This is a genomic window from Streptomyces sp. NPDC051684 (assembly GCF_044453445.1).
Lineage (GTDB): Bacteria > Actinomycetota > Actinomycetes > Streptomycetales > Streptomycetaceae > Streptomyces.
On sequence record NZ_JBITCS010000009.1, the window covers coordinates 113,254 to 170,622 of the forward strand.

The window sequence follows — 57,369 nt, forward strand, 5'->3', positions numbered from 1 at the left end:
GGTGCAGATGGATCAGGTTGTGCAGCGCGGTCGCGGGCGCCACCGCGCCGGGCAGGGTGCTCCCGGGCGCGGGCTGCGTGAAACCGCGCTCGGCGAGCGAGTCGAGGGCGGCGGTGACCCGGCGCACCGAGAGGCCCACGGTCCGGCCGAGCGCGGTACGGGTCGCGGTGGCGGGCTCGTCGAGCAGGGCCTCGTACACCCGGAGTTCGTCCGCTCCGAGTCCGAGAGCCTCCCACTGCGCATCCACGGTCTGTGTCCTCGCGTTACCGGCCGTCACCGCCGGATTCTCACCCGGTCCGTGCAGACCACACAAGTGGGCACGTACACAAGTAGCCACCGGCAACGCATTGTTCACGGCCCCTCACCGGCATTTGCATGGCCGCATCCGAAATCCGTTCACCCGCCCCCGGGCAGCGAAGGGAACACCGTGCGGACTTCAGCGCGCAGAAGCAGAGCAGACAGACCGACCGGCATAGTCGTCGGCCAGGGAGTGGCGGCGCTGCTCGCCGTCGCCGGTCTCCTGGTGACCGGCGTGACGGCCGCCCACGCGGACACCGCACCTGCCGCGGCCACCGCCACCACCCCGGGCTCCGAGACCGACACCCCGTCGCTCGTCACCGGCCTGAACGAGGAAGCGGCCGGCACCGGCACCGCCGCCGACGCCGCCCGCGGCCACCTCAAGGCGAAGAAGAGCCGCTACCACATCGCCGACACCTCGGCGAAGGACCTCACCTCGCTCGGTACTGCGACCGAGAAGGGTGGCAAGGAGACAGTCCGCCTCCAGCAGAAGTACAAGGGCGTCGACGTCATGGGCGGCCAGTACGTGGTCCGGATGACGAAGAAGGACGGCAAGCGCACCGTCACCGGCACGTCCGGCAACTACTTCACGAAGCTGAAGCTGGACACGGTCGCCCCGAAGGTCTCGGAGAAGACCGCGGTCCAGCGCGCGATCCACGCCGTCTCCGCGCAGCTCGGCGGCGGCCTGCTGAAGGCCCCGGTCAACGGGCAGGCCCCGGCCAAGGGTGGCAAGCTCACCAAGAGCTCGCTCACCGGCAAGGCCCAGGGCGTCACGATCCTCCCGCAGGGCGACGGCGTGCTCACCCGGCAGATCACCGTCACCGGCGTGAACCCGGCCGACGGCACCCCGGTGAAGCAGCAGGTCTACATCGACGCGCACTCCGGGTTCGCGGTGATGCAGTACAGCGACATCAAGACGTTCGGCGCGCAGGGAGCCACCGCCACCGCGGCCGGTGGGACGGGTACGGAGCCGGAGGCCTCCACGGCCGCCGCCGACCAGCTCGTGGTCAAGGGCACCGGCGTCCGCTACGACGGCCAGAAGGTCGAGATCAACCTGTACAAGGACATCACCGGTGCCCTTCAGATGATCGATTACAGCAAGCGGCCCGCGGGCTCGGCCCTCGGCGAGATGATCGCCACGTACGACGCGCGCGGCGTGGACGTGTCGAGGGCTTCCGGTGTCTGGCCGAGCGGCATCAAGACCTTCCGTCCGACGACCACGGACCTCGGCGAGGAGTTCACCAACTCCGGTGCCGTGGACGCCCACTGGGCCGCCGGCAAGGTCTACGACTACTACAAGAACCACTTCGGCCGCAGCGGCATCGACGGCAAGGACGGGTACATCAACTCCCTGGTCGGCGTCACCGCGAACGGGCAGCCGTACGACAACGCCTTCTGGGACGGCACGAAGATGGTGTACGGAAAGGGCGGCGGCGACTACCGCACCTTCTCCGCCGACACCGACGTCGTCGGCCACGAGATGACGCACGGCGTCACCGAGCACACCGCGGGCCTGGTCTACGCGGGCCAGTCCGGCGCGATGAACGAGGGCATCTCCGACTACTTCGGCAACGCCATCGACCTGGAGGCCAACGGCCAGTCGATGGACGATCCGGACGCGGGCCTGCTCGGCGAGGACCTGTGCACCACCAAGGGCCCGCGCGAGTGCGCGCTGCGCGACCTGAACGACGGCGCCACCACGTCGAAGAACTTCATCGGCACCACCTACCGCGGTGACAACGGCGGCGTCCACCTCAACTCGACGATCTTCTCCGGCGCCCTGTGGGACATCCGCCAGGACCTCGGAGCCGACCTCGCCGACAAGATCGTCTACCGCGCCCTGTCCGCGTACATGACCCCGCTCGACGGCTTCACCGAGGGGCGCGCGGCCGTCATCGCCGCAGCGCAGGAACTCGGCGTCACCAAAGCCCAGTTGAAGAAGGTCAAGAGCTCCTTCGACGCGCACGGCATCGTGCCCGGCTGGGAGAAGGCGATCGGCGTCGACACCGACACGATCCTGTCGAAGGTCAACGTCGCCGGTACGGGGGTCGGCGCGGGGGGCGGCAGGTACGCCGTGTCGAACTCGAACGCGGAGGGCAGCGAGCCGTACTCGGTGTGGCTCGGCAACACCTCCGGCAAGGGCACCCCGCAGCTGGTCAGCGCCAACAACGGCGACTACAACGTCTACGCGGACACCGACGGCAAGACGGTGGTGTGGGCGGACTACAGCAGCTCCGGCATCAGGATCATGGCGAAGCCGGTCAACGGTGGTGTCGCCAAGATGGTCAGCGGCATCGGCAGCGACGTCTCCGGGCTCGCGGTCGACGGCGACTACGCCGTGTACAGCGGCTTCGACCCGCAGTTCGGTGTCACGCACGTCGTGTACACCAATATGAAGACGGGCGTGACGGCCACCGTCGACAGCGGCAGCCCCGGCGTCACCACCGGCCTGCCCTCCGTCAAGGACGGCAAGATCGCCTACGCGAAGATGTGGGCCGAGGACGACGGCTGGAAGCTCGGCATCGAGGTGCTCGACGCGGCCACCGGCAAGAAGACCCTGATGCCCGTCGACAAGAACACCGCGATGGGCATCGGCCAGACCGCCGTCACCGACGACGGCGTCACCTGGATCGAGGACGACGACGCCACCGACACCGGCCAGGCGGCGGTCAAGCGCGCCGCGCTGGACGGCACGGGCCTGACCACCGTCGTGCCCGAGTCCGGCGACGGCTCGCTGTACGCCTACTCGCTCACCGCCTCGGACGACGCGCTCACCGTCACTTCGCTGCCCCCGGCCACCAGCTGGGACAACGCCACGCTGCCGAAGCTGTACCAGGTGGCTCCCGACGGCAAGGGCGGCGCTCAGCGCGTCTCCTGCAACCGCGGTGACCAGGTCTTCGCGGCCGCCGACACCGGCACGCGCGTGCTCTGGCTCGACGGCACCACCGGCTACACGAACCTCGTGAAGCGGGACCGGCCGGCCGGACGCTGCTGACCCGGCACCCGCCCGACCCGAACACGGCGGCGGCCCGACTCTCGGAGGGGGGAGCCGGGCCGCCGCCGCATGTCCGCGATGCCGTCAGCCGTCAGCCGTCAGCCGTCAGCCCTCAGCCGTTGGCGAGTGCCACGACCCGGTCGAGCGCGCCGTTGAACTTGTCGTGGTCGCCGACTGTCGGCCCGGTCGACGTGTACTGCCACATCGTCTGCGTGCCCCAGCCGGCCGGGAGTGTGCCCGGGGCGGAGGCGTAGCGGGCGATCCACAGCGGGTTGGTGGCGCCGAAGGCGGCGGAGTTGCCGGTGCACTGGGTCCACCAGCTGGTCGCCGTGTAGATCACCGCGTCGCGTCCCGTGCGTGCCTTGTACTGGTTCACGAAGTCCCGGATCCAGGTCACCATCGCGGCGCCCGCCTTGCCGTAACAGGCGTCCCCGTACGGGTTCCACTCGATGTCGAGGACGCCCGGCAGCGTCTTGCCGTCCTTGGACCAGCCGCCTCCGTGATCCACGAAGTAGTTGGCCTGTGTGGCACCGTTCGTGGTGTCCGGGGTCGCGAAGTGGTAGGCGCCGCGGATCATGCCCACGTTGTACGAGCCGTTGTACTGCTGCGCGAAGGACGGGTTGGTGTAGTACGTGCCCTCGGTGGCCTTGGTGTAGGCCCAGCGCACGCCGCTGTTCCAGAGGGTCGACCAGGCCACGTTGCCCTGGTGGCCGGAGACGTCGACCCCTTCGGTCTGCACCGCGGCGACGCCGTTGGCGGGTGGCGGGGAGCCGACACCGTCGTGGGCGGCGACTCCGATGCCCATGTAGGCCTCACCGCGGGCAGGTGTGTCCGTGGCTCGGGCTGCGCCAGGCAGGGCGAGAAGCAGGGAGAGTGCCGCGAGAGCAGCGCCGGTGACTCCGAGGCGTGTACGGCGCGTACAGCGTGTTCGGTCGGTGCGGGGTGTGGCAGATCTGTGCACGGGCATGAGCGGCCTCCGGGAACGACGTGGGGGTCGATAGGGGGACGTGCGGTGGCGCCGGTGCTGTCGATGGTGTGTGCATGCCAGGTGTGGCGGCGGAGAAACGCTACGCACGTAGACCCGCGGTGGGAAGAGGGGCCGGTGCGTGCCGTTGGTCTACTCCTGCGAAATACTGGTGGAACTGCGGTGATGACCGTGCTGGGCGAAAACTTTCAGAGGTGCTGACGTGCGCGAAGACGGAAACGGCGGGCGGCGGAGCGCGGAATCCGAACCGCGAACCGCCGCCGCGCCGACGGCTGTGGACGGCGAGTTCCTCGCCCTGGAACGCGAGTTGACCGTCTTCCTGCGCCGGGCCCGGGCCAATTCCGGCGAGATGGCCCGCGAGGTCCACCCCGACCTGGAACCGGCCGCGTACGGGCTGCTCGTCCGCCTGGAGGAGTGCGGGGCGCAGCGCGCTACCGAGCTCGCCGGCTACATCGGCGTGGGCAAGGCGACGATGAGCCGCCAGCTGCGGGCCCTTGAGGAGCTCGGCTTCGTCGGCCGCGAGCCCGACCCCGCGGACGGCCGTGCCTGGCTGATCTCGCTCACCGAGTACGGGCGCGAGCACTTCGGGCGGGTGCGGGAGGCGCGGCGGATGCGGTATGTGCGGCAGCTGGACGGGTGGGATCGGCGTGAGGTGGCGGAACTGGCGCGGTTGTTGCACCAGTTGAACGCCGGGGCCGAATAGCCGCCCAAGTGAGGGTCACAGCTCCACGTACGCCACCGTCGCGTCGTCGTGAGTCTTGCTGCGGCGCAGGTACTGGCGGGTCTGCTCGTCCGCGTCCTCCAGGGCACGGACGCGGGACACCACCGCCTCCGCGCCCTCCTTGCGTACGAGGGTGAACAGGTCGGTCCAGTCGCCCTCGTGGAACTTCTCCACCCAGCGCGTCACGCCGTCCGTCATCGCGGCGAGCGCCCGCACCTCGCCGCGGGGGAGCGTGCCGGTCACCGCGCGCCCGGCCACGGTCGGGTCGGCGGCGGCCGTGAAGAAGCCGCCCTCCTTGTTGCGCACCGTCGCATCGGCGACCTCGTTCGAGACGAGGTGGGCGCGGGGGACCCGGTCGAGGCGGTCGTCGAGCAGCGGCGTGACCGTTCCGTCGGGGGCCTCGACGAGCAACGCCGAGTCGGAGAGCACCAGATGCTCCACCCGCTCCGCGTCCCAGCGGGCGAGCACGACGGTCGCCTGCGGAGTACGCGGGTGAGAAAGGTCACAGGTGCCCCGATGGGCGTCGGCGGTGCGGGCGATGGCCGCGGCCAGCGTCTCGGCCAGGCTCATGTCCCGGCGCGAAACGGACAGTTCGGCCAGCGCGCCGCCGAGGTGAGCGGTGAACCAGTGGACGGAGTGCCGGCAGCCGTCGTCGGTGGCCGGGGGAGTGACCCCGTCGAGGGCGACCAGTGATCCACCGCGGCCGGCGGCCGGTGCGGCCACCGATACGTAGTCCTCGTTCGGTCGCCCGGTGGCGCCCGGTTCGGTGGTCAGTTCGATGCGCATGCGGTCAGTCTGCATGAGGCGCCCTCACGGAGCGCTGGCGCGCCGGGAGTTGGGGCGCGTCGTTCCGTAGGGATTCTGTGGAGATGATGCGGCGCCCCGAAGAACCCCTCTGAGCGCCTGTTTTGCGCGGAATGATCGCTTCCGTCGGGGGTGTGGCGGGACATCTTGCCAAAGGCCGCCGAAGACGTCCAACCGGCGCGCGGTTGACGGAGCGTGATCGCCACACGGGAACTTGCTCCTCAACTCCCGCTCGATGTTCACTCCTTCGGGTGGCGGGCGAGGTGATGGGCGCCCCCTGCTCACCGGCACTGGAAGGGTCAGGGGCCAGGCCAGAGGGTCACGGGGTGTTGACGGAGCGTCACCCGAACCCATGGGGTAGGACGAATCAGGAATGCGAGCATCAGTGGGGAACACCTCCGGCGGTAATGGGGCCAGTGGGCTGGGTGTGTCGGGTGATGTCGCACCGGGCCGGGCGCCCGAGGTGAGCCGCACGGGTTCCGGCCGGGGCAAGCGCACCCGGGTCCGCAGCCGCTTGATCGTGGCGGTGGCCGTGGTCGCCGCCGCCGTCGTCGGCGCCGGTGCGCCGGTGGTCGTCGGTGCCTCCGACCGCGTGGGCGAATCGCAGAACCTCGTCGACGAGGCCCAGCAGACGCAGGCCTCGCTCGGCCTGTCGCACGCGCTCGCCGACGAGCGGGACGAGGTCACCCGGTTCATCGCGGCCGGCCGCCCCAAGGGCGCGGGCCTGAGCGAGGAGCGCGGGGCCCGTGTCGACCGCCAGGTCGACGAGCTGCGCGTGGACGCGCCGGCCCCGTTGCGCCACACCCTCGACGACGTCGCCGCCGTGCGCCGCTCCGCCCTCACCGGCAAGGGGTCGGCCCTGGAGGCGCACGCCGCGTACTCCCGCTCCATCGGTGAACTGCACGCGCGCGCCGAGGATCTGGCCGAGCGCATACCCGTGCGCGCGGGTTCGGGGGCGTACGCCCTCGCGGACCTGGACCGCGCCGTCGAGCAGGCGTCCGCCGCGCGCGGACTGCTGCTCTCCGCGCTCGCCGTGCCCCGCTCCACGGCCACGCAGGTCAACCCGGCGACCGGCCTGCGCGAGCCCGTCGTCGGCCAGTCCGCCGCCAGTGGCCAGCGCGACGCGCTCAGCGCGGCGGGCCAGCGCGCCCGGGTGCGCGAGCAGGCCGCGCTCGACGACTTCCACGACTCGGGGACGGCCAAGGCCGTCAACGGGTACGACTCCACCGTCACGGGCCCGGACGTCACACGCGCGGAGACGTACCTGAAGCGCCTCGCCGATGCCCCCACGCTCAGCGCGAGTGAGCTCCGCTACGACCCGAACAGCGTCGAGGACGCCCTCACCGCGCGGATCGACCTCATGCGGGGCGCCGAGGCCGCGCTCGGGGACCAGCGGGTCAAGACCCTGGAGCAACTGCGCGACGACGACGTGACGGCGCTGGAGATCCGGATCGCGCTCGTCGGCTTCTGTCTGCTCGCCGCCGTCGGCGTGGCCATGGCGACGGCCCGCTCGCTTACCCACCCGCTCGCCGCGCTGCGCATCGGCTCGGCACGCGTCGCGGGCGATCCGGCCGCCGAGGAACCGGTCAAGTACAAGGGCCGCAACGACGAGTTCGCGCAGGTCGTCGACTCGATCAACGCCCTGCACGCGCACGCCGTGTCCCTGCACGGACACATCGGCACCCTGGAGTCCGACCGCAAGCACCTGGTCGGCGAGCGTCAGCGGATGGCCGACGAGCGGGACCAGCTGCGCGGCGAACTCGCCGAGACCGCCCGCAAGCTGGACCGCGTCAAGCACTCCATCCACGGCACGTTCGTCAACCTGGCGCTGCGCACCCTCGGGCTCGTCGAGCGGCAACTGGGCATCATCGAGGGCCTGGAGGAGCGCGAGCAGGACCCGGAGCGGCTCGCCACGCTCTACAAGCTCGACCACTCCGCCACCGTCATGCGGCGGCACAGCGAGAACCTCCTGGTCCTCGCGGGCACCGAGCGCGGTCCGCAGCACGGCGGCTCCGTGGCCCTCGTCGACATGGTGCGCGCCGCCGTCTCCGAGATCGAGCGCTACGAGCGGGTGCGGATCGCCGCGCTGCCGCCGCACGCGCACATCGTCGGCTTCGCCGCCGACGACCTCAGCCACCTCATCGCCGAACTCCTCGAGAACGCCACGTCGTTCTCGCCGCCGGACGCCTCCGTCGAGGTCTCCGGCTGGCTCCTGGAGAGCGGCTCCGTGATGCTCTCCGTCCAGGACGAGGGCATAGGGATGACCGACGAGCGGATGCGCGAGCTGAACACGCGCCTCTCCTCGTTCACCGCCGAGGAGGCGCACGACCCGGAGGACGTCGACGGATTCGGACTCGGCCTCTACGTCGTCGCACGCCTCGCCGTGCGACACGGCGTACGGGTCCGGCTGCGCGAGCAGAAGCAGGGCGGGGTCGCGGCGGTCGCCGTGCTGCCCGCGTCGCTCTTCGCCGCCGCGCCCGCGGCCTCGGTGCCGCCGGCCGTCCTGGTGCCCGGCGCCGCTCCCGCGGTACGCCTCGCGGGCTCCGAGGCGGAGGCCAACTCCAACGAGCTGTACGGGCGTACGGAGCCCGAGCACCAGCTTCCGGTGTCCGGTGATCCGCTGATCGAGGCGGCCGAGCAGGCGGTGCGCGCGTCGGAGGAGCCGCTCGCGGAGTACCCGGCGGAGGCCCCGTTCGAGGCGTCCGTCGAGCCGCCCTTCGAGGCTCCCGCGGAAACGACCATGGCGCTGGGCGCGCCGGTGCCGCCGGAGCCCGAGCCCGCCCCGGCCCCGGCCCCGGAACCCGAGCCGGTCCCCGAACCCGTCGCCGAGGTGCCGCACCCGCGCGCGCCCCGCGACCAGCACGACGGACCCGCAGGACACCCCGAGCCGCTCGACCAGCCGCTCGACCCGCGGCCCGTGCCGGAGCAGGCACCGGAGCCGGCACCCGAACCGGCCGAGCGCGTCACCGCCAAGGGTCTGCCCAAGCGCACCCCGAAGGTGGCCGCCCCCGCCTCCGCCCCGAAGCCGCGCACCGGCTCCGTGGACGCGGAAGCGCTGCGCCGCAAGCTCGGCGGGTTCCACCGCGGCGCCACCGCGGGCCGCCGGGACGTGACGGCGGAGCTCGCAGACAACCCTGGACGTAGAAGTGAAGCCGAGGGGGACACAGCCGAGGAGGCAAGCAGTTGACTGCGCCCACCCCTGCACTCAACGGACTAAAGGGAATGAACGGTCTCAGTAGCGCGGCACGCAACCTGCACTGGCTGCTCACCGATCTGGTCGAGGAGGTGCCAGGGCTCCAGTCCGTCGCCGTCGTCTCGTCCGACGGGCTGCTCCTGCTCTCCTCCGACCCGGGTCGGCACGACGCGGCCCCGGCGACCGACGCGAGCAAAGGACCCAAAGGGTCCAGCGCCGACCTGGCGGCCATCGTGGCCGGGCTCGGCTCGCTGACCATCGGCGCCGCCAAGCTGATGGACGGCGGAGGCATCAAGCAGACGATGGTCGCCATGGACGAGGGAAGCCTCTTCGTCATGTCGATCAGCGATGGCTCCCTGCTCGGCGTGCACGCGTCCGCGGACTGCGACATGGGCGTCATCGCGTACCACATGGCGCTCTTCGTCGGCCGTGCCGGGCACGTCCTGACGCCCGAACTCCGCAGCGAGCTGCGCCAGTCGATGGAGGCCACCCGATGACCCCGGGCACTTCAGGCAGTGCACACAGTACGAACGGCACGAGCAGGACCTACGGTTCGAGCAGGCTCCCCGTGCGCGGCGACCGCAGGCCCGCCCGCGTCCGCCCCTACTCCCTGACCGGCGGCCGCACCCGCTTCGGCCATGTGCTGCTCGTGGAGACCTTCATCGCGAGCACCGCGGCGATCGAGGCGCCCGAGGAGCGCCCCGAGCTGGGCAAGGGCGGGCTCGCCGGCATCATGCCGGAGATGCGGGCCATCGTCGCACTGTGCCGCCGCATGCGTACGGTCGCGGAGATCGCCGCGCTGCTCAAGATGCCGCTCGGCGTGGTGCGTGTGCTGCTCAGCGACCTCGCCGACCAGGGAAAGATCCGTGTATACGGAACAGGCCACGGCCCCGGACAGCCGGACCGGGCACTCCTCGAAAGGGTGTTGAGTGGACTCCGCCGCCTCTGAACTGCTCGGCGAACTGCCCCTGGAAGAGGAGCAGTTGCAGGCCTGGCAGACCGACAGAACCCGGGCCCCGGTCGCCACGAAGATCATCGTGGCGGGTGGTTTCGGCGTCGGCAAGACGACCCTGGTGTCCGCCGTGTCCGAGATCCAGCCCCTCGAGACCGAGGCGCTGATGACGCAGGCGAGCGAGGAGACCGACGACCTCACCGCGACGCCGGAGAAGTCCACGACCACGGTCGCCATGGACTTCGGCCGCATCACGCTCGACGACGACCTGGTCCTGTACCTGTTCGGCACGCCGGGCCAGCAGCGGTTCTGGTTCATGTGGGACGACCTGGTGCGCGGCGCGATCGGCGCGGTCGTGCTCGCCGACACCCGCCGCCTGAAGGACTGCTTCCCGGCGCTCGACTACTTCGAGAGCTGCGGACTTCCCTACGTCGTGGCGGTCAACCACTTCGACGGTACGACGGAGTTCGCCCCCGACGACGTCCGCGAGGCGCTCACCGTGCCGCCGCGCGTACCGGTGCTGATCATGGACGCGCGGCGCCGTATCGCGGCGATCGAGACACTCCTGGCGCTGGTCGGGCACGCGCTGGACTCGACCCCCGAGTAGTCGGCGCGGCCGCCCGGCCCCATAGTGGTCAAGTCCCGCCCGCCACACACTAGTTACGGCAATTAAGGCAGTCTCATATGTTGCGGAAGATACTCGTCGTGGGGGCCGGTCAGTCCGGCCTCCAACTCGCCCTCGGCCTGCAGACCCAGGGGTACGAGGTCACCCTGATGTCCAACCGCACCGCCGACGAGATCCGTTCCGGCCGGGTCATGTCGACGCAGTGCATGTTCCACACGGCGCTCCAGTACGAGCGCGACCTGCAGCTCAACTTCTGGGAGTCGCAGGCCCCGCGGATCGAGGGGCTCGGTGTCTCGGTCGCGGCCCCCGGCTCGCACGACCCGGGCCCCACCCAGCGTGCCATCGACTGGGTCGGGCGGCTCGACGGCTTCGCGCAGTCCGTCGACCAGCGCGTGAAGATGGCCGGCTGGATGGAGACGTTCGCGCAGCGCGGCGGGCAGCTCGTCATCCACGGCGCGGCCGTCTCCGACCTCGACTACTTCTCGCGCACGTACGACCTGGTGCTGGTGTCGGCGGGCAAGGGCGAGCTGGTCTCGATGTTCGGCCGGGACGCCGAGAAGTCCCCGTACACCGAGCCGCAGCGGGCGCTCGCCGTCGCCTACGTCCACGGGATGGGCGTCCGCCCCGAGCACCCCGACTTCGACGCGGTGCGCTGCAACCTGGTGCCCGGCGTGGGCGAGCTCTTCGTGATGCCGACGCTCACCACCTCCGGCCGCGCCGACATCCTCTTCTGGGAGGGCATCCCCGGCGGTCCGCTGGACGCGTTCAAGGGCATCAAGGACCCCTCCGAGCACCTGGCGCTCACGCTGGAGCTGATGGAGAAGTTCACGCCGTGGGAGTACGCGCGCGCCACGAAGGTCGAACTGACGGACGCAAACGGTACGTTGGCCGGGCGTTACGCCCCGACGGTCCGCAACCCCATCGGCCGGCTGCCCTCCGGCGGTGCGGTCCTGGGCGTCGCCGACGTGGTCGTCGCGAACGACCCGATCACGGGTCAGGGCTCCAACTCCGCCTCCAAGTGCGCGGCTTCATACCTCGCCTCGATCGTCGAGCACGGTGACAAGCCGTTCGACGAGGAGTGGATGCAGTCGGCGTTCGACCGGTACTGGGACACGGCGCGGCATGTCACGAAGTGGACGAACACGATGCTGCAGGCGCCGCCGGAGCACGTCCTCAACCTGATCGGCGCGGGCGGCCAGCTCCAGCCGGTGGCCAACCGCTTCGCCAACGGCTTCAACGACCCGTCCGACTTCGAAAACTTCTTCTACGAACCGGAGAAGACGGAGGCGTACCTCTCCTCCCTCACTCCCTAGCCCATCCGCCGCGGCCCTTCACCTCCCGGGGAGGGGCGCCGCGATCCCCTCCGGGGGGGCTCGGTTCCTCTCCTCGCCCACATCCCACCCGCCGCCCCCTCCGGGGGCTTCGGCCTGGAGTGGTGTGGCCGGCTGTGCTTGGTCCGGGGGCCGGTTGACGGTGACTTCTGCGCCGACGGGGTCCCTCGGGGGACCTGCCGGGTGACGCGCTGGGCGTCCTCCCCGGTCGTCTCCCGCCGGCCTGCCACCTCCGGGGGGGGCTTCCGCTTGGAGTGGTGTGGCCGGCTGTGCTTGGTCCGGGGTGACCTGCTGGCGCGGGTGTTTCGCTTCGACGGGGCTGCCCGCGGGGCCCTGCCGGGCGGTCCGCTTGGGCGTTCTCCTCGCCCACATCCCACCCGCCGCCCCCTCCAGGGGCCTCGCCCCGGCGTGGTGACGCCCGCCACGCTCACCGTTCCCCACCGGCCAACCGGGGCACGACCGGTCACCCGATGCGGACCACCCGGCCCGTGAGACGTTGGGGCCCGCGCCGCCTTGCGCAGGCTGCCGTTCCGACGGCCGCCTTCCCGTGGCGGCGGGTCGTAACCGCCTTGGGCACTCTGCCGCCTGGGGCGGCAGGGTGGGCAAGGCGGCCCCCGGTGCGGCGGGTCGATGGCGACGGGCGCCGGCCCCGGCAAGGCTTCGGTCGCTGGTGCGGCGTGTTCACGGCGATGGGCTCAGGCCCGAGGCCTGGGTGGGCCTGAGCCCCCGGAGGGGGCGGAGGGCGGGAGGTGAGCGGGTGCCGGTGTGCTTGGCAGGGATCGGCCCGCGCAACGCCGGGGATTCGGCCGGGTCGAGGCTCCCGGAGGGTGGAGCCCGGTGCGGGCGGCGAAGGTGCGGTGTGGCCGATGGTGACGGGTGCCGGCCCCGGTAACGGTTCCGGTCGCTGGTGCGGCGTGTTCATGGTGACGGGCTCAGCCCCTGGCTCAGGCCCGGGGCCCGGGTGGGCCTGAGCCCCGCGAGGCGCCGGCCCCGGCAAAGCCAAAACCCCCGGCCCCGCGCAACACACCCCACCTACCCGCCCCCTGGCGCTCCCGCCGCCCCATACCCCGCATCGTCCCCCGCCCCCGCCCCCTCCGGCAGGACCGGTGCCCGGTAACCGGACATTGGGGAGGCCCCAGGGTCCGGGCGGACCGCGCCGAGGAGGGGGTTGGCCGCGATGGGGGAGACCTTGACGTTGGCGCCGGGGCGCGGAGCCTGCACCACCATGCCGTCGCCGAGGTACATCGCCACATGCGTGGCCTTGGGGAAGTAGATGACCAGGTCACCGGGGCGCAGCTCCGACATGGGGACGCGGGGCAGCGAGGCCCACTGTTCCTGCGACGTCCGCGGAATCGTCCGCCCCGCGTGCGCCCACGCCTGCGACGTGAGGCCCGAGCAGTCGAAGGAGTCCGGCCCCTCCGCCCCCCACACATACGGCTTCCCGATCTGCCGGACGGCGTAGGAGACCGCCTCGTCGCCCGCCTTCGACGGCGCCCTGCCCGTCGAACTCAGCGCCCCGGACGCCATGAACGCCTGCTGCGCCCGCGACGTCCCCCGCGCCTCGAGCCGCGCCACCTCCGCGAGCTGATCGGCGGTGAGGGAGGCGAGCAGCTGCTCGACCTCCTTCAACCGGTCCTGCACCGCGTCCCGTTCCTTCTTCTGCCGCTCCGCGAGCCGCAACTGCTTGTCCAGCGCGCCCCGCGCCTTCGTCGCGAGCGCGTCGGTCCGCTTCTCCCGGCCCGTGAGCCGCTCGACCATGGCCTGCCGCTCACGGGCGGCCCGCCGCATCACATGTCCCTCGTCGAGCGCCCGCTGCGGATCACGTGCGAGCAGGAGCCGCAGGTACGGGGAGAAGTCGCTGCTTCCCTGGTACTGCTCGCGCGCCAGCCGCCCCGCGTCGGTCCGGCTGCTGTGCAGCGACGACCGCGCGGCGGCCAGCTTCTTGGCGAGGCCGTCCGCGTCCTTGCGGCGCTCCTTCAGCGCCTCCTCCGTCGCGTTGTACGTCTCCGTGGCCGCCTCGGCGTCCTGGTACAGACGTTGGAGATCCGAGAGGAGGTCGGCGACGGAGCGCGTCCCGCCGGGCCCCGGCCGCGGCTCGGGACCCGGCGCCGCGCTCGCCGGCAGCGGCCCGAGCAACGCGCCTGTGACGGCCGCCGTGCACACCCACCGCACCAGCCTGCCTGACACCTGATCACCTCCGGTGCGGGACAACCCCTGTGCCCCGCACCGTGAACATGAACAGAAAGGCGGGCCGCCCACGCGCCGGGCTGCTCGTTTCGGCGCAACCCCACCACCCGTCCGGTGCCCGCCCGGCGAGCCGCCTTTACGCCTCCGGGGACCGGTTCTTCGACCACGGCCATCTGACCGTCCGCCCGGTGTTCCCGTCCGGCGCGAACACGTAGCGCCACTTCGCCACGAGCTGCACCCGCTTTCCGCTGGGCGCGGCCTCCCGTACGTACACGAGCACGGCGTCCGGCACCGGCACCTTGTACACCTTGGGAGGATTCCCGGTGGCGGTCACGAACACGGGCAGTGTCCGCCCGTCGAGGGGCCCGCCGACAAAGGGAATGTCTTCGCTCTTCACGCCACCAGTGTCACGCAGAGCGCCACACGGCCGTCACGCGCACCAACCACACACCGCCGTCACGCACACACCGGCCACGCCCAAGCGCCACACCGCTCCCCTCACCCCACCCACACCGCATCCCCCACAACCTCAACCACCCGCCGCGCCAGTTCCCCCACCGGTCCCTCCGGGGACTCCAGCGCGAGGGCGTACCGGATCACGTCCGCGGTCTGCGGGTCCCGGCCCGCCGTCGCCGCGAGGACCGCCATGAACTGGTCGACCAGCCCGTCGCGCAGCTCGTCCAGCGGTGGCTGCTTGTCCTCGTCGAGCCAGATCAGGGAGGCCGCCTCCACCGCCGTGATCCACATGCGGACGGTCATCCGCAGCCGCGGCCCCGGCGCGGCCTGGCCGAGGTGGCTGAGGATGTGCTCGGCGGCGGCCCGCCGCACCCCGTCGACGATCGCGGTCGTACGGGAGGTCTCCACCACGCTGCCGCCCTGGAGCAGCGCCGCGAAGCCCATGTCGTGCTGGTCGACGAAGGCGAGATAGCGGTCGAGCGCGTGCGTGAGGCGGGCCGTGAGCGGGCCCTCGGCCGGCTCCGCGAAGCACTGCCGCAGCTCCTCGGCGGCGGAGCGCAGCGCGGCCTCGTACAACTGCTGCTTGCCGCCGGGGAAGTAGCGGTAGACGAGCGGCCGGGACACCCCGGCCACCTCCGCCACGTCGTCGAGCGAGACGTCCTCCGGGGCCCGGTGCGCGAACAGCGACAGCGCCGATTCGAGCAGCTGCGCCCGCCGCGCCTCGACGCTGAGCCGCCTGTAGGCGGGCGTGCCGGTTGCCGAGGTCATGCTTCGAAGCGTAACCGGCCCGACGAGTACCTCATCTAGGCCAGAAGTCCCGAGGACCGCCACATCTGCCGGCCGACGCCGCGCAGCACGCCGATGTCGTCGAGGAAGTCGGTCAGGCGCTTGGCCCCGGACTGCATGACCTCGCGGCGGTGGCCGCTGGCCTTGACCTGGGCCATCGCTTCCTTCTTGTTCAGGCCCACGTTCTCGTAGACCTGGGGGTTGATGAACGCCACGGAGAAGACGCGGGCGAACTCGCCCGAGGTGAGCCGCGTGAACTCCTGCGACCAGCGCGGCGCCGTCATCATCTGGCGCCGCAACTCCTCGCGCGCGTACCGGACATGGCGGGCCTCCTCCACGACGTGGATGCGCGTCACGCCACGGATCAGCGTCTGCACGCGCTCGTCGGGGAACGTCAGCCGCTGCATCCAGTCGAGGACCTCCTCGCCGAGCAGCGTCGCCGTGAACGAACCGGGCGTCGTGGAGATGGTCTTGAAGAGGCGGCCGAGGTTGTGGTGGACGGGCGCCACCGGGTACCAGGGCGTCTCGCCGCGCTGGATCAGCCGCGCGAACATCTTCGAGTGCCGGCACTCGTCCTCGATCTCCGTGAGGGCGTACCGGACGTGCGCGCTCGTCGCCGCCTTGTCGTAGACGTGCCGGACGAGCAGCTGCATCAGGATCAGCTCGAACCAGATGCCGAGCGAGGCGAGCGCCGCCGCCTCGTGCTGCGACAGCTTGATCCGCTGCTCCTCGCCCATCCGCTTCCACAGCGGCGTGCCGTACAGGGACACCAGCTCGGGCGGCCAGAACCACTTGCCCGCTTCGAAGGGAGCGTCCCAGTCCAGCTCCTTGTCCGGGTCGAAGGAGTGCTTGGCGGAAGAGTCGAGCAGCCGCTCGGCCACCTGCTCGCGGTCCTTGAGCAGACCGAGCGCGTCGCGCAGTCCGGCCAGCGCGTCGGCTTCCGTCATGGTCGTCATGGCTGTCCCCACCTCGTCGTACGGGTGTGCGTCGGGCGGCCGCCGGTTACCGGCGGTCATACCGCCTCCGCTCTTATGAGACTGCGCGTCAGCAAGCCCGTCAATCCCTTGCGCACGACTCCGCCCGACTTGTTGACCCCGCGTCTACCACCGTGTGAGCCTGCCAGCATGGCGACGCATGAGCTGTACACCAAGGTCCCCGATGGGTCCAACTGGCAAGTACCGTCCGCCAGTTCGGCTCGCCTCAGCTGGGAATACGACGACGGGCGCGACCGCCTCCTGTCCCTGTACCAAAAGGGCAAGGACAAGCAGTGGGACGGCGCCAAGCGCATCGACTGGGACCTGGAGGTCGACCCGTACGACCCCCTCGGCACCCCCGACGACGCGCTGGCCCTCTACAACACGCCCTACTGGGCGAAGATGACCGACAAGGACAAGGCCGAGCTGCGCAAGCACTCCGCCTCCTGGCAGTTCAGCCAGTTCCTGCACGGCGAACAGGGCGCGATGGTGTGCGCCGCGCGGATCGTGGAGTCCGTGCCCGACCTCGACGCCAAGTTCTACTCGGCGACGCAGACGATGGACGAGGCGCGGCACGCGGAGATCTACGGCCGCTTCCTGCACGAGAAGCTCGGGATGCTGTACCCGATCAACGACAATCTCCAGTCCTTGCTGGGCGACACGCTCCGCGACTCCCGCTGGGACATGCCGTACCTGGGCATGCAGGTGCTCATCGAAGGGCTCGCCCTCGCCGCCTTCGGCCTGCTGCGCGACACCACCGACAAGCCGCTGCCCAAGCAGATCCTCGCGTACGTGATGCAGGACGAGGCCCGGCACGTGGCCTTCGGGCGGATGGCGCTGCGCGACTACTACAAGCAGCTCACCGACGCCGAGCTCCGCGAGCGCGAGGAGTTCGTCATCGAGGGCTGCTACCTGATGCGCGACCGGCTGCGCGGCATCGAGGTCCTGGAGAACTTCGGCATCCCCAAGGCCGACGCGGAGAAGTACACGGAACAGTCCGAATTCCTGGCCATGTTCCGGCAGTTGCTGTTCTCGCGGATCGTCCCGTGCGTCAAGGACATCGGCCTGTGGGGCAAGCGCCTCCAGCAGGCCTACGTCGACATGGGCGTGTTCGACATGGGCAACTCCAACCTCGATCAGCTCATGGCCCAGGACGAGGAGATCGCCGAGCAGCTCGACGCGCAGCGCTTCGCGGCGGAGGAGCAGGAGCGGGTGGCCGAGGTCGAGGAGGCGGTCGAGGCCGGCAAGTCAGCCTGAGCCCAGCACCGCTTCCATCACCGACTTGGCGATGGGGGCCGCGCTGCCGCCGCCACTGATGTCGTCGCGGTTCGCGGACGCGTCCTCCACGACCACCGCCACCGCGACCTTCGGTGTGGACGCGTCCTTCTCCTTGGCGTAGGAGATGAACCAGGCGTACGGGGTGCCCTCGTTGTTCTCGCCGTGCTGCGCGGTGCCCGTCTTGCCGCCGACGGTGGCGCCGGAGATCTGCGCCCCGGTGCCCGTCCCCTCGGAGACGACGTCCTCCATCATGGTCTGCAGCTGCGTCGCCGTGTACGGGGACATGACCTGCTTGTAAGTGTCGCTGCCGGTCTCCGAGACGGTGTCGCCGTCGCTGTCCGTGGCCTTGTCGACGAGGTGCGGCTTCATCAGCGCGCCGCCGTTGGCGACCGCCGAGGACACCATCGCCATCTGCAGCGGCGTCGCGGCGGTGTCGTACTGGCCGATGGAGGAGAGCGCCAGCTGCGCGTCGTTCATGTCGGTGTCGAAGTTCGACTTGGCGGCCGTCATCGGGACCTTGATCCCGCTGTCGTTGAAGCCGAAGTTCTCCGACATCTTCACCATGTCCGAGAGGCCGGTCTTGACCCCGAGGTTCGCGAACACGGTGTTGCAGGAGACCCGCAGCGCGTATTCGAGCGTCGCGTCGGTGCAGGCATCGGACGAGGACTCGTTCGTCAGCTGTGTCGTCGTACCCGGCAGGGTGTACGGGGACGGGGTGTCGGTCGACGTGTCGATGCCGTCGACGACGCTGTTCTCCAGGATCGCGGCCGCCGTGACCACCTTGAACGTGGAGCCCGGCGGATAGGTCTGGCGCAGCGCCCGGTTGAGCATCGGCTGCTCCTCGGACTTGTTCAGCGCGTCCCACGCCTCGGTCGACGACGCGTCGGTGCCGGCGATCCTGCCGGGGTCGTACGAGGGCGTGGAGACCAGCGCCAGGATCTTCCCGCTCGACGGGTCGATCGCCGCGACCGCGCCCTTCTTGCCGCCGAGCCCGGAGTACGCGGCCTGCTGCGCGCGGGCGTTGATGGTGGTCTTCACGTTGCCGCCGGGGTTCTGGGCGCGCGAGATCTCGTTCCAGAGCGGGACGGGGGACAGCATCGGGTCGGTGCCGGAGAGGATGTTGTCCTCGGCGCTCTCCACGAACGTCGTGCCGTACGTCTGCGAGGCGTAGCCGGTGACGGGGGCGTAGAGCGGCCCGTTCTTGTACGTCCGCTCGTAGCGCAGGGACTCCCCGGTGTCCTTGGAGCCGGTGACCGACTTCCCCTGGACGAGGATGTCGCCGCGCGGCTGCCCGTAACGCTCGATCGTGGAGCGGCGGTTGGCGGAGTTGTCGTCGAGCTTGTCGGCCTGGAAGAACTGGATGCGGGCCGCGTTGAGCAGTAGCGCGATCAGCAGGATCAGGCAGAAGACCGAGGCCCGGCGGATGTACTTGGTCACTTGGCGCCCTCCACGGGTTCCGGGGCGTGGCCGGGGGACTCGGGCAGCAGCTGGCTCCGGGCCCGGTCGCTGACCCGGATGATGATCGCGACGATGATCCAGTTGGTGACGAGGGACGAACCGCCCTGTGCGAGGAACGGCATCGCCATGCCGGTGAGCGGGATCAGCCCCATCACGCCGCCCGCGATGACGAAGACCTGAAGCGCGACGATCGAGGCGAGTCCGATGGAGAGCAGCCGGCCGAACGGATCGCGCAGCGCGAGCCCCGCCCGGTAGCCGCGCTCCACGAGCAGCGCGTACAGCAGGAAGATCGCGGTGAGCCCGGCGAGGCCCAGCTCCTCACCGGCCGTCGCCAGGATGAAGTCCGACTTGGCGGCGAAGCCGATCAGGTTCGAGTGGCCGAGGCCGAGCCCGGTGCCGAGCATCCCGCCCGCCGCGAACGCGAACAGCGACTGCGCGAGCTGGCTGGCGCCCTGGCCCGCGTCGATGGAGGCGAAGGGGTGCAGCCAGTCCTGGACGCGGCTGTGCACGTGCGGTTCGAAGGAGGCGACGATGACCGCGCCCACGGCCGCGAGCACGAGCCCGATGGCGATCCAACTGCCGCGGCCCGAGGCCACGTACAGCATGATCACGAACAGACCGAAGAAGAGCAGCGAGGTGCCGAGGTCGGTCTCCAGGACGAGGACGCCCACCGTCATCAGCCAGATCACCAGGATCGGCGCGAACACCCGCATCGTCGGCAGCTGGAACCGCCAGACCTTCTTGCCCGTGTACGCCAGGGCATGCCGGTTGGCCGCGAGATAGCTGGCGAAGAAGATCGCGAGCAGGATCTTGGCGAACTCGCCGGGCTGGATGGAGAAGCTGCCGATCTGGATCCAGATCCGGGCGCCGTTGATCGGCGGGAAGAAGATCGGCAGGATCATCAGCACCAGGGCGGTGACCACGCAGATGTACGCGTATCTCTGCAACACCCGGTGGTCGCGCAGGAAGAGCACGGTCAGGATGAACAGGGCCACGCCGAGCGTGGACCAGATCAGCTGGGTGGGCGCCGCCTGGTCGCTCGGGGTCTCCAGGTCGAGCCGCCAGATCAGCACCAGGCCGAGGCCGTTGAGCAGCACAGCGATCGGCAGCACCAGCGGATCCGCGTACGGGGCGCGGAAACGGACCACGAGGTGCGCGACGAGCGCGAGCGCGCCGAGCCCGGCGCCGTAGCTCAGGGCGCCGCCCGGGACCCTGCTGTCCTTGGCGAGGCCGACGTCGATGTATCCGTAGACGCTGAGCAGCACGGCCACGACGAGCAGGGCCAGTTCGGTCCCCCGGCGCCGGGGGACGCGGACGGCGGGCACCGCGGAGGAGCTGCTGGTTCCCGACTTACCCGACGTACCCGATGATCCGGTCATACCGGGAACGTAGCAAGCAAGTACCCGATATCAGGTCATGTCAGCACCAGCGCGGCACGGCGCCGATGTTCTGGATGTACTTCGCGGAACCCCACGCCCACGTGCCGTCGGTGAGCAGGTACCAGTACGAGTTCCCGCCGACGCTGGAGCCCGAGGTCTTGCAGAAGATCGTGACGACCGCGCGGTACGGCTCGGAGCGGACGACCTTCGCGCCGCGGGTCGGGGCGTCGCGCAGCAGTAGCCCGGACTTGGCGGTGACGCGGCCCTTGTAGGCCGGCGGGGAGTCGCCGGCGCCCGGGGTACCGGAGGTCTGGGCGACGGCGGGGACGGCCGCGGTGGCGACGAGGACAGTGGCGGCGACGCCTGTGCCGAGGCGGGTGGCGAGGGACATACGAGACTCCTGTGGTGGGGGGAGAGGAGCGAGAAGGGCGCCTTGGATGCCCGGTTTCACACTAAAAGCGGCACGCAGGGCGCGCAAAAGGTCACTCTCCGCTATGAACCCTCGGGCTCGGTCCCCTCGTGCGGCAGTGTCAGCGTCGCCACCGCACCGCCGTCCGGCGCGTTCCCGAACTCAAGACGCCCGCCCAGGACTTCGGCCTGCCCGAGCGCGATGGTCAGGCCCAGCCCGTGCCCGCGGGCGCCGCCGTCGGTGCGGAAGCGCTGCGGTCCGTGCTCCACGAGATAGCCGGGATAGCCCGCGCCGTGGTCGCGCACCGTGATCACAGGCCCGTCCACGGTCAGGGTGACCGGGGCGGCCCCGTGCCGGTGCGCGTTCGCCACGAGATTGCCGAGGACCCGCTCCAGGCGGCGACGGTCCGTCAGCACACAGACGTCCCGCACGACATCGACCTCGGTGGGCGTCCCGGACGCCCGCACCACCCGCTCGGCCACCGGCCCGAGCCGGTTCTCGTCCAGGTCGAGGCGTTCGCTGCGCGCGTCGAGCCGTGAGATCTCAAGCAGGTCCTCGGTGAGCGTGCGCAGCGCGGCGACCCGGTCCCGCACCAGCTCCGTGGGCCGCCCCGGCGGCAGCAGCTCGGCGGCCGCGTGCAGCCCGGTCAGCGGCGTGCGCAGCTCGTGCGCGACATCGGCGGTGAACCGCTGCTCGGTCAGGATCCGGGCCTGCAACGAACCGGCCATGCTGTCGAGGGCCCCCGCGACATCCGCCACCTCGTCCTGCCGCAGCCCCGGATCCTTCGTCCGCCGGTCCTCCACGCGCGCGTCCATGTCGCCCGCGCTGATCCTGCGCGCCACCCGCGCCGTCGCGTGCAGGCGCCGCGTCACCCGGGTCACCGCGAACGCGCCGACCAGCAGCGTCGCCCCGATCGCGAGCGCGGACGAGGTGAGGATCGCCCCGTCGAGCCCGTCGATGGTGCGCCGGCCCTGCGCGAAGTCGACCCGCACCGCGAGGGCCCGGCCGGTGGCCGCCGGGCCCGCCGCCCACATCGTCGGCCGCGCCCCGGACGTCGAGATCATCGTGCCGCGCTCCCCGCGCGCGGCGAGGGCGCGCAGCCCGTCGGGCAGGCCCGGCGGATCGAGGCCCGCGCCCGGCGCGAGCCTGCCCCCGGCCTCGTACCGCTTGGTGGTGGACGTCAGCAGGGTGAGCGCGCGTTCGCGGGCCTGACCCGTCGTCTGATCGGTGACCGAGACATGCACCAGGACGCCGAGGAGCGCGGCGAGCGCACAGCACATCACGGTGATGAACACGGTCGCCTTCCACGTCAGGGACGCGGTCCAGGCGGGCAGCCGCGGCGCGCGCGGCCTCATGAGCGACTCGGTGACGGAACGTCAGGAGTGTGCGCGGAGCCGGTGCGCAGGATCTCGTCGCGCGTCGGCAGCATCGCCTTCTGGTGGTCGTCGTACGACCAGGACGTGCGGTACTCGTACCCGGACAGGTCGGCGGCGGCGCGCACCACGATGCTGCGGCCCGCCAGATGCACGTTGAGCACGGCGTCCTTGTCGTCCATGATCTGGGTCAGCTTCCCGCCGCGGTACGTGTACGCCTGGAGGTACGCCTGGCGGTGCGGGGCGCGGACGGCGACGAGCAGGTCGTCGTCGCCGTCGCCGGTGAGGTCGCGGTAGTACCCGCCGAGCACGGGACAGTCCTCGGCGGCCCCATTGGACGCATCTTTGGACGCCCCTTCGGACGCCGGGCAGTCCGCGACGTCCGCCGCGATGTCCTTGTAGTCGTCGGGCGCGGCGGCGACGCGGGCCCGCACGATCGTCACCGGGTCGACCTCGCGCAGCTTCCCGCCCGGCACCTCGACCCCCTTGACCACGGCCGTCTCCCCGGCGCCGTAGTCGTCGGCGGCGCGGCTCGCGGGCGGCAGCGTGGGCCAAAGCCGCTCCGGTCCCACGGCCGTCGGGGTCGGGCCCGCGCTCCGCAGACCGCCCTGGTCCCCGCAGCCGGCGCACGCGCACAGCAGCGCGGCGGCGGCCGCGGCGAGTGCCGGTCGGCCGAGGCGCCAGGGCCCTGTCTTCACTGCACTCCTGCCTGCCGGGTGGAACGGGTCGCGATGGTCATCATGCCGGGCCTGCGGGCTTCTTGCCCTGCGGCATGGCTTGCTGCTCCCATGGTCGTGGGGTGATGGGGCATGAGCGGACTGCGCGTCATACCGACCTGGCGGCACGGCCAGGAGTGGCTCTACGTGTGCGGGGACGACGGCGCGAACGTCGCCTGGTACGACCGGGACGCGGCCCGGGTCAACCTGCTCAGCGAGACGCACCGGGCGGACGTCCTCGACGTGCTCCGCCCGTTCATCGTCGGCCAGGTGGCCATCGGGCCGCCCCCGGTGCCGACCCCCGCCGAACTGGCCGGGCTCACCCTCCACCCCGACGACGACCTCGCGCCGAACCGGCCGGGCGAGGCCCTCGTCGTCTCCCTGGACCGCGACCCCGGGCCGCAGCGCCGGCTGCGCACCGACCCGCGGCGCAAGGCGCTCGCCGCGCAGCAGCGGGTGGGCGAGGTCCTCGACGAGCTGGAGGCGACGGGCTGGCGGGTCCTGCACTCGGTGCCGCTGCCCGGCGGCGCTCGCGTCCACCACCTGCTGATCGGCCCCGGCGGACTGTTCGCGCTGCACACGCTGCCCGCGCGCAGGCAACGGGTGCGGGTCGACGATCCCTGGGTGACGGCGGGCCGCGGGGAGCCGGAGCCCCTGCTGCGCCGCGTCAGGGCCGACGCCTCACGCTGCTCCTTCGCCCTCACCGCGGAGGTCCGGGCGGCCCTGGTCCTGGTGGAACCGTCGACGGTGAACGCGCCGACACCGCTCCGCGACGTCCGCCTCTTCACCGACCAGAACCTCCCGACCCTGACCCGCACGGGCGGCCTCCTCAAACCGGCGGACGTGGAGGCGCTGCACATGATGGCGCGGGACAGGGGGACGTGGAGGCGGGTGTGACGCCACTTCCGCTCAAGCAGGCACATTTCTAGCGATGGCTGGGCAATTCAAGCCCCGCCGGCGATTGAGGCGCGGGGCCCGGGGCAGAGCCCCGCGACCGCAACACCATCCGCGTCAAGGAATCTCCCCGGCCCGCTCAACGTCGAACAACCCGGAGAGCAGATCCCCGTCCCGCCCCAGCCGCGAGGCAACGTCCCCCGCAACAAAAACCAGCTCCTCCGCGGCACGACACCCCTCCACCTCCCCCCACGTCACCGGCGCGGACACGGTCACCCGGTCCCGAGCCCGCACCGTATAAGGCGCCGCCGTCGTCTTCGCCGCAGAGTTCTGACTGTGGTCGACGAACACCTTCCCGCCCCGCAGATTCCGCGCCATCCGATGCACCACGAGCCGCGGCAACGCCGCCTCCGCCTCCCGCGCGAGCCCCTTCGCGTACGCACTTACCCGCTCGGACGCCGTAGGCACCAGCGGCACGAGCAGATGCAGCCCCTTGGACCCGGACGTCTTCGCGTACGCGTCGAGCCCGTCCCGCTCCAGCCGCTCCCGCAGCCACCCGGCCACCTCGCAGCACTGCACGATGTCGGCCGGAGCGCCCGGGTCGAGGTCGAAAACGAGCCGGTCGGCGAGCCCCGGCGCGTCCGCCCGCCACTGCGGCGTGTGGAACTCGGTCACCAGATTGGCCGCCCACATCAACGTCGGCAGGTCCTGCACGAGGATCTGCCGCGAGACGCCGTCCGAGCGCGGCACGTCGGCCGTCCTCACCCATGAGGGTGTCCCCGGCGGCACGTTCTTGGCGAAGAACCGCTGACCGTCAGGACCGTCGGGAAACCGCAGGAAGGACACGGGGCGGTCCCGCAGATGCGGGAGCAGGGCCTCCGCGACCGTCGCGTAGTAGTGCAGCAGCTCGCCCTTGGTGAATCCGGAGGCCGGGAACAGCACCTTCTCCAGATTGCTGAGCGTGAGCCGCCGCCCCTCCACTTCTGTGATCGGCGCCATACGGTAATACTCTGGCAATCCAGCCCGTTATGTCTGCTATGTCGTGCGTCGGCGACGCGAACCAGGAGGCCCACCGTGCGCTCCATATGGAACGGCGCCATCTCCTTCGGCCTGGTCAGCATCCCGATCAAGCTGGTCAACGCCACCGAGAACCACTCGATCTCCTTCCGCCAGATCCATCTGGAGGACGGCGGCCGCATCCGCTATCACAAGGTGTGCGAGCTGGAGGACAAGGAGATCCCGAACGACGAGATCGGCAAGGGGTACGAGGACGCCGACGGCTCGATCATCCCGATCACCGAGGACGACCTCGCCCAGCTCCCGATCCCCACGGCCAAGACGATCGAGATCGTCGCGTTCGTGCCGGCCGAGCGGATCGACCCGCTCCAGATGGGCACGGCGTACTACCTCCAGGTGAACGGTGTCCCGGCCGCCAAGCCGTACACGCTGCTGCGGGAGGCGCTCAAGCGCAGCAACAAGGTGGCCATCGCCAAGTTCGCGCTGCGCGGCCGGGAGCGGCTCGGAATGCTGCGGGTCGTCGACGACGTCATAGCGATGCACGGACTGCTCTGGCCGGACGAGATCCGGGCCCCCGAGGACGCCGCCCCCGACTCCCACGTCACGGTCCGCGACGCCGAACTCGATCTGGCGGACGCCCTGATGGACACGCTCGGCGAGGTCGACATGGACTCGCTGCACGACGACTACCGGGACGCCGTGGAGGAGATGATCGAGGCGAAGTCCTCCGGCACCGAACCCGCCGGGCCCCCCAAGAAGTCGGACGGCGGAGGCGGCAAGGTCATCGACCTCATGTCCGCGCTGGAGAGCAGCGTACGGGCGGCCAAGAAGGCCCGGGACGGGGACGACGAGGACGTGGCCGAGGTGACGCACTTGTCATCGCGCTCCCGCACGAAGAAGGCCCCCGCCAAGAAGAGCACCGCAGCCAAGAAGAGCACGCCCGCCAAGAAGACGGCCGCGAAGAAGAAGACCACGGCCAAGAAGACGGCGGCGGCGAAGAAGAGCACCTCGGCAAAGAAGAAGCCGACGCCCAAGAAGAAGACGTCGGCCTGAGCTTGTGAGCCCCGCCGGCGATTGAGGCGCGGGGCCCGGGGCAGAGCCCCGAGACCGCACCCCCGTCGCCGGGTGAACAGAAAGCGGCTAACGCCCCCTGGCAAGCTTCGCGGCGTCCCGCTTGAACGCCCACTCCATCTTCGGCTCCATCACGAACCGGAACATCCGTTGCACGGGTGGCGTGCACAGCACCGTGATCAGGCTTGCCGCGAGCACCGTCACGACGACCTGGCCCCACGGGGTGTGCACCCAGCTGACTTCGTACCAGTCCCAGAAGCGGGAGCCCTTGGCGACGAAGCCGTGCAGCAGGTAGCCGTACAGGGTGCCCGCGCCGAGCGCCGTGAACCACAGCTTGCGGCCCGGCACCCACGCGAAGAAGCACGCGGTGAGGATCACCGAACAGCCGAACATGGCCAGGGTCATGACGATCCCGGTCCAGCCCGGGGCGCCCAACTCCTGCGCGCTGTCCCGGTGGTACGTCCACGCCGCGGTCATCCGCGGCGCCGCCCAGTACGCGAACACCAGCGCTGCCGCGAAGACCGGCACCGCGATGATCCGCGCCTCCTTGCGGCGCACCAGCTGGAAGTGCTCCGGCTTCAGGCACAGGCCGAGGACGAAGAACGGCAGGAACTGCAGCAGGCGCTGCATGTCCAGGTCGTCGCCGATGCTGGGGGAGACGGAGGCGAGCGCCGCGATGGCGAGCGCCACCGGCAGCGGCCAGCGGATCGTCTTCCAGATCGGCGTGCTCAGCCGCCACACGAACAGCGACACCAGGAACCAGGTCAGGTACCAGGGGTCGAGCAGGCTGAAGTCGTATCCCGGATCGTCACCCGCGTACCGCTTGAAGAGCGTGTAGGCGACTTCGAACACCACATACGGCACCGCCACACCCGTGATCAGCCGCTTCAGCCGGGCCGGGCTCGCGTCGAACGACCGCGAGAAGTATCCGGAGATCACGATGAACGCCGGCATGTGGAACGTGTACACGATGATGTAGAGGGCGGAGGCCGCCCGGCTCCCGTCGCGCAGCGGCTCCCAGGAGTGCCCCATCGCGACCAGGACGATCGCCATGTACTTGGCGTTGTCGTAGAACGCGTCCCGGGCCTTGCCGGTCTTCGGTGTCGCGGTGGCGGCCGGTGTGGCCGCCTGTCTCCTGGACGGAGTGCTCGCGGGTGCGACGGCGTCCTGCTGATCGGGCAGCGGGGCCCGATGAGCCGCGAGCTGTACCGGTTCGCTCACGATCCCTCCCGTTGGGAACCCCGACTACCGGATACGCATCTTCCTGGATTTGTGAGGTTCAAGTGGCTGCGAGACATCGACCGAACCGTAGTCATGCGGTGGGGCACGAGTAAACCTGGATCGGGTCCGCGTGGCGGCTCTCACAGTCCTGATCAGGAATGACCATCACTCAAACGGGTTCCGTGCCGGTCTCCGTAGCGAGAAGTCGACAACGGCCGAAAGTGCGCGTCAGCCGAGCCCGGCCTCCGCGACCCGCCGCAACAGCCCGTGCAGCGTCTCGCGCTCGTCCGCGTCCAGCGGGGCGAGCAGTTCGCTCGTCACGCGCAGCCCCGCCTCGTCCGTGCCGCGCAGGAAGTCCCGGCCGTCGTCCGTGAGCAGCACGATCCGGCTGCGCCGGTCGCCGGGGGACGGGCGCCGCTCCACGAACGAGGCCTTCTCCAGGTCGTCGACGAGGCCCACGATCGCGCTCGGATCGTAGCCGAGCCGCGCGCTCAACTCCCTTTGCAGCGCACCCTCGCCGGTGGCCAGGAAGCGCAGGACGGCGTAGTGCCGCAGGCGCAGCCCCGACTCCTGGAGCGAGGCATTGAACAGCTGCCCCGAGCGCAGGCCGAGTCGGTACAGCAGATAACCCGTGTCGGCGTGCAGCCCGCGCATCCATGGCTCGTGCGCGTCGATCGGGGCGGGGGTCATGGGGTCTCCCTGGGGTGGTCCTGCTGGTCCTGCCGGATGTCGCGACAGTCTCTCGCACCGCGCGGTCGGCGACAACTATTGACGTCACCAATTATTGCTCTTAGCTTCCTTCTTGCCTCACGTATCGCCGTCAGGAAGGGATCCACACGTGTCCATCGATCTCACCGGAAAGGCGGCCGTCGTCACCGGCAGCGGCCGTGGCCTCGGCCTCTCCTACGCCCATGCCCTCGTCGCCCACGGCGCCTCGGTCGTCGTCAACGACATCGACGAGGCCGTCGCCGAAGCGGCCGTGAAGTCCATCCGGGAGGCCGGCGGCACGGCGGTCGCGGAGGTGGTCCCGGTCGGCACGGCGGAGGCAGCGGACCGCCTGGTGGCGCGGGCGGTGAGCGAGTTCGGCCGCCTCGACGTCCTGGTCACCAACGCCGGAATCCTGCGCGACAAGGTCCTGTGGAAGATGACCGACGACGACTTCGACGCGGTGCTCACCACGCACCTCAAGGGCACCTTCACCTGCGCCCGCGCCGCCGCCGTCCGGATGCGCGAACAGGGCGAGGGAGGCGCGTTGGTTCTCGTCGGCTCGCCCGCCGGCCAACGGGGCAATTTCGGCCAGACGAACTACGCCGCCGCGAAGGCCGGCATCGTCGCCATGGCCCGTACGTGGTCGATGGAGCTGTCCCGGGCGAACATCACGGTCAACGCGATCGTCCCGGTCGCCGCGACGGCCATGACGGAGACGATCCCGGCCTTCGCCCCGTACGTCGAGGCGCTGCGCGGCGGCGAACCGCTCCCGTCCTTCCTGCGCAAGGGCGAAGGCTTCGGCACACCGGAGGACTGCGCGGCCCTCGTCCCCTTCCTCGCCTCGGGCGCGGCCCGCTCGGTCACGGGCCAGGCCATCGGCATCGGCGGCGACCGCCTCACGCTCTGGTCGCACCCGCAGGAGATCAAGTCGGCCTACGCGGACGGGGGCTGGACCCCGGACACGCTGGCGGAGGCGTGGCCGACCTCGGTCGGCGCCGAGCTCCAGACGGTCGGCATCCCGGCACCGAAGCTCCCGGAGGCGTGATGAACATCGGTGACCTCGACGCGATCGACGTCCACACCCACGCGGAGGTCTCGTCGAAGGGGCACGCCTCCCTCGACGACGACCTCCACGCGGCCTCGTCCGCGTACTTCAAGACCGAGGGCAACCGAAAGCCGACGCTCGAGGAGACGGCGGCGTACTACCGCGAGCGGAACATGGCCGCCGTGATCTTCACGGTCGACGCCGAGTCGGCGACGGGCACGGAGCCCGTCCCGAACGAGGAGGTGGCCGAGGCGGCGGCCGCGCACCCGGACGTCCTGATCCCCTTCGCCTCGATCGACCCGTTCCGGGGGAAGGCGGGGGTGAAGCAGGCCCGCCGCCTGGTGGAGGAGTACGGGGTGAAGGGCTTCAAGTTCCACCCCTCGATCCAGGCCTTCTACCCCAACGACCGCGCGGTCGCCTACGACCTGTACGAGCTGATCGAGGAGACGGGCACCATCGCCCTCTTCCACACCGGCCAGACGGGCATCGGCGCGGGCGTCCCGGGCGGCGGCGGCATCCGCCTGAAGTACTCGAACCCCCTGCACGTGGACGACGTCGCGGCCGACTTCCCGCACCTCAAGATCATCTTGGCGCACCCGTCCTTCCCCTGGCAGGACGAGGCCCTCGCGGTCGCGACCCACAAACCGGGCGTCCACATCGACCTGTCCGGCTGGTCCCCGAAGTACTTCCCGCCCCAACTGATCCAGTACGCGAACACGCTCCTCAAGGACAAGGTCCTCTTCGGCTCGGACTATCCGGTCCTGACCCCGGACCGCTGGCTGTCGGACTTCGCGAAGCTCCAGATCAAGGACGAGGTCCGCCCCAAGATCCTCAAGGAGAACGCGGCCCGCCTGCTCGGCCTCACCACACCCTGAAGGGGACCGGTATGCGCAACGAGGGACTGGGGTCGTGGCCCGCACGCCGGGCCCGCAAGACCCCGCACCGCACGGCCCTGATCCACGACGGCGCGACGTACTCCTACGCCGACCTGCACGAGCGCACGACCCGCCTGGCCCACGCCCTGCGGGAGCGGGGCGTACGCCGCGGCGACCGCGTCGCGTACCTGGGCCCGAACCACCCCTCGTACCTGGAGACGCTCTTCGCGGCGGGCACCCTGGGGGCGGTCTTCGTTCCGCTCAACACGCGCCTGTCGACGGCCGAACTCGCCTACCAGATACGGGACTCGGGCGCGAAGGCCCTCCTGTACACCGGCAACGGGGAGCCCGCACGAGCACTCTCGGTCCCCGTGACGATCGATGCCGGGGGAGAGGCCTACGAGAGCGTGCTCGCGACGGCACCGTCAGCTCCGATCGACGAGGCGGTCGCCGGCGACGACGTCTGCCTCATCATGTACACCTCGGGCACGACGGGCCGCCCCAAGGGCGCCATGCTCACTCACGCCAACCTGACCTGGAACGCGATCAACGTCCTGGTCGACCACGACCTGATCGCGGACGAGGTCGCCCTCGTCTCGGCGCCGCTGTTCCACACGGCGGGCCTGAACATGCTGACGCTGCCGGTGCTGCTGAAGGGCGGCACGTGCGTCCTGGTGGCGTCCTTCGACCCGGCTGCGACGTTCGACCTGGTGGACCGATACCGGGTCACCTTCATGTTCGGCGTCCCGACGATGTTCGACCTGCTGACCCGCCAGCCCGCGTGGCCGACGGCGGACCTCTCCTCCCTCCGCCTCCTGACGTGCGGCGGAGCCCCGGTCCCACCGCCCCTGATCGCGACGTACCAGGAACGCGGCCTCACCTTCCTCCAGGGCTACGGCATGACGGAGGCGGCCCCCGGCACCCTCTTCCTCGACGCCGAACACGCGGTGAGCAAGGCGGGTTCGGCGGGCGTCCCGCACTTCTTCAGCGACGTCCAGGTGGTGGGCCCTGACCTCGCTCCGGTGGGAGTGGACGAGACGGGCGAGGTAATGGTCCGTGGCCCGCACGTGATGCCCGGCTACTGGGGCCTGCCGACGGAAACCGAAGCGGCCTTCTCCGACGGCTGGTTCCGCACGGGGGACGCGGCCCGCGTGGACACGGACGGCTACGTCACCATCGTCGACCGCTTCAAGGACATGATCATCTCGGGCGGCGAGAACATCTACCCCGCCGAGATCGAGGCCGCACTCCTGGCCCACCCCGACGTGGCGGAGTGCGCCGTGATCGGCGTCCCGGACGAGAAATGGGGCGAGGTCCCCCGCGCGATCGTGGTCCCGGCCTCCGGAACAACCCCGGACGCATCGGCCCTTCTGGCCTCCCTCTCCGGCCGGTTGGCGAAGTACAAGATCCCCAAATCCCTGACCTTCACGGACGAACTCCCGCGCACGGCCTCCGGAAAGCTCATCAAATCCCGCCTGCGGGACACCTACGCACAGAACGGCTGACGAGCATGCCCCTCACGGTGAACGGCCTGACCGAACTCAAGGATCTGCCGGCCGGCACGGACCTCGGCGCCAGCGACTGGCTGGAGATCACCCAGGATCGCATCAACACGTTCGCGGACGCCACCGGCGACCACCAGTGGATCCACGTGGACCCCGAACGCGCCGCCGCCGGCCCCTTCGGCGCCCCGATCGCCCACGGCTACCTGACCCTCTCCCTCTTCATCCCCCTCTTCACCGACCTCCTGGACGTCCAGGGCATCACCACAAAGGTCAACTACGGCCTCAACAAGGTCCGCTTCCCGTCCCCGGTGAGGACGGGCTCCCGCATCCGCCTGACGGCACGGGTGGCATCGGTGGAGTCGGTCCCGGGGGACGGCGCCCAGATCACGATCGACGCCACCATAGAAATAGAAGGCTCCACGAAGCCCGCAGCGGCCCTGCAGAGCATCTCCCGCTTCTACGCCTGACCCCGCAAACACACCAAGACCCCGCCTTCAGCGTCTCCGCTGACGACGGGGTCTCCAGGCACCCAATCCAAGGTGCCCCCGGCAGGATTCGAACCTGCGCACACGGCTCCGGAGGCCGTTGCTCTATCCCCTGAGCTACGGGGGCGTGCGCCGCGCTGTGCGTGGCGACGGGTAGAACACTACCAGCTCCTTTGAGGTCCTCAGGAACGGGTTATCGCGCGGGGGAGGGCGGGGTTCGGGTCGCCTGTAGGGGGCGGAAGTGGGGAAAACCCGGACGCGGTGGCCGGTGTCGACCTACTCTCGAGTTGTGCCAGGCGCGTCCGGCCGAGTCCTTGTCGTGGATGACAACAAGGTCATTCGGCAGCTGATCAGGGTCAACCTCGAGCTGGAGGGCTTCGAGGTCGTGACCGCGGCCGATGGTGCCGAATGTTTGGACGTGATCGACCAGGTGCGGCCCGACGTGGTCACGCTGGACGTCGTCATGCCCCGGCTCGACGGGCTGCGGACCGCCGCCCGGCTGCGGGCGGACGCGCGTACGCGTTCGCTGCCGATCGTCGTCGTCAGCGCCTGCACCCAGTACGAGGTCGAGAGCGGGCTCGACGTCGGCGTCGACGCGTTTCTCGCCAAGCCCTTCGAGCCCAGTGAACTGGTGCGGGTCGTACGGCAGTTGAGCGATCAGGGGCGGACGGGGGCGGCCTCCGCCGGCCCCGCGGGCGCCTCCCGGGCGAGCGTCGCGCGCGCCGCCGAGGACGCCGAGCAGGCCACCCGTACCGCCGACGCCTGAGCCCCGGCACGCGGCCGGCGGCGCCCGCATCCCGGACCTTCCGGGAAACCGAGTCGCCTACCCACCCCCCTCCTCCCATACGCTTGTCCCGTGACCCCCGCCGAGCTCTCCCGCACCGTCCTGCGCGCCGTCCGCCGCGCGGTCGACGACGGTGAGCTCGACGTGGCCGTGTGCGCGGCCGAGCAGCGGGTCGTCGTCGAGCGGCCGCGGCCCGGCGGCCAGGGCGACTACGCCACCAACGTCGCGCTGCAGCTCGCCCGCCCCGCCGGCCGGCCCCCGCGCGAGGTCGCCGAGATCCTGTCCCGCCGGCTCAACGAGAGCCCCGGTGTCGCCCGCGTCGTCGTCACCGGACCCGGGTTCCTCAACGTCAGCGTGGCCGAGCCCGAGTCCGCCGCCGGCGCGCTCGTCGCCGAGATCCTGCGCGCCGGGGACCGATACGGATACGTCGAAGAGGCGACCGGTCGGGGCGTTCGGCTGTACGCGCCCCACGAGGTTCGCGCCCTCGTCGTCATGGACTCCGTCGCCCGCCTCCTGCGCTCCCAGGGCGTCCGTGTGCGGACCAGCTGCGCCGACCACCCCCGTCCCGAGTGGCTCGACGTCCTCGACGTGCGCGTCGACGCGACCGACGGGCCGGGCCCCGATGCGCCCGCCAGTCCGGACGTCAGCGCGGCCGGCGGGCCGACTCCCGATGCGCCCGCCAGTCCGGACGCCGACGCGGCCGGCGGGCCGACCCCCGATACGACCGCCAGCCCAGACATCGACGCGACCGCCGGATCACCCCCCGACGCGACCGGAGGACCGGCCCCCGCGACCACGATGCCGGACGCCGACGCCGACGCCGACGCCCACCTCCGCCCCGTGCCCGCCCCCGCCGACCCCACCCCCCTCGGCCGCGACGCCGCCCGCTGGGCCCTGCTTCATCCGGCCGCCCACGACCACCCCCGGATCGGCGCCGAACCCGCCGAGTACGAGGCGCACCTCGCCCAGCGCGAGTCCAACCCGCTCTTCCGCGTCCGGTACGCCCACGCCCGCACCCGCGCGCTGACCCGCAACGCCGCGGACCTCGGGTTCGCCGCCCACCCCGGCGGCGTACCCGGCCAGGAAGACCTCCTCGGCGCCCTCGGCGACCACCCCCGCATCCTGCGCGCCGCCGCCGAGCAGCACGCCCCCGACCGGCTCGCCCGGCACCTCGTGGGCGTCGCCGACACCTTCATGGCCACGCTCCACCCGTCCGTACTGCCCCAAGGCGAGGAGAAACCCTCGGCCGCCCACCGCTCCCGGCTCGCGCTCGCCGAAGCCGTCGGGACGGTGCTCGCAGGCGGCCTGACCCTGCTCGGCATCGATGCCCCCGAACATCTGTGACACAGACAGAAGTAGACGAAGAGAGCGCACCGCAGTCATGAGCCGTTCCGCACACCCCGCAGGCCCCCGTCACGCCGACGTGCTCCCCGAGGGGCACTGGAGTGCCCCGCCCGCCGACCTCAACGCCCTCGACGCGAAGGTGTGGTCGCAGACCGTCGCCCGCGCCGACGACGGTTCCGTGACCGTCGGCGGGATCGAAGTCGCCCGGCTCGCCGAGGAGTTCGGCACTCCGGCGTACTTCCTCGACGAGACCGATTTCCGCGCCAGGTGTGCCGCCTGGCGTGATGCCTTCGGCCCGGACGCCGATGTGTTCTACGCCGGCAAGGCGTTCCTCTCCCGCGCCGTCGTGCGGTGGCTGGACGAGGAGGGGCTCAACCTCGACGTGTGCTCCGGCGGTGAGCTCGCCACGGCGCTCTCCGCCGGCATGCCCGCCGAGCGCATCGCCTTCCACGGCAACAACAAGACCGAGGAAGAGATCAGCCGCGCGGTCCAGGTCGGCGTCGGTCGCATCGTGCTCGACTCCTTCCAGGAGATCGCGCGCGTCGCCCACATCGCCGACGGACTCGGCAAGCGGCAGCGTGTACAGATCCGCGTCACGGTGGGCGTCGAGGCCCACACCCACGAGTTCATCGCCACCGCGCACGAGGACCAGAAGTTCGGCATCGCGCTCGCCGACGGGCAGGCCGCCGAGGCCGTGCGGCGCGCCCTGAAGCTCGACGGCATCGAGCTCATCGGGATCCACAGCCACATCGGGTCGCAGATCTTCGACATGGCGGGCTTCGAGGTGGCCGCCCGTCGCGTCGTGGGCCTGCTCGCCGAGGTGCGTGACGAGCACGGCGTCGAGCTTCCCGAGATCGACCTCGGCGGCGGCCTCGGCATCGCGTACACCAGCGACGATGACCCCCGCGAGCCGCACGAGATCGCCAAGGCGTTGAACGAGATCGTGAGCCGGGAGTGCGAGGCCGCGTCGCTGCGGACGCCGCGCATCTCCGTCGAGCCGGGGCGCGCCATCGTCGGGCCGACCGCCTTCACCCTGTACACCGTCGGTACCGTCAAGCCGCTCGAAGGACTGCGGACCTACGTCTCCGTCGACGGCGGCATGTCCGACAACATTCGCACCGCCCTCTACGACGCCGAGTACACCGTCGCGCTCGTCTCCCGCCGCTCCGACGCCGAGCCGATGCTCGTCCGCGTCGTCGGCAAGCACTGTGAGAGTGGCGACATCGTCGTGAAGGACGCGTTCCTGCCGTCGGACGTCGCGGCCGGTGATTTGATCGCCGTACCGGCCACCGGCGCGTACTGCCGCTCCATGGCCAGCAACTACAACCACGCGCTTCGCCCGCCCGTCGTCGCCGTCCGTGACGGTGAGGCCCGGGTGATCGTCCGGCGCGAGACGGAGGAAGATCTCCTGCGTCTCGACGTCGGATAAATGAAATCTACGTCTCACGATCCGGACCCGGGGCTGAAACCCCGGTTCGGTGGGTGAGACTGGTCCCACCGCAGAAATACGTAGTAGTAGAGGAAACGAGGTCGGATGATGCGTACGCGTCCGCTGAAGGTGGCGCTGCTGGGCTGTGGGGTTGTCGGCTCAGAGGTGGCGCGCATCATGACGACGCACGCCGACGACCTCGCCGCCCGGATCGGTGCCCCCGTCGAACTCGCGGGCGTCGCCGTGCGGCGGCCCTCCCGGGTGCGCGAGGGAATCGATCCTGCCCTGGTCACCACCGATGCCACCGCGCTCGTGAAACGCGGTGACATTGATGTCGTGGTCGAAGTCATCGGTGGGATCGAGCCCGCGCGGACCCTCATCACGACCGCCTTCGAGCACGGCGCCTCCGTCGTCTCCGCCAACAAGGCGCTCGTCGCCCAGGACGGCGAGGCCCTGCACGCCGCGGCCGTGGAGCACGGCGGGGACCTCTACTACGAGGCTGCGGTCGCCGGCGCGATCCCGCTGGTCAGGCCGCTGCGGGAGTCGCTCGCGGGCGACAAGGTCAACCGCGTCCTCGGCATCGTGAACGGCACGACGAACTTCATCCTCGACGCCATGGACTCCACCGGCGCCGGCTACCAGGAAGCGCTCGACGAGGCCACCGCCCTCGGGTACGCGGAAGCCGACCCGACCGCCGACGTCGAGGGCTTCGACGCCGCCGCCAAGGCCGCCATCCTCGCCGGGATCGCCTTCCACACCCGGGTCCGCCTCGACGACGTGTACCGCGAGGGCATGACCGAGGTGACCGCCGCCGACTTCGCGTCCGCGAAGCAGATGGGCTGCACCATCAAGCTGCTCGCGATCTGCGAGCGGGCCGCCGACGGCCAGTCCGTCACCGCCCGCGTGCACCCCGCGATGATTCCGCTTTCGCACCCGCTGGCCTCCGTGCGCGGCGCGTACAACGCCGTCTTCGTCGAGGCCGAGGCCGCGGGCCAGCTCATGTTCTACGGGCCCGGCGCGGGCGGTTCGCCGACCGCGTCCGCAGTACTCGGCGACCTCGTCGCCGTCTGCCGCAACCGCCTCAACGGCGCGACGGGACCCGGCGACTCCGCGTACACACAGCTGCCCGTCTCGCCGATGGGCGACGTTGTGACGCGGTACCACATCAGCCTCGACGTGGCCGACAAGCCCGGCGTTCTCGCGCAGGTGGCGACGGTCTTCGCCGAGCACGGTGTCTCCATCGACACCGTGCGCCAGTCGGGGAAGGACGGCGAGGCCTCCCTCGTCGTCGTCACCCACCGCGCGGCCGACGCGGCCCTCACCGGGACCGTGGACGCGCTGCGTCAGCTCGACACCGTGCGCGGTGTCGCCAGCATCATGCGTGTTGAAGGGGAGTAGCAGGGATGACCGGAATGACCCACCAGTGGCGCGGCATCATCGAGGAGTACCGGGACCGGCTCCCGGTGACCGACACCACGCCGGTCGTGACGCTGCGCGAGGGCGGTACGCCGCTCGTGCCCGCGCAGATGCTCTCCGAGCGCACCGGCTGTGAGGTGCACCTGAAGGTCGAGGGCGCCAACCCGACGGGGTCCTTCAAGGACCGCGGCATGACCATGGCCATCACCAAGGCCAAGGAGGAGGGCGCGAAGGCCGTCATCTGCGCCTCCACCGGCAACACCTCGGCCTCCGCCGCCGCGTACGCCGTGCGCGCCGGGATGGTCTGCGCCGTGCTCGTGCCGCAGGGCAAGATCGCGCTCGGCAAGATGGGCCAGGCGCTCGTCTACGGCTCGAAGATCCTCCAGGTCGACGGCAACTTCGACGACTGCCTGAACCTGGCCCGCGCCCTCTCCGAGAACTACCCGGTGGCGCTGGTGAACTCGGTGAACCCGTACCGCATCGAGGGCCAGAAGACCGGCTCGTTCGAGATCGTCGACGCACTCGGCGACGCGCCCGACATCCACGTGCTGCCCGTCGGCAACGCCGGCAACATCACGGCCTACTGGAAGGGCTACAAGGAGTACGCCGCCGACGGCGTCTCCACCCGTACGCCCCGGATGTGGGGCTTCCAGGCCTCCGGTTCCGCGCCGATCGTGCGCGGCGAGGTCGTCAAGGACCCGTCGACGATCGCCACCGCGATTCGCATTGGCAACCCCGCTTCGTGGCAGCACGCGCTCGCCGCGCGCGAGGAGTCGGGCGGCTTCATCGACGAGGTGACGGACCGTGAGATCCTGCGCGCCTACAAGCTGTTGGCGTCCCAGGAGGGTGTCTTCGTCGAGCCCGCGTCGGCCGCGTCCGTCGCGGGCCTGCTGAAGGCCGCCGAGGAGGGCAAGGTCGACAAGGGCCAGAAGATCGTCTGCACCGTCACGGGCAACGGTCTGAAGGACCCGGACTGGGCCGTCGCGGGCGCCCCGCAGCCCGTCACCGTCCCGGTGGACTCCGCCGCGGCCGCCGAGCGCCTCGGTCTCGCCTGAGCCACGCCGCACGTCAGGCGACTTGCGCGACACTGACACCTCGTCAACTGGGCGTTTCAGTACAGGGGGTGCACAGGGGGGCTTACGACACGCATCGTGCGCCTCCTGTGCGCCCTATGTCGCCACTGAACCTTCCTTCGATAGGCTGTATCGAACCCGCCCACCGCATATGCCGTGGTGCCGCCGCCGTTCCGTCGATCGCGGCCCGGGTGTCGACGTATGCATCACAAGACATCGGAAGTTCTCGAAACATCCCGCAGCTCAAGGAGAGTCATCCAGCGATGGCCGGTCCCGCTTTCCGCGCCGCCGCCGTAAGGGTGCGCGTCCCTGCCACCAGCGCCAATCTCGGCCCGGGCTTCGACAGCCTCGGCCTGTCGCTGGGGCTCTACGACGACGTGGTCGTCAGGGTCGCCGACTCCGGGCTGAACATCGACATCGCCGGCGAGGGCTCCGAGACCCTGCCCCGCGACGAGTCGCACCTTCTCGTACGGTCCCTGCGCACGGCCTTCGACGCCCTCGGCGGGCAGCCGCGCGGCCTCGAGATCGTCTGCGCCAACCGCATCCCGCACGGCCGTGGCCTGGGCTCCTCGTCCGCCGCGATCGTCTCCGCCGTGGTCGCCGCGCGCGCCGTGACGACGGGCGGCAACGCGCTGCTCGACGACGCGGCGCTGCTCGAACTCGCCACCGAGATCGAGGGCCACCCCGACAACGTGGCCCCGTGCCTGCTCGGCGGCTTCACCATCGCGTGGACCGAGACCGGCGCGGGCCGGGCGGTCCGTCTCGACGCGGCCGGTTCCATCGTTCCGGTGGTCTTCGTCCCCGGAAAGCCCGTCCTCACCGAAATGGCGCGAGGACTCCTGCCGCGCACCGTCCCGCACGTGGACGCCGCGGCCAACGCGGGCCGGGCGGCCCTGCTCGTAGAGGCCCTGACCAGGCGCCCCGAGCTGCTGCTCCCGGCCACGGAAGACCGTCTTCACCAGGAGTACCGGGCGCCGGCGATGCCGGAGAGCGCCGCACTGGTGGAGCGGCTGCGGGCCGACGGGGTGCCCGCGATGATCTCCGGGGCGGGGCCGACGGTCCTCGCTCTGGTGGAGGAAGAAACGGCCGACAAGGTCGCCCGGCTGGCCGGGGAGGGCTGGGCGGCGAACCGCCTCGACCTCGACGTCGACGGAGCGAGCGTGCTGCCGCTTGGCTCCTGACACCCGGTTGCCGGAATACGAGAGGGGGAATGTTTGTTGGATCCGGTAGTGTTAACCTCAAGTCTGCACCCGGCCCTACCATGGCGAGGTGCTGTGTGTCCCCGTCAGGGACAACCATTCTTCCGGGAGCCTCCCCAGCGATTCTTTGCATCGTCCTCGCATGTCGAGACGTGGCACTGAAGAGTGGCGAGCACGCTCCGGAACCGGCGTGATCGAGCCGCGTGACACAGAAATCCAGTGCACCCGCGGAATCGGGCTACGCCGTCACCACCGAATTCTTCCGCCTCTTCGGCGGACAACCGCCCCGGCACGGTCCGTACAGGCAGGACCTCCGCCGGACAGCACAACCGGTCGCCGAGCCAGACAGGCCGACGTCCGCTCCAGGGAAGGACCCTTCGTGAGCGACACCACCGATCTGATGGGCGTGACTGCCGACAGCTCTGCTGCCGCGCCCGCCGCGTCCTCTGCGGACGCCTCCGCCGCGCCCGCCGCCGGTGCTTCGGGCTCCCGGCGGCGCCGCGGTACCGGCCTTGACGGCATGGTGCTGGCCGAGCTGCAGCAGGTCGCATCGGGCCTCGGAATCAAGGGCACCGCGCGGATGCGCAAGAGCCAGCTGATCGAGGTCATCAAGGAGGCGCAGTCCGGGGGAGGCACCTCACAGTCCGCCCCCGCGAAGAGCGCCGACGCCGCCGAGACGAAGCCGAAGCGGCGGGCCACCTCCAAGGCCCGCACCGGCGAGGAGGCCGCGGCCGAGGCCGCGCCCGCGAAGTCGGCCGGCAAGGCGGACAAGGCGCAGGCCGAGGCGGGCGACGCCAAGGCGAAGAAGGCCGCCGCCCAGCAGCAGATCGACATCCCCGGCCAGGGCGCCGGTGACGAGCAGCCGGCCGGCGAGCGTCGTCGTCGCCGTGCCACGTCCGAGGCGGGCAGCCCCGAGACGGTCACCGCCGAGGCCAAGTCCGAGACGCGGCAGGACCGCCAGCAGGACCGCCAGCAGGACCGTCAGGACAAGCAGGAGCGTCAGGACGGCGGTGACGGCAACAAGGGCGACGGCGGCCAGGACGGCAACCACGAGGGCCGTCGCGACCGCCGGGACCGCCAGGGCGGCCGGGGCGGACGCGACCGCGACGGAGGCCGTGACGGCGGCCGTGAGGGTGGCCGGGACCGCGACCGCCGCGGCGGCAAGGGCGACGACCAGGGCGGAAACAGCCAGGGCGGCGGCCGGAACAACCAGCAGGGCGGCGGCGGCCGGAACAACAACCAGCAGGACGACGGCTACGACGACGACGGCGGCGGCCGCCGCGGGCGCCGGGGCCGTTACCGCGACCGCCGTGGGCGTCGCGGGCGTGACGAGCAGGGCTTCGGCAACGAGCCGCAGATCTCCGAGGACGACGTCCTGATCCCTGTCGCGGGCATCCTCGACATCCTCGACAATTACGCCTTCATCCGTACGTCGGGCTACCTGCCGGGTCCCAATGACGTCTACGTCTCCCTGGCCCAGGTCCGCAAGAACGGCCTGCGCAAGGGCGACCACGTCACCGGCGCGGTCCGCCAGCCGAAGGAGGGGGAGCGCCGCGAGAAGTTCAACGCGCTCGTCCGTCTCGACTCGGCGAACGGCATGGCGGCCGAATCCGGCCGCGGGCGCCCGGAGTTCAACAAGCTGACGCCCCTTTACCCGCAGGACCGCCTCCGCCTGGAGACGGACCCGGGCGTGCTGACGACGCGGATCATCGACCTCGTCGCGCCGATCGGCAAGGGCCAGCGCGGTCTGATCGTGGCCCCGCCGAAGACCGGCAAGACCATGATCCTGCAGTCGATCGCGAACGCGATCACGGTCAACAACCCCGAGTGCCACCTGATGGTCGTCCTCGTCGACGAGCGTCCGGAAGAGGTCACCGACATGCAGCGGTCGGTGAAGGGCGAGGTCATCTCCTCGACCTTCGACCGTCCGGCCGAGGACCACACCACGGTCGCCGAGCTCGCCATCGAGCGCGCCAAGCGCCTCGTGGAGCTGGGTCACGACGTCGTCGTGCTGCTCGACTCGATCACCCGTCTGGGCCGCGCCTACAACCTGGCGGCGCCGGCCTCCGGCCGCATCCTGTCCGGTGGTGTCGACTCGACCGCCCTGTACCCGCCGAAGCGCTTCTTCGGTGCGGCCCGCAACATCGAGGACGGCGGCTCGCTGACCATCCTCGCCACCGCCCTGGTGGACACCGGGTCCCGCATGGACGAGGTCATCTTCGAGGAGTTCAAGGGCACCGGCAACGCCGAACTCAAGCTGGACCGCAAGCTCGCCGACAAGCGCATCTTCCCGGCGGTGGACGTCGACGCGTCCGGTACCCGCAAGGAAGAGATCCTGCTCGGCAGCGACGAGCTGGCGATCACCTGGAAGCTGCGTCGCGTGCTGCACGCGCTCGACCAGCAGCAGGCGATCGAGCTGCTGCTCGACAAGATGAAGCAGACGAAGTCCAACGCGGAGTTCCTGCTGCAGATCCAGAAGACGACGCCGACGCCGGGCAACGGCAACGACTGACGCTTCACCGGGATCCAGGGGCTGGGCCCCGCCGCTTCGTGCGGCGGGGCCCAGCCCTTTTCCGTGGCCCGGACGGCCTGGCCGGGACGATTCGGGGCACTCGTCGACCGGAGACCTTCACCACACGTATAAGGATCTGTGCCCTCTGTGAAGCATGCGGCACATGTGCGTGAAAGTGCAGGTGAGAGGGTTGCGGGTCGTTGGTCCCGCTACATACGGTCGCTCCTTCGTCCCAGAATGCGCACACGTGTTTGTGCAACCCTTCAGGACGGTCCGCCGTCACACCGAGTGAACGAAGAAGCGGACCGAAGGACCAGAAGCAGACGAACCTGCGAGGAGTTATGCCGGACCGTGACAGCAAGCCCGGGCGCCATCGCAGCGCCAAGGGCAGCCGCCGCAAGACGCGCAGTGGGCGCAGCAAGGCGCTGCGTATCGCGGCGTGGAGCGCCGCGGGCGTCGTCGTCCTCGGTGGCACCGGCTTGGGGTACGTCTACTTCCAGCTCAACGGCAACATCAAGAGCGTCAACATCGACTCGCAGCTGGGCACCGACCGTCCGCAGAACGTGGACAACGGCTCCGAGGACATCCTCGTCCTCGGCTCCGACACCCGGGCCGGCGACAACGCGAAGGCGGGCGGCGGCGCCGACGAGGGCTCGGCGCGCTCGGACACCGCGATGGTCGTCCACATCTACAAGGGCCACAAGCGGGCCAGCATCGTCTCCATCCCCAGGGACACCCTCATCGACCGGCCGTCGTGCACCGACAAGAACGGCAACGACTACCCGGCGCAGAACGAGGTCATGTTCAACTCCGCGTACTCGACGGGCGGCGCGGCCTGCGCCGTGAAGAGCGTCGAGTCCCTGAGCGGAATCCGCATGGACCACTACGTGGAGGTCGACTTCAGCGGCTTTCAGCGGCTGATCGACGACCTCGGGGGCGTCAAGGTCACCACCACGAAGGCGATCAACGACCCCGACAGCCATCTGAACCTCACCGCCGGCACGCACAAGCTCTCCGGCGAGCAGTCCCTCGGCCTCGTCCGCACCCGGCACGGCGTCGGCGACGGCAGCGACCTGGGGCGCATTCAGCTCCAGCAGTCGTTCATGAAGGCCCTGATGGACCAGATCAAGAGCGTCGGCGTCTTCACCAGCCCGAGCAAGCTGTACGCACTCGCGAACACCGCCACCAAGACGGTGACCACGGACTCGCAGCTGGCCTCGGTCAAGGACCTGACCTCGTTCGCGAGCGGCCTCAAGGGCATCGGCTCCGGCGACATGAACATGGTGACGCTGCCGGTGCGGTACGACCCGAACGACGCCAACCGCGTGCTCCTGGACGAGACCAACGCGGACAAGGTCTGGAAGGCGCTCAAGCACGACAGGGCCGTCCCGAAGTCCGCCACGAAGGACTCCGCCAAGGGCTCCGCCGACAGCGTCGTGAAGTAGCAGGAACCCCTTCGGGGAGGGCCGGGAATACTTCCGGACCCTCCTCGGTTTTGGGGGATACGGCCTGTCCTGGCAGACTGGTACGTCGGCCCCGGTTCACGCTCCCGCATCCCGCGTCAGCGACCCGGCGCCCTCCATGAACCTAGGAGACACCTTGAAGCGCGACATCCACCCCGAGTACGTCGAGACGCAGGTCTCTTGCACCTGCGGCGCGTCGTTCACCACCCGTAGCACCATCTCGTCCGGCACCGTCCGTGCCGAGGTCTGCTCCGAGTGCCACCCGTTCTACACGGGCAAGCAGAAGATCCTCGACACCGGTGGCCGTGTGGCCCGCTTCGAGGCCCGCTTCGGCAAGGCTGCCGCTGCCAAGAAGTAGCGAAGCTCCAGCGCCGGTCCACGGTGCCCCTGTTTCCGCGGGGGCACGGGGACCGGCGCTTTGCGGTGCAGCCCCCTTTCGAACCCGTAACTGCAGGAGCCGGAGATGTTCGAGGCCGTCGAGGAACTGATCGGTGAGCACGCCGATCTGGAGCAGAAGCTCGCGGACCCCTCGGTCCACGCCGACCAGGCGAACGCGCGCAAGCTCAACAAGCGTTACGCCGAGTTGACCCCGATCGTCACCACGTACCGCTCCTGGAAGCAGAACGGGGACGACATCGAGACGGCGAAGGAATTCGCCGCCGACGACCCCGACTTCGCGGCCGAGGTCAAGGACCTCGAGCAGCAGCGCGAGGAGATCACCGAGAAGCTGCGGCTCCTCCTGGTCCCGCGCGACCCGTCCGACGACAAGGACGTGATCCTCGAGATCAAGGCCGGCGCCGGCGGTGACGAGTCCGCGCTGTTCGCGGGCGACCTGCTGCGCATGTACCTGCGCTACGCGGAGCGCATCGGCTGGAAGACCGAGATCATCGACTCCACCGAGTCCGAGCTGGGTGGCTACAAGGACGTCCAGGTCGCCGTGAAGACCAAGGGCGGGAACGGCGCGACCGAGCCCGGCCAGGGTGTCTGGGCCCGCATGAAGTACGAGGGCGGCGTGCACCGCGTGCAGCGTGTGCCGTCGACCGAGTCGCAGGGCCGCATCCACACCTCCGCCGCCGGTGTGCTGGTCACGCCCGAGGCCGAGGAGGTCGACGTCGAGATCCACGCGAACGATCTGCGCATCGACGTGTACCGCTCCTCGGGCCCCGGCGGGCAGTCCGTCAACACGACCGACTCCGCCGTCCGCATCACGCACATCCCCACCGGTGTCGTGGCTTCCTGCCAGAACGAGAAGTCCCAGCTGCAGAACAAGGAGCAGGCGATGCGTATCCTGCGCTCCAGGCTCCTCGCAGCGGCGCAGGAGAAGGCCGAGGCCGAAGCGGCCGACGCCCGTCGCAGCCAGGTCCGCACCGTCGACCGCTCCGAGAAGATCCGTACGTACAACTTCCCGGAGAACCGCATCTCGGACCACCGTGTCGGCTTCAAGGCCTACAACCTGGACCAGGTGCTCGACGGCGATCTCGACTCCGTGATCCAGGCGTGCGTCGACGCGGACTCGGCCGCCAAGCTCGCCGCCGCGTAACACCGCACTGCCCGCCCGTACGACAGCTCAGCCCGGAGGAACAGCGTGCAGCAGAATTTTGGGGGGCGACCCCCAAACCCCCGCAGCGTGCTGCTCGCGGAAGTGGCCCAGGCCACGCAGCGGCTCGCCGACGCCGGTGTGCCCTCGCCGCGCAATGACGCGGAGGAGCTCGCCGCCTACGTGCACGGGGTCAAGCGGGGCGAGCTGCACACCGTCAAGGACGTGGACTTCGACGCCCGGTACTGGGAGGCGACCGCGCGCCGCGAGGCCCGCGAGCCGCTCCAGCACATCACTGGGCACGCGTACTTCCGCTATCTGGAGCTCCAGGTCGGCCCCGGCGTCTTCGTGCCGCGCCCGGAGACCGAGTCGGTCGTCGGCTGGGCCATAGACGCCGTGCGCGCGATGGACGTCGTCGAGCCGCTGATCGTGGACCTCTGCTCCGGCTCCGGCGCCATCGCGCTCGCGCTCGCCCAGGAGGTGCCGCGCTCGCGCGTGCACGCCGTGGAGCTGTCCGAGGACGCGCTCAAATGGACGCGCAAGAACGTCGAGGGGTCCAGGGTCGACCTGCGCCAAGGAGACGCCCTGACGGCCTTCCCCGACCTCGACGGCCAGGTCGACCTCGTCATCTCCAACCCGCCGTACATCCCGCTCACCGAGTGGGAGTACGTGGCGCCCGAGGCCCGCGACTACGACCCCGACCTCGCGCTCTTCTCCGGCGAGGACGGCCTCGACCTCATCCGCGGCATCGAGCGCACCGCCCACCGCCTCCTGCGCCCCGGCGGCATCGTCGTCATCGAGCACGCGGACACCCAGGGCGGCCAGGTGCCGTGGATCTTCACCGAGGAGCGGGGCTGGGCGGACGCCGCCGACCACCCCGACCTCAACAACCGTCCGAGGTTCGCGACGGCCCGCAAGGCGCTGCCGTGACCGACGCGTTGTCCTTTGATCTTGACGAATTCGAGCAGTACGCAGAGCAGGAGGCCCGCTAGATGGCACGGCGTTACGACACCAACGACGCAGTCGACCGCGCTACCGGCCTGCGTGAAGCCGCCTCCGCAGTCCGCCGCGGCGAGCTGGTCGCGCTGCCCACCGACACCGTGTACGGCATCGGTGCCGACGCCTTCACGCCCGAGGCGGTCGGTGACCTCCTTGAGGCCAAGGGCCGCGGGCGCACCATGCCGACGCCGGTCGTCATCCCCTCGCCGAACACGCTGCACGGGCTCGTCACGGACTTCTCCGAGATGGCCTGGGAACTGGTCGACGCGTTCTGGCCGGGCGGCCTGACCCTCGTCGCCAAGCAGCAGCCGTCGCTGCAGTGGGACCTCGGCAACACCCGCGGCACCGTCGCGGTCCGGATGCCGCTGCACCCCGTCGCCATCGAACTGCTCACCGAGGTCGGCCCCATGGCCCTGTCCTCCGCGAACCTGACCGGCCACGCGGCCCCCGAGGACTGCGACGCCGCGCAGGAGATGCTCGGCGACTCCGTCTCCGTCTACCTCGACGGTGGGCCGACGCCCGGCAACATCCCGTCCTCCATCGTCGACGTCACCGGCAAGATCCCGGTCCTGCTGCGCGAGGGCGCGCTGACCGCGGACGAGCTGCGCAAGGTCGTACCCGACCTCGAGGTGGCGAATTGACAGCCCCTGAGACGGGGCGTGGCATAGGCAACGGGTACGTACGCACGCCGGCCCTCCCCGGCGACACCTTCCGCATCCTCCACGTCAGCACCGGCAATGTGTGCCGCTCGCCGATCACCGAGCGGCTGACCCGGCATGCCCTCGCGGACCGCCTCGGCGCGCCGCTCGCCGGCGGTCTGGTCGTGGAGAGCGCGGGCACCTGGGGCCACGAGGGCGCGCCCATGGAGGCCAATGCGGAAACGGTCCTGGCCGACTTCGGCGCGGACGCCTCCGGCTTCGTGGGCCGCGAGCTCCTCGACGACCACGTCATAAGGGCCGACCTGGTCCTGACCGCGACCCGCGACCACCGCGCGCAGGTCATCTCCATGGGCCACAGCGCGGGCCTGCGCACGTTCACTCTGAAGGAGTTCACGCGGCTCGTGCAGGCCATAGACCCGGCCACGCTCCCGGACCCCGTGGAGTCCGGCGTGGTCGAACGCGCCCGCTCCCTGGTCCGCGCGGCGGCCGCTCTACGCGGGTGGCTGCTCGCCCCCTCGATGGAGGCGGACGAGGTCTACGACCCGTACGGCGCACCTCTCCCGTTCTTCCAGTCGGTGGGCGGCGAAATCAACGAGGCCCTGGACCCGGTCGTGACGGCCCTGACGGGCGTCACTAAATAGCTCCCGCGAGCACCCGCCCCCTCCAACGCCCGAGGGGCTTGATCGGGCCGAGCAAATCAAGCCCCTGCGGCGATTGAGCAGCGGGGTCCGGGGCAGAGCCCCGTGACGTGACGCCGGGCGGCCGCAACCCGGCGGATCTACATTGGAAGGCACCCACCTCCCCAACGCGAGGCCCGGAGCCGACCATGCCGGTGATGACAGAACCCGCCACCACAGCGGAGCTACAGCGGCAAGACCCCGAACTGGCCGAGATCCTCCTCGGGGAGACCGCCCGCCAGGCGGACTCCCTCCAGCTCATCGCCGCGGAGAACTTCACGTCCCCCGCGGTCCTCGCCGCCCTCGGCTCCCCCCTCGCCAACAAGTACGCGGAGGGCTACCCCGGCGCCCGCCACCACGGCGGCTGCGAACTCGTCGACGTCGCCGAACGCCTCGCCATCGACCGCGCGAAGGCCCTTTTCGGCGCCGAACACGTCAACGTGCAGGCGCACAGCGGCTCTTCGGCCGTGCTCGCCGCGTACGCCGTCCTGCTGAAGCCCGGCGACACCGTCCTCGCGATGGGCCTGCCGTCCGGCGGCCACCTCACCCACGGCTCACCGGCCAACTTCTCGGGCCGCTGGTTCGACTTCGTGCCCTACGGCGTCGACGCGGAGAGCGGGCTCATCGACTACGAGCAGGTCCGCGCGGCGGCCCGCGCCCACCGCCCCAAGACGATCGTGTGCGGCTCGATCTCGTACCCCCGGCACATCGACTACGCCGCCTTCCGGGAGATCGCCGACGACGTGGGCGCCCACCTCATCGCCGACGCCGCGCACCCCATCGGCCTGGTCGCCGGGGGAGCGGCCCCGAACCCGGTCCCGTACGCCGACATCGTCTGCGCCACCACGCACAAGGTGCTGCGCGGGCCGCGCGGCGGCATGCTGCTGTGCGGCGCGGAGCTGGCGGACCGCGTCGACCGGGCCGTCTTCCCCTTCACCCAGGGCGGCGCCCAGATGCACACGATCGCCGCGAAGGCCGTCGCGTTCGGCGAGGCGGCCAGGCCGGGCTTCACCGCGTACGCCCATCAGGTCGTCGCCAACGCCCGGCTGCTCGCGAGCGCGCTCGCGGCGGAGGGCCTCGGCGTCACCACCGGCGGCACTGACACCCATCTGCTCACCCTCGACCCGGCCCCGCTCGGCGTCGCGGGCGCTGTCGCGCGCGGCCGACTGGCCTCCGCGGGCATGATCCTCGACACATGCGCGCTGCCTCATGAAGGCGGCCGCGGCCTGCGCCTGGGCACCGCCGCCGTCACCACTCAGGGCATGGGAGAAGGAGAGATGGCCCGCATCGCGGTGCTCCTGTCGGGTGTCGTACGCGATGTTCTCGACGTCCGTACGGTCCGGGAAGAAGTGCGCGAACTGGCCGGAAGATTCCCCCCGTACCCCGCCCAGAACGGGGTAGGCGCCCGGTAAGACACCCCCTGGACCGCACCAGGTACATCTCCGGAACCGTCAGCCGTGCAACCATCGTCGCTACCCGGAAGTCCCCAACCCTAAGCACGCGAAGCTAGGGTGTGGGGCTGAGATGGCCAGCGATATCTGTGGGGAAGCCCGTGCGTGAATACCTGCTGACGCTCTGCATCACGGCCGCGGTGACCTATCTGCTCACAGGCCCGGTGCGGAAGTTCGCGATCGTGGCCGGCGCCATGCCGGAGATCCGTGCGCGTGACGTGCACCGGGAACCCACGCCGCGGCTCGGCGGTATCGCCATGTTCTTCGGTCTGTGCGCGGGTCTGCTCGTCGCCGATCACCTGACCAACCTGGACAAGGTCTTCGAGTCCTCGAACGAACCGCGGGCGCTGCTCTCGGGAGCGGCCCTCATCTGGCTGATCGGCGTCCTGGACGACAAGTTCGAGATCGACGCCCTGATCAAGCTAGGCGGCCAGATGATCGCCGCGGGCGTGATGGTCATGCAGGGCCTGACGATCCTGTGGCTGCCGATCCCGGGTGTCGGGACGGTGTCCCTCACCCAGTGGCAGGGCACGCTGCTCACGGTCGCGCTGGTCGTGATCACCATCAACGCCGTGAACTTCGTCGACGGCCTCGATGGCCTCGCGGCGGGCATGGTGTGCATCGCCGCCTGCGCGTTCTTCCTGTACGCGTACCGGATCTGGTACGGCTACGGCATCGAGTCCGCGGCCCCGGCCACGCTGTTCGCGGCGATCCTGATGGGCATGTGTCTCGGCTTCCTGCCGCACAACATTCATCCGGCGAGAATCTTCATGGGCGACTCGGGCTCCATGCTCATCGGCCTGGTCCTGGCGGCCGGCGCGATCTCCATCACAGGGCAGGTCGACCCGGACGCGCTCAGGCTCAACCTGGGCGGCTCCACGCGGGACACCACGCACGCGATGCTCCCGGTCTTCATTCCGCTGCTGATGCCGCTGACGATCATCGCGATCCCGTTCGCCGACCTCGTCCTCGCGATCGTGCGCCGCACCTGGAACGGGCAGTCGCCGTTCGCCGCGGACCGCGGGCACCTGCACCACCGGCTCCTGGAGATCGGCCACTCGCACTCCCGCGCGGTGCTGATCATGTACTTCTGGTCGGGGCTCATCGCCTTCGGCGCGGTCGCCTACTCGGTGCACTCCGCGTCCGGGATGTGGGTCATGCTCACCATCGTCGCGCTGAGCTTCGTCGGCCTCGTCATGCTGCTGCTGCCGCGCTTCACGCCGCACGCGCCGCGCTGGGCCCAGCACTTGGTGCCGCCGCGCTACCGGCGGCCGCTCGGGGCGAGCGAGGCCCCGGAGGGGGAGCAGCCGGCCGAGGGCGCCGAGGGCGAACCGGACCGCAGCAGGATCCCCGCGGGTGTCAACGGGGCGACGGCGATCGGCGCCCGTTCGCGCTTCACGGATCGGCGTAAGGCCGGAACGTCACGTTGACCGTGACGATCACGGTGCCCGAAATGAGCCCAATACCAGACATGTTGACCCTGTGCGTGCACAGACGCGCAGGATCCCCCTCACGTGTGACGGTTGGCACACCTTCTAGGTAAAGACCGCATCAAATAGTTTGTGATACCGTTCACGAAGCCGGGGAAGGACCGAAAGGCCGTAGTGCGACGGTCATTTGGCCCGAATCGGACTGCTGAATCCCCGGACTACGCTCGTCCATGACGACACACGCCCCACACCAGTAAGCGGAGTTGCCGCCATGCCGTCCAATGACGCACGGACCCTTCTTCAAGCCGTTGTACCCACCGCCGTCGCAGGTTTGATTGCCGCGGTGATCAGTGGTGTGGTTGCGGGGGGCAAGGGGGCCATCGGTGCGCTGGTCGGTGCTCTTGTGGTGATCGTGTTCATGGGCCTCGGGCAGGTCGTGCTGATCCGCACGGCAAAATCGCTTCCGCAGCTGTTCCAGGCGATGGGGCTGATGCTCTACGTTGCCCAGCTGCTGTTGCTCTTGATCTTCGTGGCCATTTTCAAGGACACGACTCTCTTCAATCCCAAGGCCTTTGCCATCGCGCTGGTCGTTTCGACCGTGGTGTGGATGACAGCCCAGGCCCGAGCTCACATGAAGGCCAAGATCTTCTACATCGATCCCGAGTCGGCGCCCGGATCCAAGGGGTCCGGAACCAGCGAAAGGGACGAGAAGACCGGGTCGTCGTCGTGAGAGGTAGGGCCGGGATAAACGCCCATTCGTCGGGCTGCTATCGTCCGGTGCCAACTGCGGCATCGCCGGCGCGGGCACGAGAGCTGACGCCTGCACGATCGCGAGGCTCCATGCCTGCCCGCCGCCCCCACGCCCGAAACACCAGACCGGTGCCGATCCGCGGCTGCGCGCCGCACCGACACAACGAGGTTGCCGTACTTATGCGTCACGCCGAAGGAGCCCGCGGTGAGTGCTGACACGACCCAGCTCGCCTTTGACTGGAGCTGTCGGATCATGTCCGACAACGGATGCGGCTTCCCGGCGCCGGGCCTGCACTCCTTCCTGTTCGAACCGATCGCCGACTTCGGCTGGTTCTACTTCAACAAGGTGATGCTGCTCGCTCTGCTCACCACGATCGTCATCTGCTGGTTCTTCTACGCCGCGTTCGGCCGTTCCAAGGTCGTCCCCGGCAAGATCCAGATGATCGGTGAGGCCGGCTACGACTTCGTCCGCCGCAACGTCGTCTACGAGACGCTGGGCAAGAAGGAGGGCGAGAAGTACGTACCGATCATGGTCTCGCTGTTCTTCTTCATCTGGATCATGAACGTCTGGTCGGTCATCCCGCTCGCCCAGTTCCCGGTCGGCTCGGTCATCGCCTACCCGATCGTCCTCGCGGCGATCGTGTACCTGATCTGGGTGCCGCTCACCTTCAAGCGCCATGGGTTCGTAGGCGGCTGGAAGAACGTCACCGGTTACGACGCGTCGCTCGGCCCCGTCAAGTGGCTCGTCTCGGGCATCGAGTTCTTCTCGAACCTGCTGGTCCGCCCGTTCACGCACGCGGTCCGACTCTTCGCGAACATGTTCGCGGGTCACCTCATGCTGGTGATGTTCACCGTCGCCTCTTGGTACCTGCTGAACAGTTGGATGATCCCGGCCGCCGGTGTCTCCTTCGTCATGACGATGGCGATGATCCTCTTCGAGCTTTTCGTGCAGGCCGTCCAGGCATACGTCTTCGTGCTCCTGGCCTGCTCGTACATTCAGGGCGCTCTCGCCGAGCAGCACTGAGCCCCACCCGTCCAACCACCCCAGGTCGTCCGGTGGACAACCCCCACCGGTTCGTAAAGAAAAGGAAGTAACGGCATGTCCGCGTCCATCGAACTCGCCGCTGGCGTCTCCGGCTCCCTCGGTTCCATCGGTTACGGTCTCGCCGCGATCGGCCCCGGCATCGGCGTCGGCATCGTCTTCGGCAACGGCACCCAGGCCCTGGCCCGCCAGCCCGAGGCCGCCGGCCTGATCCGCGCCAACCAGATCCTCGGCTTCGCCTTCTGTGAGGCGCTCGCCCTCATCGGCATCGTCATGCCGTTCGTGTTCGGTATCTGAGTTTCCATACCTGACACGTTTCGACGAAAGGCACTGATGTGATCGCCAACCTGGTTGCACTCGCGGCCGAGGAGGAGCAGAGCCCGCTCGTCCCGCCCGGTCCCGAGCTGCTCATTGGCACCCTTGCCTTCGCCATCGTCTTCTTCGTCTTCGCCAAGAAGCTCCTTCCGCGCATCAACAAGACGCTGGAAGAGCGCCACGCGCAGATCGAAGGTGGCATCGAGAAGGCTGAGGCCCTCCAGACCGAGGCCCAGAGCGTGCTCGAGCAGTACAAGGCTCAGCTCGCCGAGGCCCGGCACGAGGCCGCGCGGCTGCGCCAGGAGGCGCAGGAGCAGGGTGCCTCGCTCATCGCCGAGATGCGTGCGGAAGGCCAGCGGCAGCGTGAGGAAATCATCGCCGCCGGTCACTCGCAGATCGAGGCCGACCGCAAGGCCGCCGCTCAGGCGCTGCGTCAGGACGTGGGCCTGCTGGCCACCGACCTGGCCGGCAAGCTGGTCGGCGAGTCCCTCGAGGACTCCGCCCGGCAGTCGCGCACGATCGACCGCTTCCTCGACGAGCTCGAAGAGAAGGCAGAGGCTGCACGATGACCGCCCACGGAGCGAGCCGCGAGGCACTGGCCGCCGCGCGTGAGCGTCTGGACGCGCTGACCGACAGCACGTCGGTCGACGCCAAGGCGCTCGCCGGCGACCTGGCCTCGGTGACCGCGCTGCTCGACCGCGAGGTCAGCCTGCGGCGGGTCCTGACCGACCCGGCGCAGGCCGGCGAGGCCAAGGCCGAGCTCGCGAGCCGCCTGCTCGGCGGCCAGATCAGCGGCGAGGCCGCCGACCTGGTGTCGGGCCTGGTCCGCTCCCGGTGGTCGGCCTCCCGCGACCTGGTCGACTCCCTGGAGGAGCTGGCCAACACCGCGGACCTGACCGCGGCGCAGAAGAACGGTGACCTCGACGACGTCGAGGACGAGCTGTTCCGGTTCGACCGGATCGTCTCCTCCAACACCGAGCTGCGCGCCGCGCTCACCGACAAGTCGGCCTCGGCCTCGGCCAAGGCCGAGCTCGTGAAGCGGCTGCTCGACGGTCGGGCCAAGCCCACCACCGAGCGGATCGTCGCGCGTCTTGTGACCGCGCCGCGTGGACGTAGCCTGGAAGCGGGACTCGAGTCCCTCTCCAAGCTCGCCGCGGAGCGTCGCGAGCGCATGGTGGCGGTCGTCACCACGGCGGTCCCGCTGAGCGACGCGCAGAAGCGGCGCCTGGGTGCGTCCCTCGCGAAGCTCTACGGCCGCGAGATGCACCTGAACCTGGACGTGGACCCCGAGGTCCTCGGCGGGATCAAGGTGCAGGTGGGTGACGAGGTCATCAACGGCTCCATCGCGGACCGCATCGAGGAGGCCGGCCGCCGCATGGCGAGCTGACCGCAACAAGCTCAACACGTACGACTACGGCCCTAGTTGGGCCGTGCAGAGGATTCCTGGGGGCTGACCCCAGACCCCCCAAGAACACTTCGGGCCCAACAAGGAGAGCAGGGAACCCAGATGGCGGAGCTCACGATCCGGCCGGAGGAGATCCGGGACGCGCTGGAGAACTTTGTCCAGGCGTACAAGCCGGACGCGGCCTCGCGCGAGGAGGTCGGTACGGTCACCCTTGCCGGCGACGGCATCGCGAAGGTCGAGGGTCTCCCCTCGGCCATGGCCAACGAACTGCTGAAGTTCGAGGACGGCACGCTCGGCCTCGCGCTCAACCTGGAAGAGCGCGAGATCGGCGCCATCGTCCTCGGTGAGTTCAGCGGCGTCGAGGAGGGCCAGCCGGTCACGCGTACCGGTGAGGTCCTGTCCGTCGGTGTCGGCGAGGGCTACCTCGGCCGCGTCGTCGACCCGCTCGGCAACCCGGTCGACGGTCTCGGCGAGATCGAGACCAACGGTCGTCGCGCCCTTGAGCTGCAGGCCCCCACGGTCATGCAGCGCAAGTCGGTGCACGAGCCGATGGAGACCGGCTACAAGGCCGTCGACGCGATGACCCCCGTCGGCCGTGGTCAGCGTCAGCTGATCATTGGTGACCGCCAGACCGGCAAGACCGCCCTGGCCGTCGACACGATCATCAACCAGCGCGACAACTGGCGCACCGGGGACCCGAACAAGCAGGTCCGCTGCGTCTACGTCGCGATCGGTCAGAAGGGCTCCACCATCGCCTCCGTGCGCGGTGCCCTCGAAGAGGCCGGCGCGCTGGAGTACACGACCATCGTCGCCGCCCCGGCGTCCGACCCGGCCGGCTTCAAGTACCTGGCGCCGTACACCGGCTCGGCCATCGGCCAGCAGTGGATGTACGAGGGCAAGCACGTCCTCATCATCTTCGACGACCTCTCGAAGCAGGCCGACGCCTACCGCGCCGTGTCCCTGCTGCTCCGCCGCCCGCCGGGGCGCGAGGCCTACCCGGGTGACGTCTTCTACGTGCACTCCCGTCTGCTCGAGCGCTGCGCGAAGCTCTCGGACGAGATGGGCGCCGGCTCGATGACGGGTCTCCCGATCGTCGAGACGAAGGCGAACGACGTGTCGGCGTTCATTCCGACCAACGTCATCTCCATCACCGACGGCCAGTGCTTCCTGGAGTCCGACCTGTTCAACGCCGGCCAGCGTCCGGCCCTGAACGTCGGTATCTCGGTCTCCCGTGTGGGTGGTTCCGCCCAGCACAAGGCCATGAAGCAGGTCTCCGGCCGGCTCCGTCTCGACCTGGCCCAGTACCGCGAGCTGGAGGCGTTCGCCGCCTTCGGTTCCGACCTGGACGCCGCGTCGAAGTCGCAGCTGGAGCGCGGTCAGCGTCTGGTCGAGCTGCTGAAGCAGGCTCAGTACCAGCCGATGGCCACCGAGGACCAGGTCGTCTCCGTCTGGGCCGGTACCAACGGCAAGATGGACGAGGTGCCGGTCTCCGACATCCGCCGCTTCGAGAAGGAGCTCCTCGAGCACCTGCACCGCAAGGAGCAGGGCCTGATGACCTCCATCAAGGAGGGCGGGAAGATGTCGAACGACACCATCCAGGCCATCGACGACGCCGTCGCCGAGTTCAAGAAGCAGTTCGAGACCTCGGACGGGAAGCTTCTCGGCGAGGACGCTCCGGCCGCCGCCGGTAAGTGACGACGGAAGGGACCTGACTCATGGGAGCCCAGCTCCGGGTCTACAAGCGTCGCATCCGATCCGTCACCGCGACCAAGAAGATCACCAAGGCGATGGAGATGATCGCCGCCTCGCGTGTCGTCAAGGCACAGCGCAAGGTGGCGGCCTCCACGCCCTACGCGACCGAGCTCACGCGCGCGGTCACGGCGGTGGGGACGGGGTCGACCACAAAGCACCCGCTGACGACCGAGCCCGAGACGGCGACCCGCTCCGCGGTGCTGCTGCTCACGAGCGACCGCGGTCTGGCCGGTGCCTTCAACTCGAACGCGATCAAGGCCGCGGAGCAGCTCACCGAGCGGCTCCAGGCCGAGGGCAAGGAGGTCGACACGTACATCGTCGGCCGCCGTGGCCTCGCCCACTACAACTTCCGCGAGCGCAAGGTCGTGGAGTCGTGGGCGGGCTTCACCGACGAGCCCACGTACGCGGACGCCAAGAAGGTCGCGGCCCCGCTGATCGAGGCGATCGAGCAGGAGACGGCCGAGGGCGGCGTGGACGAGCTCCACATCGTCTACACCGAGTTCGTCTCGATGATGACGCAGACGGCCGTCGACGGCCGTCTGCTGCCCCTCAGCCTCGAGGAAGTGGCGGAGGAGTCGAAGGCGTCCGGCAAGGGCGACGAGATCCTTCCGCTGTACGACTTCGAGCCGTCGGCGGAGGACGTCCTCGACGCCCTGCTGCCGCGCTACGTCGAGAGCCGGATCTACAACGCGCTGCTCCAGTCGGCTGCCTCCAAGCACGCCGCCACGCGCCGCGCGATGAAGTCGGCGACCGACAACGCGGGAGACCTGATCAATAACCTCTCGCGACTTGCCAACGCGGCCCGCCAGGCCGAAATCACCCAGGAAATCAGCGAGATCGTCGGTGGCGCCAGCGCCCTGGCCGACGCGAACGCGGGGAGTGACAAGTAATGACGACCACTGTTGAGACCGCGACGGCCACGGGCCGCGTCGCCCGGGTCATCGGCCCGGTCGTCGACGTGGAGTTCCCCGTCGACGCGATGCCGGACATCTACAACGCCCTGCACGTCGAGGTCAACGACCCGGCCAAGGACGGCGAGAAGAAGACCCTGACGCTCGAGGTCGCCCAGCACCTCGGTGACGGCCTGGTCCGCGCCATCTCCATGCAGCCCACCGACGGCCTGGTCCGCCAGGCCCCGGTCGTGAACACCGGCGCCTCCATCACGGTGCCCGTCGGCGACTTCACCAAGGGCAAGGTGTTCAACACCCTCGGCGAGGTCCTGAACGTCGACGAGCAGTACACGGGCGAGCGCTGGGGCATCCACCGCAAGGCTCCGAACTTCGACGAGCTCGAGTCGAAGACCGAGATGTTCGAGACCGGCATCAAGGTCGTCGACCTTCTCACCCCGTACGTCAAGGGTGGAAAGATCGGCCTGTTCGGTGGTGCCGGCGTCGGCAAGACGGTGCTCATCCAGGAGATGATCTACCGCGTCGCCAACAACCACGACGGTGTCTCCGTGTTCGCCGGTGTCGGCGAGCGCACCCGTGAGGGCAACGACCTCATCGAGGAGATGGCCGAGTCCGGCGTCATCGACAAGACCGCGCTGGTCTTCGGTCAGATGGACGAGCCGCCGGGCACCCGTCTGCGCGTGGCCCTCGCGGGTCTGACGATGGCGGAGTACTTCCGCGACGTCCAGAAGCAGGATGTTCTCTTCTTCATCGACAACATCTTCCGCTTCACGCAGGCCGGTTCCGAGGTCTCCACGCTGCTCGGCCGTATGCCGTCCGCCGTGGGTTACCAGCCGAACCTCGCCGACGAGATGGGCCTCCTCCAGGAGCGCATCACCTCGACGCGTGGTCACTCGATCACGTCCATGCAGGCCATTTACGTGCCCGCGGACGACCTGACCGACCCGGCCCCGGCGACGACCTTCGCCCACCTCGACGCGACGACGGTGCTTTCCCGTCCGATCTCCGAGAAGGGCATCTACCCGGCCGTGGACCCGCTGGACTCCACGTCCCGCATCCTGGACCCCCGCTACATCGCGGCGGACCACTACAACACGGCCATGCGCGTCAAGACGGTGCTGCAGAAGTACAAGGACCTCCAGGACATCATCGCGATCCTCGGTATCGACGAGCTCGGCGAGGAGGACAAGCTCACCGTCCACCGCGCCCGTCGCGTGGAGCGCTTCCTGTCCCAGAACACCCACGTCGCCAAGCAGTTCACCGGCGTCGACGGGTCGGACGTCCCGCTGGACGAGTCGATCACCGCGTTCAACGCGATCATCGACGGTGAGTACGACCACTTCCCGGAGCAGGCGTTCTTCCTGTGCGGTGGCATTGAGGACCTCAAGGCCAACGCCAAGGAGCTCGGCGTCTCCTGAGCCCCGTGCTCGTAGGGAGGGTCGGGGGCATGTCCCGACCCTCCCGTCACGCCCACTAGACTTTGA

Annotated in this window: 52 protein-coding genes and 1 tRNA gene (1 of these 53 only partly in view); 37 read left to right on the forward strand and 16 right to left on the reverse strand. The window is 70.1% G+C overall.

The genetic code is table 11. The features are described 5' to 3' along the window. Positions 1-247 carry the start of a LuxR C-terminal-related transcriptional regulator gene (locus ACIA8D_RS13625; RefSeq protein ID WP_399231687.1) on the reverse strand. 827 nt of this gene lie to the left of the window's left edge, so 247 of the gene's 1,074 nt are visible here — the first part of the coding sequence; the start codon lies at positions 245-247; its stop codon lies beyond the left edge, outside the window. A 180-nt stretch (positions 248-427) separates the two neighbouring features. On the opposite strand from ACIA8D_RS13625, the gene ACIA8D_RS13630 reads away from it, so the two are divergent. Next, entirely contained in the window at positions 428-3,292 is a 2,865-nt protein-coding gene (locus tag ACIA8D_RS13630) for a M4 family metallopeptidase (protein ID WP_399231689.1), read from the forward strand. A gap of 112 nt (positions 3,293-3,404) precedes the next feature. Here ACIA8D_RS13630 and ACIA8D_RS13635 read toward each other — a convergent pair whose 3' ends face one another. After that, on the reverse strand, positions 3,405-4,259 hold the full coding sequence (locus ACIA8D_RS13635; protein WP_399231691.1) for a lysozyme: 855 nt from the start codon (positions 4,257-4,259) through the stop codon (positions 3,405-3,407). 220 nt (positions 4,260-4,479) lie between these two features. Between ACIA8D_RS13635 and ACIA8D_RS13640 the strand changes: the two genes are divergently transcribed. Then, positions 4,480-4,980 carry a MarR family winged helix-turn-helix transcriptional regulator gene (locus tag ACIA8D_RS13640; protein ID WP_399231692.1) on the forward strand — a complete coding sequence of 167 codons (501 nt, stop codon included), beginning with the start codon at positions 4,480-4,482 and terminating at the stop codon, positions 4,978-4,980. A gap of 15 nt (positions 4,981-4,995) precedes the next feature. Here the strand turns inward: ACIA8D_RS13640 and ACIA8D_RS13645 are convergent, their stop codons facing one another. Then, complete coding sequence (locus ACIA8D_RS13645) at positions 4,996-5,784, reverse strand: protein phosphatase 2C domain-containing protein (protein WP_399231694.1); 789 nt, start codon at positions 5,782-5,784, stop codon at positions 4,996-4,998. A 391-nt stretch (positions 5,785-6,175) separates the two neighbouring features. Between ACIA8D_RS13645 and ACIA8D_RS13650 the strand changes: the two genes are divergently transcribed. The 5 genes from ACIA8D_RS13650 to ACIA8D_RS13670 all read left to right on the forward strand — a co-directional run bounded on the left by ACIA8D_RS13650 (position 6,176) and on the right by ACIA8D_RS13670 (position 11,885). Next, positions 6,176-8,989 (forward strand): nitrate- and nitrite sensing domain-containing protein, encoded by a 2,814-nt coding sequence (locus tag ACIA8D_RS13650; RefSeq protein WP_399231695.1) that lies wholly within the window; start codon positions 6,176-6,178, stop codon positions 8,987-8,989. Between the two features lie 35 nt (positions 8,990-9,024). Then, positions 9,025-9,492 (forward strand): roadblock/LC7 domain-containing protein, encoded by a 468-nt coding sequence (locus ACIA8D_RS13655; protein ID WP_399231696.1) that lies wholly within the window; start codon positions 9,025-9,027, stop codon positions 9,490-9,492. Continuing rightward, positions 9,489-9,944 (forward strand): DUF742 domain-containing protein, encoded by a 456-nt coding sequence (locus tag ACIA8D_RS13660; RefSeq protein ID WP_399231697.1) that lies wholly within the window; start codon positions 9,489-9,491, stop codon positions 9,942-9,944. Before ACIA8D_RS13655 ends, ACIA8D_RS13660 begins: the two co-directional genes overlap by 4 nt. Beyond that, positions 9,925-10,554, forward strand: a complete 630-nt coding sequence (locus tag ACIA8D_RS13665) for a GTP-binding protein (protein ID WP_399231698.1) — start codon at positions 9,925-9,927, stop codon at positions 10,552-10,554. The genes ACIA8D_RS13660 and ACIA8D_RS13665 overlap by 20 nt, the downstream gene beginning before the upstream one ends. A gap of 80 nt (positions 10,555-10,634) precedes the next feature. Further along, positions 10,635-11,885 carry a styrene monooxygenase/indole monooxygenase family protein gene (locus tag ACIA8D_RS13670; RefSeq protein ID WP_399231868.1) on the forward strand — a complete coding sequence of 417 codons (1,251 nt, stop codon included), beginning with the start codon at positions 10,635-10,637 and terminating at the stop codon, positions 11,883-11,885. Positions 11,886-12,935: 1,050 nt separating this feature from the next. Here the strand turns inward: ACIA8D_RS13670 and ACIA8D_RS13675 are convergent. From ACIA8D_RS13675 to ACIA8D_RS13690, 4 genes are all read right to left on the reverse strand, one after another. Then, on the reverse strand, positions 12,936-14,090 hold the full coding sequence (locus ACIA8D_RS13675) for an NlpC/P60 family protein (RefSeq protein ID WP_399231700.1): 1,155 nt from the start codon (positions 14,088-14,090) through the stop codon (positions 12,936-12,938). A 136-nt stretch (positions 14,091-14,226) separates the two neighbouring features. After that, a complete protein-coding gene (locus ACIA8D_RS13680) occupies positions 14,227-14,487 on the reverse strand; it encodes a hypothetical protein (protein WP_399231701.1) in 261 nt (86 codons plus the stop codon). 101 nt (positions 14,488-14,588) lie between these two features. Next, positions 14,589-15,314: a TetR/AcrR family transcriptional regulator gene (locus tag ACIA8D_RS13685; RefSeq protein WP_399231703.1), complete on the reverse strand. Its 726-nt coding sequence runs from the start codon at positions 15,312-15,314 to the stop codon at positions 14,589-14,591. 35 nt (positions 15,315-15,349) lie between these two features. Continuing rightward, positions 15,350-16,288 (reverse strand): diiron oxygenase, encoded by a 939-nt coding sequence (locus ACIA8D_RS13690; protein WP_399231704.1) that lies wholly within the window; start codon positions 16,286-16,288, stop codon positions 15,350-15,352. A gap of 168 nt (positions 16,289-16,456) precedes the next feature. On the opposite strand from ACIA8D_RS13690, the gene ACIA8D_RS13695 reads away from it, so the two are divergent. Then, a complete protein-coding gene (locus tag ACIA8D_RS13695; RefSeq protein WP_399231706.1) occupies positions 16,457-17,563 on the forward strand; it encodes a ferritin-like domain-containing protein in 1,107 nt (368 codons plus the stop codon). On the opposite strand, the gene ACIA8D_RS13700 is transcribed toward ACIA8D_RS13695, so the two are convergent. From ACIA8D_RS13700 to ACIA8D_RS13720, 5 genes are all read right to left on the reverse strand, one after another. After that, the gene (locus ACIA8D_RS13700; protein WP_399231707.1) at positions 17,555-19,021 is read right to left on the reverse strand and encodes a peptidoglycan D,D-transpeptidase FtsI family protein; all 1,467 of its coding nucleotides are present in this window, start codon (positions 19,019-19,021) and stop codon (positions 17,555-17,557) included. The two genes, ACIA8D_RS13695 and ACIA8D_RS13700, sit on opposite strands and share 9 nt — an antisense overlap. Further along, positions 19,018-20,421, reverse strand: a complete 1,404-nt coding sequence (locus tag ACIA8D_RS13705) for an FtsW/RodA/SpoVE family cell cycle protein (protein ID WP_399231710.1) — start codon at positions 20,419-20,421, stop codon at positions 19,018-19,020. The genes ACIA8D_RS13700 and ACIA8D_RS13705 overlap by 4 nt, the downstream gene beginning before the upstream one ends. A 40-nt stretch (positions 20,422-20,461) precedes the next feature. Beyond that, a complete protein-coding gene (locus tag ACIA8D_RS13710) occupies positions 20,462-20,812 on the reverse strand; it encodes an SH3 domain-containing protein (protein ID WP_399231711.1) in 351 nt (116 codons plus the stop codon). 101 nt (positions 20,813-20,913) lie between these two features. Next, positions 20,914-22,185 carry an ATP-binding protein gene (locus ACIA8D_RS13715; protein WP_399231713.1) on the reverse strand — a complete coding sequence of 424 codons (1,272 nt, stop codon included), beginning with the start codon at positions 22,183-22,185 and terminating at the stop codon, positions 20,914-20,916. Continuing rightward, positions 22,182-22,901 (reverse strand): hypothetical protein, encoded by a 720-nt coding sequence (locus ACIA8D_RS13720; protein WP_399231714.1) that lies wholly within the window; start codon positions 22,899-22,901, stop codon positions 22,182-22,184. The genes ACIA8D_RS13715 and ACIA8D_RS13720 overlap by 4 nt, the downstream gene beginning before the upstream one ends. Positions 22,902-23,012: 111 nt before the next feature. On the opposite strand from ACIA8D_RS13720, the gene ACIA8D_RS13725 reads away from it, so the two are divergent. After that, entirely contained in the window at positions 23,013-23,816 is an 804-nt protein-coding gene (locus ACIA8D_RS13725) for a nuclease-related domain-containing protein (protein WP_399231716.1), read from the forward strand. 114 nt (positions 23,817-23,930) lie between these two features. On the opposite strand, the gene ligD is transcribed toward ACIA8D_RS13725, so the two are convergent. Further along, entirely contained in the window at positions 23,931-24,812 is an 882-nt protein-coding gene (gene ligD / locus ACIA8D_RS13730) for a non-homologous end-joining DNA ligase (protein WP_399231717.1), read from the reverse strand. Between the two features lie 75 nt (positions 24,813-24,887). On the opposite strand from ligD, the gene ACIA8D_RS13735 reads away from it, so the two are divergent. Continuing rightward, a complete protein-coding gene (locus ACIA8D_RS13735; RefSeq protein ID WP_399231719.1) occupies positions 24,888-25,883 on the forward strand; it encodes a Ku protein in 996 nt (331 codons plus the stop codon). Between the two features lie 87 nt (positions 25,884-25,970). Here the strand turns inward: ACIA8D_RS13735 and ACIA8D_RS13740 are convergent, their stop codons facing one another. Both ACIA8D_RS13740 and ACIA8D_RS13745 read right to left on the reverse strand, forming a co-directional pair. Further along, a complete protein-coding gene (locus ACIA8D_RS13740; protein ID WP_399231721.1) occupies positions 25,971-27,122 on the reverse strand; it encodes an acyltransferase family protein in 1,152 nt (383 codons plus the stop codon). Between the two features lie 228 nt (positions 27,123-27,350). Further along, on the reverse strand, positions 27,351-27,812 hold the full coding sequence (locus tag ACIA8D_RS13745) for a MarR family winged helix-turn-helix transcriptional regulator (protein WP_399231723.1): 462 nt from the start codon (positions 27,810-27,812) through the stop codon (positions 27,351-27,353). 148 nt (positions 27,813-27,960) lie between these two features. On the opposite strand from ACIA8D_RS13745, the gene ACIA8D_RS13750 reads away from it, so the two are divergent. The 4 genes from ACIA8D_RS13750 to ACIA8D_RS13765 are packed head-to-tail and all read left to right on the forward strand — an operon-like array spanning position 27,961 to position 31,722. Next, positions 27,961-28,875: an SDR family NAD(P)-dependent oxidoreductase gene (locus ACIA8D_RS13750; protein WP_399231724.1), complete on the forward strand. Its 915-nt coding sequence runs from the start codon at positions 27,961-27,963 to the stop codon at positions 28,873-28,875. Next, the gene (locus tag ACIA8D_RS13755) at positions 28,875-29,750 is read left to right on the forward strand and encodes an amidohydrolase family protein (protein WP_399231725.1); all 876 of its coding nucleotides are present in this window, start codon (positions 28,875-28,877) and stop codon (positions 29,748-29,750) included. Before ACIA8D_RS13750 ends, ACIA8D_RS13755 begins: the two co-directional genes overlap by 1 nt. An 11-nt stretch (positions 29,751-29,761) precedes the next feature. Continuing rightward, complete coding sequence (menE, locus tag ACIA8D_RS13760) at positions 29,762-31,255, forward strand: o-succinylbenzoate--CoA ligase (RefSeq protein ID WP_399231727.1); 1,494 nt, start codon at positions 29,762-29,764, stop codon at positions 31,253-31,255. A gap of 5 nt (positions 31,256-31,260) precedes the next feature. Continuing rightward, positions 31,261-31,722, forward strand: a complete 462-nt coding sequence (locus ACIA8D_RS13765) for a MaoC family dehydratase (RefSeq protein WP_399231728.1) — start codon at positions 31,261-31,263, stop codon at positions 31,720-31,722. A gap of 73 nt (positions 31,723-31,795) precedes the next feature. Here the strand turns inward: ACIA8D_RS13765 and ACIA8D_RS13770 are convergent. After that, positions 31,796-31,867 (reverse strand) — tRNA-Arg (locus tag ACIA8D_RS13770). A gap of 162 nt (positions 31,868-32,029) precedes the next feature. Here ACIA8D_RS13770 and ACIA8D_RS13775 point away from each other — a divergent pair. The 23 genes from ACIA8D_RS13775 (at position 32,030) to atpD (ending at position 57,303) form a co-directional block, all read left to right on the forward strand. Further along, positions 32,030-32,506 carry a response regulator gene (locus tag ACIA8D_RS13775; RefSeq protein ID WP_399231730.1) on the forward strand — a complete coding sequence of 159 codons (477 nt, stop codon included), beginning with the start codon at positions 32,030-32,032 and terminating at the stop codon, positions 32,504-32,506. Between the two features lie 90 nt (positions 32,507-32,596). Then, positions 32,597-33,868 (forward strand): ArgS-related anticodon-binding protein NrtL, encoded by a 1,272-nt coding sequence (gene nrtL, locus ACIA8D_RS13780; protein ID WP_399231732.1) that lies wholly within the window; start codon positions 32,597-32,599, stop codon positions 33,866-33,868. Positions 33,869-33,905: 37 nt separating this feature from the next. Next, positions 33,906-35,297 (forward strand): diaminopimelate decarboxylase, encoded by a 1,392-nt coding sequence (gene lysA, locus ACIA8D_RS13785; protein WP_399231733.1) that lies wholly within the window; start codon positions 33,906-33,908, stop codon positions 35,295-35,297. A 105-nt stretch (positions 35,298-35,402) separates the two neighbouring features. Continuing rightward, on the forward strand, positions 35,403-36,695 hold the full coding sequence (locus ACIA8D_RS13790; RefSeq protein ID WP_399231735.1) for a homoserine dehydrogenase: 1,293 nt from the start codon (positions 35,403-35,405) through the stop codon (positions 36,693-36,695). Between the two features lie 14 nt (positions 36,696-36,709). Continuing rightward, entirely contained in the window at positions 36,710-37,768 is a 1,059-nt protein-coding gene (thrC, locus tag ACIA8D_RS13795; RefSeq protein WP_399231869.1) for a threonine synthase, read from the forward strand. Positions 37,769-38,049: 281 nt separating this feature from the next. Beyond that, on the forward strand, positions 38,050-38,967 hold the full coding sequence (gene thrB, locus ACIA8D_RS13800) for a homoserine kinase (RefSeq protein ID WP_399231737.1): 918 nt from the start codon (positions 38,050-38,052) through the stop codon (positions 38,965-38,967). Between the two features lie 397 nt (positions 38,968-39,364). Further along, positions 39,365-41,497 (forward strand): transcription termination factor Rho, encoded by a 2,133-nt coding sequence (gene rho, locus ACIA8D_RS13805; protein WP_399231739.1) that lies wholly within the window; start codon positions 39,365-39,367, stop codon positions 41,495-41,497. A gap of 341 nt (positions 41,498-41,838) precedes the next feature. Then, the gene (locus ACIA8D_RS13810; RefSeq protein ID WP_399231740.1) at positions 41,839-42,942 is read left to right on the forward strand and encodes an LCP family protein; all 1,104 of its coding nucleotides are present in this window, start codon (positions 41,839-41,841) and stop codon (positions 42,940-42,942) included. 154 nt (positions 42,943-43,096) lie between these two features. Further along, on the forward strand, positions 43,097-43,318 hold the full coding sequence (rpmE, locus tag ACIA8D_RS13815; protein ID WP_010984345.1) for a 50S ribosomal protein L31: 222 nt from the start codon (positions 43,097-43,099) through the stop codon (positions 43,316-43,318). A 105-nt stretch (positions 43,319-43,423) separates the two neighbouring features. Continuing rightward, complete coding sequence (gene prfA, locus ACIA8D_RS13820) at positions 43,424-44,500, forward strand: peptide chain release factor 1 (RefSeq protein ID WP_399231742.1); 1,077 nt, start codon at positions 43,424-43,426, stop codon at positions 44,498-44,500. An 87-nt stretch (positions 44,501-44,587) separates the two neighbouring features. Next, the gene (gene prmC / locus ACIA8D_RS13825; protein ID WP_399231743.1) at positions 44,588-45,427 is read left to right on the forward strand and encodes a peptide chain release factor N(5)-glutamine methyltransferase; all 840 of its coding nucleotides are present in this window, start codon (positions 44,588-44,590) and stop codon (positions 45,425-45,427) included. Between the two features lie 62 nt (positions 45,428-45,489). After that, positions 45,490-46,137 (forward strand): L-threonylcarbamoyladenylate synthase, encoded by a 648-nt coding sequence (locus ACIA8D_RS13830; RefSeq protein WP_399231745.1) that lies wholly within the window; start codon positions 45,490-45,492, stop codon positions 46,135-46,137. Continuing rightward, positions 46,134-46,796, forward strand: a complete 663-nt coding sequence (locus ACIA8D_RS13835; RefSeq protein ID WP_399231746.1) for a protein-tyrosine-phosphatase — start codon at positions 46,134-46,136, stop codon at positions 46,794-46,796. The genes ACIA8D_RS13830 and ACIA8D_RS13835 overlap by 4 nt, the downstream gene beginning before the upstream one ends. 185 nt (positions 46,797-46,981) lie before the next feature. Continuing rightward, entirely contained in the window at positions 46,982-48,244 is a 1,263-nt protein-coding gene (gene glyA / locus ACIA8D_RS13840) for a serine hydroxymethyltransferase (RefSeq protein WP_399231748.1), read from the forward strand. Between the two features lie 140 nt (positions 48,245-48,384). Next, positions 48,385-49,713: an MraY family glycosyltransferase gene (locus ACIA8D_RS13845; RefSeq protein ID WP_399231750.1), complete on the forward strand. Its 1,329-nt coding sequence runs from the start codon at positions 48,385-48,387 to the stop codon at positions 49,711-49,713. A 271-nt stretch (positions 49,714-49,984) separates the two neighbouring features. After that, complete coding sequence (locus tag ACIA8D_RS13850; RefSeq protein WP_399231752.1) at positions 49,985-50,443, forward strand: hypothetical protein; 459 nt, start codon at positions 49,985-49,987, stop codon at positions 50,441-50,443. Between the two features lie 273 nt (positions 50,444-50,716). Next, complete coding sequence (gene atpB, locus ACIA8D_RS13855; protein ID WP_399231870.1) at positions 50,717-51,487, forward strand: F0F1 ATP synthase subunit A; 771 nt, start codon at positions 50,717-50,719, stop codon at positions 51,485-51,487. 75 nt (positions 51,488-51,562) lie between these two features. Continuing rightward, positions 51,563-51,802 carry an ATP synthase F0 subunit C gene (atpE, locus tag ACIA8D_RS13860; RefSeq protein WP_266714117.1) on the forward strand — a complete coding sequence of 80 codons (240 nt, stop codon included), beginning with the start codon at positions 51,563-51,565 and terminating at the stop codon, positions 51,800-51,802. Positions 51,803-51,840: 38 nt separating this feature from the next. Continuing rightward, positions 51,841-52,389: a F0F1 ATP synthase subunit B gene (locus ACIA8D_RS13865; protein WP_399231754.1), complete on the forward strand. Its 549-nt coding sequence runs from the start codon at positions 51,841-51,843 to the stop codon at positions 52,387-52,389. Continuing rightward, complete coding sequence (locus ACIA8D_RS13870; protein ID WP_399231755.1) at positions 52,386-53,207, forward strand: F0F1 ATP synthase subunit delta; 822 nt, start codon at positions 52,386-52,388, stop codon at positions 53,205-53,207. The genes ACIA8D_RS13865 and ACIA8D_RS13870 overlap by 4 nt, the downstream gene beginning before the upstream one ends. 120 nt (positions 53,208-53,327) lie before the next feature. After that, complete coding sequence (gene atpA / locus ACIA8D_RS13875; RefSeq protein ID WP_399231757.1) at positions 53,328-54,920, forward strand: F0F1 ATP synthase subunit alpha; 1,593 nt, start codon at positions 53,328-53,330, stop codon at positions 54,918-54,920. Positions 54,921-54,940: 20 nt separating this feature from the next. Continuing rightward, positions 54,941-55,867, forward strand: coding sequence for a F0F1 ATP synthase subunit gamma (locus tag ACIA8D_RS13880; RefSeq protein ID WP_399231759.1), 927 nt, complete (start codon positions 54,941-54,943; stop codon positions 55,865-55,867). Then, positions 55,867-57,303 (forward strand): F0F1 ATP synthase subunit beta, encoded by a 1,437-nt coding sequence (atpD, locus tag ACIA8D_RS13885; RefSeq protein ID WP_399231760.1) that lies wholly within the window; start codon positions 55,867-55,869, stop codon positions 57,301-57,303. The genes ACIA8D_RS13880 and atpD overlap by 1 nt, the downstream gene beginning before the upstream one ends. The last annotated feature ends 66 nt before the right edge of the window (positions 57,304-57,369 follow it).

Bases quoted from the DNA above. Each gene is read 5' to 3' on its own strand.
- prfA (WP_399231742.1), top strand. From the start codon at position 43,424: ATGTTCGAGGCCGTCGAGGAACTGATCGGTGAGCACGCCGATCTGGAG.
- ACIA8D_RS13660 (WP_399231697.1), top strand. From the start codon at position 9,489: ATGACCCCGGGCACTTCAGGCAGTGCACACAGTACGAACGGCACGAGC.
- ligD (WP_399231717.1), bottom strand. From the start codon at position 24,812: ATGGCGCCGATCACAGAAGTGGAGGGGCGGCGGCTCACGCTCAGCAAT.
- ACIA8D_RS13725 (WP_399231716.1), top strand. From the start codon at position 23,013: ATGAGCGGACTGCGCGTCATACCGACCTGGCGGCACGGCCAGGAGTGG.
- ACIA8D_RS13765 (WP_399231728.1), top strand. From the start codon at position 31,261: ATGCCCCTCACGGTGAACGGCCTGACCGAACTCAAGGATCTGCCGGCC.
- ACIA8D_RS13645 (WP_399231694.1), bottom strand. From the start codon at position 5,784: ATGCGCATCGAACTGACCACCGAACCGGGCGCCACCGGGCGACCGAAC.
- ACIA8D_RS13870 (WP_399231755.1), top strand. From the start codon at position 52,386: ATGACCGCCCACGGAGCGAGCCGCGAGGCACTGGCCGCCGCGCGTGAG.
- ACIA8D_RS13850 (WP_399231752.1), top strand. From the start codon at position 49,985: ATGCCGTCCAATGACGCACGGACCCTTCTTCAAGCCGTTGTACCCACC.
- ACIA8D_RS13880 (WP_399231759.1), top strand. From the start codon at position 54,941: ATGGGAGCCCAGCTCCGGGTCTACAAGCGTCGCATCCGATCCGTCACC.
- ACIA8D_RS13690 (WP_399231704.1), bottom strand. From the start codon at position 16,288: ATGACGACCATGACGGAAGCCGACGCGCTGGCCGGACTGCGCGACGCG.
- ACIA8D_RS13830 (WP_399231745.1), top strand. From the start codon at position 45,490: ATGGCACGGCGTTACGACACCAACGACGCAGTCGACCGCGCTACCGGC.
- lysA (WP_399231733.1), top strand. From the start codon at position 33,906: ATGAGCCGTTCCGCACACCCCGCAGGCCCCCGTCACGCCGACGTGCTC.
- atpB (WP_399231870.1), top strand. From the start codon at position 50,717: ATGTCCGACAACGGATGCGGCTTCCCGGCGCCGGGCCTGCACTCCTTC.
- menE (WP_399231727.1), top strand. From the start codon at position 29,762: ATGCGCAACGAGGGACTGGGGTCGTGGCCCGCACGCCGGGCCCGCAAG.
- ACIA8D_RS13650 (WP_399231695.1), top strand. From the start codon at position 6,176: ATGCGAGCATCAGTGGGGAACACCTCCGGCGGTAATGGGGCCAGTGGG.
- ACIA8D_RS13695 (WP_399231706.1), top strand. From the start codon at position 16,457: ATGGCGACGCATGAGCTGTACACCAAGGTCCCCGATGGGTCCAACTGG.
- ACIA8D_RS13745 (WP_399231723.1), bottom strand. From the start codon at position 27,812: ATGACCCCCGCCCCGATCGACGCGCACGAGCCATGGATGCGCGGGCTG.
- atpE (WP_266714117.1), top strand. From the start codon at position 51,563: ATGTCCGCGTCCATCGAACTCGCCGCTGGCGTCTCCGGCTCCCTCGGT.
- atpD (WP_399231760.1), top strand. From the start codon at position 55,867: ATGACGACCACTGTTGAGACCGCGACGGCCACGGGCCGCGTCGCCCGG.
- glyA (WP_399231748.1), top strand. From the start codon at position 46,982: ATGCCGGTGATGACAGAACCCGCCACCACAGCGGAGCTACAGCGGCAA.
- ACIA8D_RS13685 (WP_399231703.1), bottom strand. From the start codon at position 15,314: ATGACCTCGGCAACCGGCACGCCCGCCTACAGGCGGCTCAGCGTCGAG.
- ACIA8D_RS13655 (WP_399231696.1), top strand. From the start codon at position 9,025: ATGAACGGTCTCAGTAGCGCGGCACGCAACCTGCACTGGCTGCTCACC.
- ACIA8D_RS13710 (WP_399231711.1), bottom strand. From the start codon at position 20,812: ATGTCCCTCGCCACCCGCCTCGGCACAGGCGTCGCCGCCACTGTCCTC.
- ACIA8D_RS13705 (WP_399231710.1), bottom strand. From the start codon at position 20,421: ATGACCGGATCATCGGGTACGTCGGGTAAGTCGGGAACCAGCAGCTCC.
- ACIA8D_RS13755 (WP_399231725.1), top strand. From the start codon at position 28,875: ATGAACATCGGTGACCTCGACGCGATCGACGTCCACACCCACGCGGAG.
- thrC (WP_399231869.1), top strand. From the start codon at position 36,710: ATGACCCACCAGTGGCGCGGCATCATCGAGGAGTACCGGGACCGGCTC.
- ACIA8D_RS13790 (WP_399231735.1), top strand. From the start codon at position 35,403: ATGATGCGTACGCGTCCGCTGAAGGTGGCGCTGCTGGGCTGTGGGGTT.
- ACIA8D_RS13635 (WP_399231691.1), bottom strand. From the start codon at position 4,259: ATGCCCGTGCACAGATCTGCCACACCCCGCACCGACCGAACACGCTGT.
- atpA (WP_399231757.1), top strand. From the start codon at position 53,328: ATGGCGGAGCTCACGATCCGGCCGGAGGAGATCCGGGACGCGCTGGAG.
- ACIA8D_RS13715 (WP_399231713.1), bottom strand. From the start codon at position 22,185: ATGAGGCCGCGCGCGCCGCGGCTGCCCGCCTGGACCGCGTCCCTGACG.
- ACIA8D_RS13810 (WP_399231740.1), top strand. From the start codon at position 41,839: ATGCCGGACCGTGACAGCAAGCCCGGGCGCCATCGCAGCGCCAAGGGC.
- thrB (WP_399231737.1), top strand. From the start codon at position 38,050: ATGGCCGGTCCCGCTTTCCGCGCCGCCGCCGTAAGGGTGCGCGTCCCT.